The organism is Nitratireductor luteus, assembly GCF_026162365.1.
Classification (GTDB): Bacteria; Pseudomonadota; Alphaproteobacteria; order Rhizobiales; family Rhizobiaceae; genus Chelativorans; species Chelativorans luteus.
Genome location: NZ_JAOANW010000007.1, coordinates 110,992 through 167,354 on the forward strand (window position 1 = coordinate 110,992; position 56,363 = coordinate 167,354).

General features: G+C 62.7%; 54 protein-coding genes and 1 tRNA gene (2 of these 55 only partly in view). 20 read left to right on the forward strand and 35 right to left on the reverse strand.

The genetic code is table 11. The features are described from left to right. Both N1058_RS11320 and N1058_RS11325 read right to left on the reverse strand, forming a co-directional pair. Positions 1-1,848 carry the 5' portion of a TIGR02302 family protein gene (locus N1058_RS11320; protein WP_420847974.1) on the reverse strand. The gene continues 702 nt to the left of window position 1, outside the view, so only the first 1,848 of its 2,550 coding nucleotides appear in the window; the start codon lies at positions 1,846-1,848; its stop codon lies beyond the left edge, outside the window. A gap of 135 nt (positions 1,849-1,983) precedes the next feature. Further along, a complete protein-coding gene (locus N1058_RS11325; protein WP_265517646.1) occupies positions 1,984-2,460 on the reverse strand; it encodes a MarR family winged helix-turn-helix transcriptional regulator in 477 nt (158 codons plus the stop codon). 190 nt (positions 2,461-2,650) lie between these two features. Between N1058_RS11325 and ectA the strand changes: the two genes are divergently transcribed. The 5 genes from ectA (at position 2,651) to N1058_RS11350 (ending at position 7,533) form a co-directional block, all read left to right on the forward strand. Beyond that, on the forward strand, positions 2,651-3,196 hold the full coding sequence (gene ectA, locus N1058_RS11330; protein ID WP_265517647.1) for a diaminobutyrate acetyltransferase: 546 nt from the start codon (positions 2,651-2,653) through the stop codon (positions 3,194-3,196). A gap of 155 nt (positions 3,197-3,351) precedes the next feature. Continuing rightward, positions 3,352-4,641 carry a diaminobutyrate--2-oxoglutarate transaminase gene (gene ectB / locus N1058_RS11335; protein WP_265517648.1) on the forward strand — a complete coding sequence of 430 codons (1,290 nt, stop codon included), beginning with the start codon at positions 3,352-3,354 and terminating at the stop codon, positions 4,639-4,641. Between the two features lie 5 nt (positions 4,642-4,646). Next, complete coding sequence (locus N1058_RS11340; protein ID WP_265517649.1) at positions 4,647-5,042, forward strand: ectoine synthase; 396 nt, start codon at positions 4,647-4,649, stop codon at positions 5,040-5,042. Positions 5,043-5,087: 45 nt separating this feature from the next. Further along, positions 5,088-6,020: an ectoine hydroxylase gene (gene thpD / locus N1058_RS11345; RefSeq protein ID WP_265517650.1), complete on the forward strand. Its 933-nt coding sequence runs from the start codon at positions 5,088-5,090 to the stop codon at positions 6,018-6,020. Between the two features lie 22 nt (positions 6,021-6,042). Next, a complete protein-coding gene (locus N1058_RS11350; protein ID WP_265517651.1) occupies positions 6,043-7,533 on the forward strand; it encodes an aspartate kinase in 1,491 nt (496 codons plus the stop codon). Here the strand turns inward: N1058_RS11350 and N1058_RS11355 are convergent. From N1058_RS11355 to N1058_RS11365, 3 genes are all read right to left on the reverse strand, one after another. Next, positions 7,530-8,135, reverse strand: coding sequence for an alpha/beta hydrolase (locus N1058_RS11355; RefSeq protein ID WP_265517652.1), 606 nt, complete (start codon positions 8,133-8,135; stop codon positions 7,530-7,532). The two genes, N1058_RS11350 and N1058_RS11355, sit on opposite strands and share 4 nt — an antisense overlap. Then, on the reverse strand, positions 8,132-9,070 hold the full coding sequence (locus N1058_RS11360) for a VOC family protein (protein ID WP_265517654.1): 939 nt from the start codon (positions 9,068-9,070) through the stop codon (positions 8,132-8,134). The genes N1058_RS11355 and N1058_RS11360 overlap by 4 nt, the downstream gene beginning before the upstream one ends. 297 nt (positions 9,071-9,367) lie before the next feature. Beyond that, the gene (locus N1058_RS11365; protein ID WP_265517655.1) at positions 9,368-10,561 is read right to left on the reverse strand and encodes a PRC-barrel domain-containing protein; all 1,194 of its coding nucleotides are present in this window, start codon (positions 10,559-10,561) and stop codon (positions 9,368-9,370) included. A 216-nt stretch (positions 10,562-10,777) separates the two neighbouring features. Between N1058_RS11365 and N1058_RS11370 the strand changes: the two genes are divergently transcribed. Next, positions 10,778-11,677, forward strand: coding sequence for a diacylglycerol/lipid kinase family protein (locus N1058_RS11370; protein ID WP_265517656.1), 900 nt, complete (start codon positions 10,778-10,780; stop codon positions 11,675-11,677). A gap of 91 nt (positions 11,678-11,768) precedes the next feature. Here N1058_RS11370 and N1058_RS11375 read toward each other — a convergent pair whose 3' ends face one another. Further along, complete coding sequence (locus N1058_RS11375; RefSeq protein WP_265517657.1) at positions 11,769-12,524, reverse strand: Crp/Fnr family transcriptional regulator; 756 nt, start codon at positions 12,522-12,524, stop codon at positions 11,769-11,771. 132 nt (positions 12,525-12,656) lie between these two features. Between N1058_RS11375 and N1058_RS11380 the strand changes: the two genes are divergently transcribed. Continuing rightward, on the forward strand, positions 12,657-13,049 hold the full coding sequence (locus N1058_RS11380; protein WP_265517658.1) for a response regulator: 393 nt from the start codon (positions 12,657-12,659) through the stop codon (positions 13,047-13,049). Here the strand turns inward: N1058_RS11380 and N1058_RS11385 are convergent. Then, positions 13,032-13,583, reverse strand: coding sequence for a sigma-70 family RNA polymerase sigma factor (locus N1058_RS11385; RefSeq protein ID WP_265517659.1), 552 nt, complete (start codon positions 13,581-13,583; stop codon positions 13,032-13,034). The genes N1058_RS11380 and N1058_RS11385 overlap by 18 nt on opposite strands. A gap of 3 nt (positions 13,584-13,586) precedes the next feature. Continuing rightward, positions 13,587-13,931 (reverse strand): NepR family anti-sigma factor, encoded by a 345-nt coding sequence (locus tag N1058_RS24220; protein ID WP_420847975.1) that lies wholly within the window; start codon positions 13,929-13,931, stop codon positions 13,587-13,589. An 82-nt stretch (positions 13,932-14,013) separates the two neighbouring features. On the opposite strand from N1058_RS24220, the gene N1058_RS11395 reads away from it, so the two are divergent. From N1058_RS11395 to N1058_RS11405, 3 genes are all read left to right on the forward strand, one after another. Further along, positions 14,014-14,811: a response regulator gene (locus N1058_RS11395; protein ID WP_265517660.1), complete on the forward strand. Its 798-nt coding sequence runs from the start codon at positions 14,014-14,016 to the stop codon at positions 14,809-14,811. Positions 14,812-15,014: 203 nt separating this feature from the next. Continuing rightward, positions 15,015-15,182, forward strand: a complete 168-nt coding sequence (locus tag N1058_RS11400) for a DUF1328 domain-containing protein (protein ID WP_265517661.1) — start codon at positions 15,015-15,017, stop codon at positions 15,180-15,182. A 47-nt stretch (positions 15,183-15,229) separates the two neighbouring features. Next, the gene (locus N1058_RS11405) at positions 15,230-15,403 is read left to right on the forward strand and encodes a hypothetical protein (RefSeq protein ID WP_265517662.1); all 174 of its coding nucleotides are present in this window, start codon (positions 15,230-15,232) and stop codon (positions 15,401-15,403) included. Positions 15,404-15,468: 65 nt separating this feature from the next. Here N1058_RS11405 and N1058_RS11410 read toward each other — a convergent pair whose 3' ends face one another. From N1058_RS11410 to xylF, 3 genes are all read right to left on the reverse strand, one after another. After that, the gene (locus N1058_RS11410) at positions 15,469-16,260 is read right to left on the reverse strand and encodes an ATP-binding cassette domain-containing protein (RefSeq protein WP_265517663.1); all 792 of its coding nucleotides are present in this window, start codon (positions 16,258-16,260) and stop codon (positions 15,469-15,471) included. A 17-nt stretch (positions 16,261-16,277) separates the two neighbouring features. Continuing rightward, positions 16,278-17,591, reverse strand: coding sequence for a sugar ABC transporter permease (locus N1058_RS11415; RefSeq protein WP_265517664.1), 1,314 nt, complete (start codon positions 17,589-17,591; stop codon positions 16,278-16,280). 107 nt (positions 17,592-17,698) lie between these two features. Next, the gene (gene xylF / locus N1058_RS11420) at positions 17,699-18,742 is read right to left on the reverse strand and encodes a D-xylose ABC transporter substrate-binding protein (protein WP_265517665.1); all 1,044 of its coding nucleotides are present in this window, start codon (positions 18,740-18,742) and stop codon (positions 17,699-17,701) included. A gap of 180 nt (positions 18,743-18,922) precedes the next feature. Here xylF and N1058_RS11425 point away from each other — a divergent pair, with 180 nt between their 5' ends. Genes N1058_RS11425 through N1058_RS11435 form a run of 3 tightly spaced genes read left to right on the forward strand, consistent with a single transcriptional unit; the run spans position 18,923 to position 23,215 of the window. Further along, entirely contained in the window at positions 18,923-20,167 is a 1,245-nt protein-coding gene (locus N1058_RS11425; RefSeq protein ID WP_265517666.1) for an ROK family transcriptional regulator, read from the forward strand. Then, positions 20,164-21,588, forward strand: coding sequence for a cytochrome c family protein (locus N1058_RS11430; RefSeq protein WP_265517667.1), 1,425 nt, complete (start codon positions 20,164-20,166; stop codon positions 21,586-21,588). Before N1058_RS11425 ends, N1058_RS11430 begins: the two co-directional genes overlap by 4 nt. Position 21,589: 1 nt before the next feature. After that, positions 21,590-23,215: an FG-GAP repeat domain-containing protein gene (locus N1058_RS11435; protein WP_265517668.1), complete on the forward strand. Its 1,626-nt coding sequence runs from the start codon at positions 21,590-21,592 to the stop codon at positions 23,213-23,215. Between the two features lie 6 nt (positions 23,216-23,221). Here N1058_RS11435 and phoB read toward each other — a convergent pair whose 3' ends face one another. The 6 genes from phoB to N1058_RS11465 all read right to left on the reverse strand — a co-directional run bounded on the left by phoB (position 23,222) and on the right by N1058_RS11465 (position 29,303). Then, complete coding sequence (gene phoB, locus N1058_RS11440) at positions 23,222-23,911, reverse strand: phosphate regulon transcriptional regulator PhoB (RefSeq protein WP_265517669.1); 690 nt, start codon at positions 23,909-23,911, stop codon at positions 23,222-23,224. A 13-nt stretch (positions 23,912-23,924) separates the two neighbouring features. Beyond that, on the reverse strand, positions 23,925-24,632 hold the full coding sequence (gene phoU / locus N1058_RS11445) for a phosphate signaling complex protein PhoU (protein ID WP_265517670.1): 708 nt from the start codon (positions 24,630-24,632) through the stop codon (positions 23,925-23,927). A gap of 48 nt (positions 24,633-24,680) precedes the next feature. Beyond that, on the reverse strand, positions 24,681-25,496 hold the full coding sequence (gene pstB, locus N1058_RS11450) for a phosphate ABC transporter ATP-binding protein PstB (RefSeq protein WP_265517671.1): 816 nt from the start codon (positions 25,494-25,496) through the stop codon (positions 24,681-24,683). A 14-nt stretch (positions 25,497-25,510) separates the two neighbouring features. After that, a complete protein-coding gene (gene pstA / locus N1058_RS11455) occupies positions 25,511-26,803 on the reverse strand; it encodes a phosphate ABC transporter permease PstA (RefSeq protein ID WP_265517672.1) in 1,293 nt (430 codons plus the stop codon). A 4-nt stretch (positions 26,804-26,807) separates the two neighbouring features. Beyond that, complete coding sequence (gene pstC / locus N1058_RS11460) at positions 26,808-28,187, reverse strand: phosphate ABC transporter permease subunit PstC (RefSeq protein ID WP_265517673.1); 1,380 nt, start codon at positions 28,185-28,187, stop codon at positions 26,808-26,810. Positions 28,188-28,268: 81 nt separating this feature from the next. Further along, positions 28,269-29,303 (reverse strand): substrate-binding domain-containing protein, encoded by a 1,035-nt coding sequence (locus tag N1058_RS11465; RefSeq protein ID WP_265517674.1) that lies wholly within the window; start codon positions 29,301-29,303, stop codon positions 28,269-28,271. Positions 29,304-29,751: 448 nt separating this feature from the next. Here N1058_RS11465 and N1058_RS11470 point away from each other — a divergent pair, with 448 nt between their 5' ends. The 4 genes from N1058_RS11470 to N1058_RS11485 all read left to right on the forward strand — a co-directional run bounded on the left by N1058_RS11470 (position 29,752) and on the right by N1058_RS11485 (position 33,565). Next, positions 29,752-30,978: a quaternary amine ABC transporter ATP-binding protein gene (locus N1058_RS11470; RefSeq protein WP_265517675.1), complete on the forward strand. Its 1,227-nt coding sequence runs from the start codon at positions 29,752-29,754 to the stop codon at positions 30,976-30,978. A gap of 30 nt (positions 30,979-31,008) precedes the next feature. Beyond that, on the forward strand, positions 31,009-31,941 hold the full coding sequence (locus N1058_RS11475) for an ABC transporter permease (protein ID WP_265517676.1): 933 nt from the start codon (positions 31,009-31,011) through the stop codon (positions 31,939-31,941). A 98-nt stretch (positions 31,942-32,039) separates the two neighbouring features. After that, complete coding sequence (gene proX / locus N1058_RS11480) at positions 32,040-33,068, forward strand: glycine betaine/L-proline ABC transporter substrate-binding protein ProX (protein ID WP_265517677.1); 1,029 nt, start codon at positions 32,040-32,042, stop codon at positions 33,066-33,068. Positions 33,069-33,271: 203 nt separating this feature from the next. Next, the gene (locus tag N1058_RS11485) at positions 33,272-33,565 is read left to right on the forward strand and encodes a DUF4282 domain-containing protein (protein WP_265517678.1); all 294 of its coding nucleotides are present in this window, start codon (positions 33,272-33,274) and stop codon (positions 33,563-33,565) included. Between the two features lie 89 nt (positions 33,566-33,654). Here N1058_RS11485 and N1058_RS11490 read toward each other — a convergent pair. From N1058_RS11490 to N1058_RS11500, 3 genes are all read right to left on the reverse strand, one after another. After that, positions 33,655-33,729, reverse strand: a tRNA-Glu gene (locus tag N1058_RS11490). Between the two features lie 64 nt (positions 33,730-33,793). After that, complete coding sequence (locus N1058_RS11495) at positions 33,794-34,204, reverse strand: VOC family protein (protein ID WP_265517679.1); 411 nt, start codon at positions 34,202-34,204, stop codon at positions 33,794-33,796. Further along, positions 34,201-34,587, reverse strand: coding sequence for a fimbrial protein (locus N1058_RS11500; protein WP_265517680.1), 387 nt, complete (start codon positions 34,585-34,587; stop codon positions 34,201-34,203). Before N1058_RS11500 ends, N1058_RS11495 begins: the two co-directional genes overlap by 4 nt. Before the next feature lie 27 nt (positions 34,588-34,614). Here N1058_RS11500 and N1058_RS11505 point away from each other — a divergent pair, with 27 nt between their 5' ends. Together N1058_RS11505 and rpoH are read left to right on the forward strand one after the other, a co-directional pair. Then, positions 34,615-35,643 carry an RluA family pseudouridine synthase gene (locus N1058_RS11505; protein ID WP_265517681.1) on the forward strand — a complete coding sequence of 343 codons (1,029 nt, stop codon included), beginning with the start codon at positions 34,615-34,617 and terminating at the stop codon, positions 35,641-35,643. A 188-nt stretch (positions 35,644-35,831) separates the two neighbouring features. Beyond that, positions 35,832-36,743, forward strand: coding sequence for an RNA polymerase sigma factor RpoH (gene rpoH, locus N1058_RS11510; RefSeq protein WP_265517682.1), 912 nt, complete (start codon positions 35,832-35,834; stop codon positions 36,741-36,743). Positions 36,744-36,928: 185 nt separating this feature from the next. Here rpoH and N1058_RS11515 read toward each other — a convergent pair whose 3' ends face one another. Beyond that, the gene (locus N1058_RS11515) at positions 36,929-38,584 is read right to left on the reverse strand and encodes a hypothetical protein (RefSeq protein ID WP_265517683.1); all 1,656 of its coding nucleotides are present in this window, start codon (positions 38,582-38,584) and stop codon (positions 36,929-36,931) included. 102 nt (positions 38,585-38,686) lie between these two features. Further along, positions 38,687-39,985: an adenylosuccinate synthase gene (locus N1058_RS11520; RefSeq protein WP_265517684.1), complete on the reverse strand. Its 1,299-nt coding sequence runs from the start codon at positions 39,983-39,985 to the stop codon at positions 38,687-38,689. A 206-nt stretch (positions 39,986-40,191) separates the two neighbouring features. On the opposite strand from N1058_RS11520, the gene N1058_RS11525 reads away from it, so the two are divergent. Continuing rightward, positions 40,192-41,115 carry a DMT family transporter gene (locus tag N1058_RS11525; RefSeq protein ID WP_265517685.1) on the forward strand — a complete coding sequence of 308 codons (924 nt, stop codon included), beginning with the start codon at positions 40,192-40,194 and terminating at the stop codon, positions 41,113-41,115. A gap of 51 nt (positions 41,116-41,166) precedes the next feature. Here N1058_RS11525 and serA read toward each other — a convergent pair whose 3' ends face one another. The 13 genes from serA to tolQ form a co-directional block, all read right to left on the reverse strand. After that, a complete protein-coding gene (gene serA / locus N1058_RS11530; protein WP_265517686.1) occupies positions 41,167-42,765 on the reverse strand; it encodes a phosphoglycerate dehydrogenase in 1,599 nt (532 codons plus the stop codon). A 125-nt stretch (positions 42,766-42,890) separates the two neighbouring features. Then, on the reverse strand, positions 42,891-44,063 hold the full coding sequence (locus N1058_RS11535; protein WP_265517687.1) for a phosphoserine transaminase: 1,173 nt from the start codon (positions 44,061-44,063) through the stop codon (positions 42,891-42,893). A 156-nt stretch (positions 44,064-44,219) separates the two neighbouring features. Continuing rightward, complete coding sequence (locus tag N1058_RS11540) at positions 44,220-45,068, reverse strand: outer membrane protein (RefSeq protein ID WP_265517688.1); 849 nt, start codon at positions 45,066-45,068, stop codon at positions 44,220-44,222. Between the two features lie 202 nt (positions 45,069-45,270). Then, the gene (locus N1058_RS11545; RefSeq protein WP_265517881.1) at positions 45,271-46,113 is read right to left on the reverse strand and encodes an outer membrane protein; all 843 of its coding nucleotides are present in this window, start codon (positions 46,111-46,113) and stop codon (positions 45,271-45,273) included. Between the two features lie 175 nt (positions 46,114-46,288). After that, positions 46,289-47,641: a phosphoglucosamine mutase gene (glmM, locus tag N1058_RS11550; RefSeq protein ID WP_265517689.1), complete on the reverse strand. Its 1,353-nt coding sequence runs from the start codon at positions 47,639-47,641 to the stop codon at positions 46,289-46,291. A 238-nt stretch (positions 47,642-47,879) separates the two neighbouring features. Continuing rightward, on the reverse strand, positions 47,880-49,817 hold the full coding sequence (gene ftsH, locus N1058_RS11555; RefSeq protein ID WP_265517690.1) for an ATP-dependent zinc metalloprotease FtsH: 1,938 nt from the start codon (positions 49,815-49,817) through the stop codon (positions 47,880-47,882). Between the two features lie 116 nt (positions 49,818-49,933). Continuing rightward, entirely contained in the window at positions 49,934-51,295 is a 1,362-nt protein-coding gene (tilS, locus tag N1058_RS11560; RefSeq protein ID WP_265517691.1) for a tRNA lysidine(34) synthetase TilS, read from the reverse strand. After that, positions 51,289-52,146 (reverse strand): tol-pal system protein YbgF, encoded by an 858-nt coding sequence (gene ybgF, locus N1058_RS11565; RefSeq protein WP_265517692.1) that lies wholly within the window; start codon positions 52,144-52,146, stop codon positions 51,289-51,291. Before ybgF ends, tilS begins: the two co-directional genes overlap by 7 nt. 307 nt (positions 52,147-52,453) lie before the next feature. Continuing rightward, the gene (gene pal / locus N1058_RS11570; RefSeq protein WP_265517693.1) at positions 52,454-52,966 is read right to left on the reverse strand and encodes a peptidoglycan-associated lipoprotein Pal; all 513 of its coding nucleotides are present in this window, start codon (positions 52,964-52,966) and stop codon (positions 52,454-52,456) included. Between the two features lie 185 nt (positions 52,967-53,151). Beyond that, positions 53,152-54,447, reverse strand: a complete 1,296-nt coding sequence (tolB, locus tag N1058_RS11575) for a Tol-Pal system beta propeller repeat protein TolB (protein WP_265517882.1) — start codon at positions 54,445-54,447, stop codon at positions 53,152-53,154. Between the two features lie 74 nt (positions 54,448-54,521). Then, positions 54,522-55,577, reverse strand: a complete 1,056-nt coding sequence (locus N1058_RS11580) for a hypothetical protein (RefSeq protein ID WP_265517694.1) — start codon at positions 55,575-55,577, stop codon at positions 54,522-54,524. 4 nt (positions 55,578-55,581) lie between these two features. Then, positions 55,582-56,031 carry a protein TolR gene (gene tolR, locus N1058_RS11585; protein WP_265517696.1) on the reverse strand — a complete coding sequence of 150 codons (450 nt, stop codon included), beginning with the start codon at positions 56,029-56,031 and terminating at the stop codon, positions 55,582-55,584. Between the two features lie 11 nt (positions 56,032-56,042). Then, on the reverse strand, positions 56,043-56,363 hold the 3' end of the coding sequence (gene tolQ, locus N1058_RS11590) for a protein TolQ (RefSeq protein WP_265517697.1). Its footprint extends 390 nt past the window's final position; 321 of the gene's 711 nt are visible here — the last part of the coding sequence; the start codon falls outside the window, past its right edge; its stop codon occupies positions 56,043-56,045.

Here is a 56,363-nt window from a genome sequence, read left to right on the forward strand (position 1 = left end):
CCCGGCCTGGAGATTGTTCATCATGTTTTCGAGCTGGGAAAGAAGATCCTGCGCTTGTTCGTGCGCGCCTGATCTGGCGAGATCCTCGATCTGGTCGAGCATTCGCTGCAGATCGCTCTCGCGCATGATCTGCTCGTTCTCGCCCTGCGCAAAGTCCTGATTCTGCATTGCCCGCTCGGCAAATTCACGCAGGAATTCCTGCATAGCCTGGCGCAATTCATCCATAAGGCTGGCGATTTCCTCGTCGCTGGCCCCTTCCTCCAGGGCTCGCTTGAGCGCCTCCTGCGCCTGCCGCAGCCGGCGCTCGGCCGCCGTCAGGTCGCCGTCTTCGATAATCAGCGCGATCTCCCAGAGATCTCCCACAACCTGCCGCAGCGCATCGTCGGTGCTCGCCTGCCCGAGCTTGGAGCGTGCGGCGGAGAGGAGCAGGAAATGCGAGGCCTCGTCGAAAGTCTCCTCGGGCCACAGAAGGAGCGCATCCATGAGCGCCCCGACCCGGTCCTGCTGGTTGGCATCAAGCGCCAGCAGGCGCCGTTGCTCGATCAGCGCCTTGGCCAGCGGATTGGTGAAGGGACGCTCCGGCAGAACGAGGACCTTCTCCTCGCTGCGCCCGGTCTGCTCCGCCGCATCCGTTGCGGTCAGGTACAGCCTTGCCGTAGCACCCGCCCACGGATGTTCGGTCAGATCATCGGAACTCTTGGCGGCGCCGTTCTCCGCGTCCCTGCGAGGAAGCCGCAAGGCCATCTCAGGAGCGTCGAAAAGCGGACGCGCGCCCGGGCTTTCCTCCGCAAGCGAGAAATGCGCCTGCGCACCTATGGCGCCGTAATCGTCCTCGATCTCGTAATTCAGCTCCAGCGCTCCGTTCACCGCACGCTTGGGGTCTTCGGAAAAGCGGATCTGTGGCGCCTGATCGGGAAGGACGGCGAACCGCCATTGCCGCAGCATCGATGCCCCGTTGGAAAGCGTAATCACTCCGCCCTGGTTCAACAACGTCGAGAAACGCCGCATCGCACCTTCGCTTGCTTCGGCCTCAGGCGCGATCTCCTGTGGCTGATCCATACCATCGTCGAACGACAGCGTTTCCTCGCCCGAGCCGCCGCTGACGCGCACAGCGACGGCGCTGTTTTCCGGCACGGTAAAGGCCTGCTGCTCCAGATTGGCTTCTGCGGTAAGGAAAATCGGCGCACGGCCCGTGTAGGGCGGCGGCGTGACCCAGGCGTCGATGCGCGCCGGCGTTACTTCGGCCATCTGGCGCGGCTGAAACGCATCGCCGATCCGGCCTCCATAGGGGCCGAGCGAATAGGCGAAGGCAGTGACGAACAGCAAGGCGGCCAGGGCCCGCAATCCCCAAGGGTCACGTTGGGGAACCGATGTCCGCGGCAGGTCGCCATGAACCCTTGATAGCCGGCTCGCCATGCGCTTCTGGTGTTCGCGCCAAAGCGCCGCGGCGAACGGATCGTCGTCGCCGGCGGCCAGGCGATCGGTCTGCGCGGCGACCGGCGCATGTTCGAGCCGATTGACCTTTTCGATACGGCGATCCACTTCCGGCGCACCGGGAAAGCGCAGGCCGCGCAGCCCGATCAGCGACGTCAGCACACCGAGGCCGAGCGCGCCCAGAACAGCCCAGCGCATCCAGCCCGGCATGATCTGGAACAGGCCGAACCACGACAGGCTGAAAAACAAGCCGGCGATCACGACGAGTGGAAGCACGACCGGCCACACTCGCTCCACGACCATTGCCGTTCTGACGCCGGCGCGCGTCCGCGCCAATCTCCCCAGCGAGCTGGCCGCCATGCCGCGCGCGTCCTGCGCGGCCCGTCCCTGCTTCGTGGTCTGCGGTTGGCTCATCGTCCTTCCAGACTGCGGCTCACGATACGCCGCGCTCTGCCCAAGGATAACATTAAACACGGCAAAGGCGAGGCGGCGAGCCGAAATCCACCGCACATCTCGCCGATCAAACTCACGTGATTGCCTCTACCGCACCTATTTGCGGTCCACTGCCCCGACATCGAGAAGCGGCGAGGCATCGATGGCCCGCGCGTTGAGCATGAAACCGACCTTCTCCAGCGCGGCCACGATCATCGCTTGCTCCCAATCCGGCAGTCTTTCGAACTGGTTGGAGAAGGTTCGTTGCAGGGGATCGGGCGCCGCCTTCAGCAGTTCCCGCCCAGTCTCCGTCGCCGAGACCCACACAATGCGCCGGTCCCGTTCGCCGCGAGTGCGCTGGACCAGACCGCGCGCCACCAACTTGTCGACCAGCGCGGTTGCCGTCGCCTGCCCCACACCGGCCTTGCCGGAGATGTCCTTCGGCGTCGCCCTCCCGGCCGCCGCCACGATCTCGAGCACGATGAGTTGCGGCGTGGTCAGTCCCGTCTCGCGGGCGAGCGTACGCGCATTCAATTCCGTCGCGCGGAGGATTCTGCGCAGCGCGATAAGGCTGGTCTGGGTGCGGTTTTCCATGGGCGGGCCTTGGCGAAGGAGATCTTCACCCTTGTTAGCAGAAAAATATTATTTTGATTAGCGAATGAAATCATTCGGCAATCTCGGCTGGCCGTGGGCTGTTTTAGCGCGTTTCGGAACGAAATTCATATGCTGCGGTTGAAATATCGTTCGTCAAACGTAATATCCGGCCCGATGAAAGGGGAGACCCATGCCCAACAGCGACCTGAAGCTCGTTCGAAAACGATCCGACGAAATCATCTTTCGCACACCTGAAAAGGAAGACGGTTCATCAGTCTGGCGCCTGATACGCTCGTGCGAACCGCTCGATGAAAATTCCCTCTATTGCAATCTGTTGCAATGCGACCACTTCGGCGACACCTGTGTGGTTGCCGAGCGGAGCTCCGATGGTGAGATCGTCGGATGGATTTCCGCTTATCTCCTGCCCGACGACAGCAACACCCTGTTCGTCTGGCAAGTGGCGGTAGATGAATCCGCCCAGGGCCAGGGCGTCGCAAAACGCATGCTCACGGCCTTGCTCGAACGTGAGGTCTGCAACGACGTCGCGACGGTCAAGACCACGATCACTTCCGACAACGACGCAAGCTGGGCATTGTTCCGCTCCTTTAGCCGGAGCCAGGGGGCGCGTTTGAAAGACGAAGCCTATTTCCGCAAGGACGCCCATTTCGACGGCGCGCACGCCACCGAGCATATGGTGACGATATCGCTGCCCGAAGCCGCCCGCAGCGCTGCCTGACCGGCAGCCGGGCCGACGCGCGTTCAGCGAACTACGGCATCCGCCCCAAAATCGGAATCGGTTTTTCGGCAAGCACGATGCGTAGATCCAAAAAGACAGAGCGTCCTTTGTGCATCCGTATGGACGCACGGCGCTTCAAACCCGAAGGATGAGACATGACGACCGTAAAAACGGACGACAAGACTATTTTCGAGCGCCGCGAATCCGCGGCGCGAAGCTATTGCCGCAGCTTTCCCGTTGTGTTCGAAAGCGCCAGCGGCGCAATGATGAAGGCCGCGAACGGCCACGAGTATATCGATTTCCTGGCCGGCTGCTCCTCGCTGAACTACGGCCACAACGACCCGGACATGAAGAAGGCGCTGGTCGATTACATCACCAATGACGGCGTCACCCACGGCCTCGACATGCACACCAGCGCAAAGGCCGCCTTTCTGGACGCCTTCGAACGCATTGTCCTTGAGCCGCGCGAGATGGACTATCGCATGATGTTCATGGGGCCGACAGGCGCCAATGCCGTCGAGGCTGCCCTGAAGCTCGCGCGCAAGGTGACGGGCCGCACCAATGTGATCTCCTTTACCAACGGCTTTCACGGCGTCACGCTGGGCGCGCTTGCCGCGACCGGCAACGGTTATCACCGCGGCGGCGCCGGCGTGCCGCTGACCGGCGTCACCCGCATGCCCTTCGAGGGCTCGATGGGCAAGGACATCGACACGGCCGATTTCCTCAATCGCATGCTCGCCGAACCGTCCAGCGGCATCGAGCCGCCGGCCGCGATCATCCTTGAAACGGTGCAGGGCGAAGGCGGTCTGAACGCGGCGTCGCGCGAATGGCTACGGCGCATCGAGCAGATCGCACGCGCCCATGGCGCACTGCTCATCGTCGACGACATTCAGGCCGGCTGCGGCCGCACGGGCTCGTTCTTCTCCTTCGAGGAGATGGGCATCACGCCGGATATCATCACCATGGCCAAGTCCCTTTCCGGCTTTGGGCTGCCGCTCGCCACGCTTCTGGTGCGTCCCGAATATGACGTGTTCGGCCCGGCCGAGCACAACGGCACGTTCCGCGGCAACAACCACGCCTTCGTGACCGCGCGCGTGGCGCTGGAGAAATACTGGGCCGACGACAGCTTCCAGGAGGGCGTGCACGAGCGGGCCGGCTTCCTGGGCACCCGGCTGAGGGAAATCGCCGCCCATCTGCCCAACGCTCGTCTGAAGGGGCGCGGCATGATGCAGGGCATCGACGTGGGCTCCGGCGCGCTGGCGAGTGACATCTGCTCGCGCTGTTTCGAGGCCGGGTTGATCATCGAGACCTCCGGCGCGCATGATGAGGTGGTGAAGGTTCTTTGCCCCATCAACATCGACAAGGGAACCTTTGCCCGGGGTTTGGACATTCTTGAAGAGGCCGTCGGCGAAATTGCCCGCTCGGCCAGCATTGCAGCGGAGTAATTGCCATGATCGTACGCGACCTGAACGAAGCGAAGGACACCGACCGCCACATCTTCTCGCAGGGTTGGGACAGTGTCCGCCTTCTGTTGAAGGGCGACAAGATGGGATTTTCGTTTCACATCACGACGATCCACGCCAATGCCGAACTGCCGATGCACTACAAGAACCATCTCGAAAGCGTCTATTGCGTCGACGGGACGGGCTCGATCGAGGATTGCGCGACCGGCGAAGTACACCAGATACGCCCCGGCGTGATGTACGCCCTCGACAAGAACGACAAGCACATCCTGCGCGCAAACGACAAGCCGATGGTCATGGCGTGTGTTTTCAACCCGCCCGTCAGTGGCAAGGAAGTTCATCAGGAGGACGGCTCCTACGCACTTGAGGCCGAAGAGGCGTGACGGAAATCACGCCCTCAGAAACCAAAGGAAGAAGGAGACAAAACCATGTCTGCGATAACCAATAGAGCGGACCGAACCAGCGACCCCTATCCGAGCCGGCTGCCGGAAGAGAAATGGCTGCCGCGCGAGGATAAGGTGGTCTGGTCCCAATGGCGCCCCGATGCGCCCCTGACCGCCCAGCAGGCGGATCAGTTCGACCGGGACGGGTTCCTGGTCCTGAAGAACCTCTTCACGGAGGACGAAATAAAGGCACTGATGGCCGAATCCGCCGCCTTGCGCGGTGGCGAGCGCGACCTCATGGACGGCAGCGTCATCACCGAGCCCGGCTCGGACGAGGTTCGCACGATTTTCAAGTTGCCCGAGCAAAGCGCGCTTTTCGACCGGCTTTCGCGGGATCGCCGCATTGCCGGTATCGTCAGCTTCCTTCTGGGTGACGAGATCTATGTTCATCAGTCCCGGCTGAACTACAAGCCCGGCTTCACCGGCAAGGAGTTCTACTGGCATTCCGATTTCGAGACATGGCACGCGGAGGACGGCATGCCCCGCATGCGGGCCATTTCGGCCTCGCTGCTCCTCACCGACAACGACGAGTTGAACGGTCCGCTGATGCTGATGCCGGGTTCGCACAAGCAGTTCATCGCCTGTGCCGGCGAAACGCCCGACGACAATCACAAGTCCTCGCTCAAGAAGCAGGAAGTGGGCGTTCCCTCGCACGAGGCGCTGACGAAGCTGGCTTCGGCACACGGCATCGTACCGGCAACCGGTAAGGCCGGGACGCTGGTCCTGTTCGACTGCAACACGATGCATGGTTCGAACGGCAACATCACCCCGTTTGCCCGCTCGAATGCGTTCTTCGTATTCAACGCAATGTCGAACCAGCTCACCGAGCCGTTCGGCGCCCAAAAGCCGCGTCCAGACTTTCTTGGCTACCGCGGCAAGCCCAGGCCCATCGACGTGGCAACAGGAAAACTGGTTTAACCAGGAAGGCAACGATCAGAATATGACACGACGACCGGAAGACAAGCGCGCCGCGACAGAACGCGGCGCGCCCGAAAACGCTCATAACCACCATACGGTGGAGAAAATCGGCGGAACGTCGATGAGCCGCGCGCGCGAACTCATCGATACGATTCTCGTGGGTGAGCGCAGTGGCGGCGATCTCTACAGCCGCGTCTTTGTGGTCTCCGCCTTCGGCGGTATCACCGACAAGCTGCTCGAGCACAAGAAATCCGACGAACCCGGCGTCTACGCCCTGTTCGCGCAGGCCGACAACGAGCATGGCTGGATGGACGCGTTGTCCGATGTCAGCCGCGCCATGCGCGAAATCAACGCCGACATGTTCGAGGAAGCAGCCGACCGCCACGCCGCCGACGATTTCGTGCGCGAACGCGTCGAAGGCGCGCGCGGCTGCCTGATCGATCTGCAGCGCCTGTGCTCCTATGGTCATTTCCAGCTTGGCGAGCATATGCAGACCATCCGCGAGATGCTCTCCGCGCTGGGCGAAGCGCATTCGGCCAACAACCTTGCGCTCCTCCTGCGCCGTGAAAGCGTCAATGCCCGCTTCGTGGACTTGACCGGCTGGCGCGACGAGACCCAGCCGAACCTCAATGAGCGCATCCACCGCGCCTTCGACGAAGTCGATCTGGACCGCGAACTGCCCATCGTCACCGGCTATTCGCAATGTCGTGAGGGCCTGATGCGCGAGTTCGACCGCGGCTATTCGGAAGTGACCTTCGCCACCATAGCCGCGCTCACCGGCGCGCGCGAAGCGATCATCCACAAGGAGTTCCATCTTTCGAGCGCAGACCCGCGCCTTGTGGGGCCAGAGAATGTGCGCAAGATCGGCCGCACCAACTACGATGTCGCCGATCAGCTCTCCAATATGGGCATGGAGGCGATCCACCCCAAAGCGGCCAAGAAGCTGCGACAGGCGGGAGTGCCGCTGCGTGTCGCCAATGCGTTCGAGCCGCACGATCCCGGCACGCTGATCGACGCCGAGCCCGCAAGCGAGCCCGGCGTGGAAATGGTGACCGGCCTGCCCGTGACGAGCCTGGAATTGTTCGAGCAGGACATGGTCGGCGTGAAGGGCTACGACGCCTCGATCCTGGAAGTGCTGACGCGCCATCGCGTGCGCATCGTCTCGAAATCCTCCAACGCCAATTCGATCGTTCACCACGTCGAAGCGCCGCTGAAGGCGATCCGCCGGGTCGAGCGCGACCTTGGCGAGCGCTACCCCTCCGCCCGCATCAACGCGCGGCGTGCCGGGATCGTCTCGATCATCGGACGCGACCTGAAGGGGCTGGGTGTCATGCTCGAGGGCCTGAAGGCGCTCGACGCAGCAGGGATAGAGCCCATCTCCGCACAGGAGACGGGCCGTGGCGTCGACGTCCAGTTCGTCGTGCGCAGCGAAGACCGCGAAGAGGCCGTCAAGACCCTGCATCGCAGCTTCATCGAAAAGGCAGAGGCGACAAGGCTCAAAGAGGCCGCCTAGAGCGGTTCAAGGAACCGCTTCGCCGTTTCGAGTTCGCTGGGCCGCACCTCATGGCCGCCTTCGTGCCATTCCACCTCCAGCGCGGCCCCGGCGCTTTCGAGATAGCTCACCAGCCGATGCGTCAGCACAGCGGGGCAGATGGGGTCGGTCCTGCCCGCCGTCAGCAGGAGCCGTGTTCCAATCGGACCGGCGATCTGCGGTTCGAACGGGATGAGAGGGTGCATGATCACCGCTGCGTCGAACAGCGCCGTCTCCTGAAATATGACCGAGGCCAGGATGTTCGCCCCGTTGGAATAGCCCAGCCCGTAGACGCCGTCCGGCCGCTGTTGCTCCACGTGCGCTTTCACGAACCCGGCCATCTTGGCCGTGGCGCGGGCGAGGTCGTTCATGTCGTAGACGCCCTCGCCTGTGCGCTTGAAGAAGCGCGCGGCACCATGCTCGCTTATATCCCCACGCGGGGACACGATGCCCGCGCCCGGCATGACATCCTCGGCAAGGTCGAGAAGCTGCCGCTGGTCACCACCGGTGCCATGAAACAGGAACAGCAGCGGCTTGCCCGGCCCTGCCGGCTCCAGAATGTGCTCGTAGGCCTGAATGCTCATACGCTGCTCCCGATCTGTGGCAAATGGCTTTCAAGATAGGACCGCAAGTGCTGGTGCTGCTTCGGCAGCTGGAGCGCCTCGCCCAGATGCTCAAGCTCCTCGTCATTGGCGAAACCCGGCTCGTTCGTGGCGACCTCGAACAGCACGCCCCCGGGTGCGCGGAAATAGATCGACAGAAAATAGTCGCGGTCGATGACCGGCGTAAGGCCGAAGCCCTGCTGCACCAGCGCCTCGCGCACGGCAAGCTGCGCCGTCTGGTTGGCCACGGCAAAGGCGATGTGGTGCACGGACCCGCCGCCCTGACGCGCCGGCGGCGCAGTGGGATCGGTGACGAGATCTATGAAGTTTGCGCCGTTACCGCCCTTGCGCACCATGCGCTCAATCCCGTCTTCCACGCCCAGGGTCGAATAATCCATCAGTTCCAGCAGCGCGCGCGTGCCGCTGCTGTCGTGCAGGACAAGGCTTGCCGAGTGAAAGCCGCGGATTGCCGCGGATTCGGGAATTCGGTCGGTCGTCCACGGCTCCCGCTTGTCGTCCACCGTCTCTACGAGCGCGAAGCCGTCGCCGTCCTCACCCTCGAAGGAAAGCCGGTTTTCGCCAAAACGCTCAAGGCGTTCGACGCCGGCCAGCTTGTTGTGCGCAAAATGCTCTTCCCAGAAGCCGAGGCTGCCTGCCGGCACCGAGAAGACGGTGGTGCCAACCTCGCCTGCGCCGCGCTTGCCGCGAATGATGTTGGGAAAGGGGAAATAGGTCATCACCGTGCCCGGCTGGCCGATTTCGTTCGCATAGTAGAGATGATAAATGTCGGGCGCGTCGAAGTTGACGGTCTTCTTGACCCGCCGCAGACCCAGCGTATTGGTGAAGAACGCATCCGTCCTGCGTGCATCCTGCGCCATCGAGGTGATGTGGTGAATGCCTTCGATCTTGTCGAGCATGGTCATACTCCCCATAACATTCCGGCCAGGTTAAATCACCTGGCGTCCGCATGACTGCGGAGAACAAAAGATGGAGCGTCGTCTATGCATCCCGATGGACGCCCGGCGCTCCAGGTGCGTACCGGGGCATCGTGCCCGGTTTCCACCTTTAGATGGCGCAGCGCCGCCGCAGGAGGAAGACGTGTGTTCGGGACGCACTGTATCGCCTGCATAGACAGTGGCACAGCCGCATGACCGGACGCAAAGAAAACCCGCGGCCTTGCAGCCGCGGGGCTCATCGATCCAGACGCCGGTCTGTTACTCGGTTCTCAGCAGCATCTCGTCGCGCTGCTCAGCGTAGGTTGTCTCGTCATAGGCAGGCTGCGAGTCAAGCTGCTCCTTAGTGAACTCGGTGTAGAGGAAGAGATCGCCCCCTTCACCTGTCATAAAGACCAGCTTCTCCATGCTGATGGCGACTTCCTTCTCGCCAATTCCGAGAAAACCGCCGACATCGACGATGACAGCTTCGACTTCGCCCTCCGGCGTCAGCACCACGTCGCCGATCTCGCCGACACGCTCGTCATTGGCGCCGTAGACGGCGGTACCCATGAGGTTATCGGCGCGGAGCTGATCCGGAGTGGCTTCCTGCTGGCCCTGGCGGTCGATCGCAGCGGTCTGCGTGTCGTCCGCTGGCTGTTCGGTTGCGGCCATGTCGCCGGCCTGCTCCTGATCTTCAGCCGGTGCCGCAGCGGTCTGATCGGCAGGACGATCCTCGGCGCCATCCGCCGGCTGCTCGGTTGCGGCCATGTCGCCGGTCTGCTCTTGATCTTCAGCCGGTGCCGCAGCGGTCTGATCGGCAGGACGATCCTCGGCGCCATCCGCCGGCTGCTCGGTTGCGGCCATGTCGCCGGTCTGCTCTTGATCTTCAGCCGGTGCCGCAGCGGTCTGATCGGCAGGACGATCCTCGGCGCCATCCGCTGGCTGCTCGGTTGCGGCCATGTCGCCGTCGGCCTGACCTTCAGCGTCAGCCTGGGGCGCCTTGGCCAGATCGTCCGCTGTCGCCGGCGTGGTCTCGGAGACATCGGCATCGGCGGGCATCGGCCTATAGGCCGACCGGTCGAATTCCTGCTGAGCCTTCAAAGCGTCGGCGGTCGTCTCGACGACCAGCCAGCGGTCGCCGTCCATTTCCGCCCATTCGACCAGATCGTATTCGAGTGCAACTTCCTTCTCACCGATGCCGAGGAAGCCACCGACACCGACCACGATGGCCCGAACGTTGCCGTCCTTGTCGAGTACGATGTCGTTGACCTTGCCAATATTCTCGGCGGAATCGCCGGTCCCGTTGTAGACGGACTTGCCTATGATATTGGAGGCAAGATGGCCCTCGGCGCGAATGGTCATCTGGGTGGGCTCTTGCACGGTAGGGTCGACCGACGGTGTCGTAGTCTGCGCCACCGCACCTGTCGCTATTAGCGTCGCGATGGCAGTGGTCGCCAAAAGATTGCGGATCATGATATGCTCTCCATGTGCAGTGTTTCTGTACGGGCCGCGCATCCGGCCGAACCTGCCAGGGAAGATCGGATGTGCGGCCATCACTCCGCTACAACGCCGAGCGCAGCGAACGGTTCCTCGGGCAGGATATGCCGCGCCGGGCAAGGTTTTTCGCCGTGATGGAACCTGATCGGCATGACGGGAATTCACCGTTGCCCGAAATCCGGAAAAGACCGTATGAAGATCTTGGCTGTGCTCAACCGGAGCGGCGGAACCTTGGCTACGATGGATATCGATGCCTTTTCCGCTTCGCTTGCCGAACGATTCAAGAAGGCAGGCCATGAAATCGACGTCCGCGTCGTTCCCGGTAAGGAAATAGCCGATGCGATTGGCGATGCGGCGGGCGACGCTGATATCGAGGCGGTTCTGGTCGGCGGCGGCGACGGGACGGTTTCGCTGGCGGCGGGCATGTTGGCCGAGAGCGAGAAGGCGCTCGCAATCCTGCCGGCCGGTACCATGAACCTCTTTGCCCGCAGTCTCGGAATCCCTCTCGACCTCAATAAAGCAGTCGAAGCGCTGGCACACGGCAGGATACGCCGCGTCGACGTGGCGCGCGTCAACGGCGCACCCTTCGTCCACCAGTTGTCGATCGGAATGCACCCGCAGCTTATCAGGCTACGCTCCCGGTTGAGCTTCCGCGGTCGTCTGGGCAAGATCGCCGCATCGGCGCGGGCAGCACTGACAACCTTCTTGCGGCCGCACAATCTGCGCGTCCGCATCGAGATGGCGGAAGGAGAGCTGCACCTGACGACGTCGGGCATCGCGGTTACAAACAATCTCTACGGGGAAGGCCACTTGCCCTATACGGACACGCCGGATGGCGGCTTGCTCGGCCTCTATGTGATGCGCGCCCAGCGGCGCTGGGATCTTCTCGTCTTTTTCGCCAACATGGCCATCGGCCGATGGCGGCGAAACGAGCAGGTGGATATCCATCAGACGCGGGAAGCGCGCATCTTCATCCTCGATCCGCACCCGCGCCACAAGCTTTCCATGGATGGGGAGTTGTATCCCCTCCCCGACCAGCTTCACCTGCGCCAGCATCCGAAGGCGCTGTCGGTTCTAGTCCCGACGGCGTGAACCGCCTCGCGACGGCAGCAGCCTGCCGTGATTGGTATCCTTGCCGCCGCCGCATCGCTCCCGGTTTCCGCCCGAGGGACGGCGCAATCCCTTACAGGAACGGCCGTTCGGCAGGTACCTCGTCATCCCATTGCGCCAGGCGGGCAAGCCCCTTCAAATCGAGGATCCTGCAGCCACCGTCGCTCCATGTCAGCAATTTCCGCTCCGCCAGCTTGCGGATCATCTTGTTCGTGTGGACGAGGGAAAGTCCGAGAGTGTCGGCCACGTGCTGCTGGGTCAATGTGATGTCGACCGCATTGCGGACCGTGAGACCGCAGGCGGCGGAGCGACTCCACAGGAAGACGACGAGATAGGCGATCTTCTCCTGAGCAGTGCGCCGCCCGACGGTCAGAAGGTTATCATCGAGCATGCACTCCTCGCGCGAGGCGATCCAGGTCACGTCGTAGGCCAGTTCCGGACTCTTCGTGAAAAGCCCAAAAAGCTCGGCGCGTTCGAAAACGCACAGGACCATCTGCGACAGGGCTTCCACCGAGTGTTGCATCTCGCCCATCAGGCTGCCCTGCAGCCCGACTATGTCTCCGGGCATCGCATAATTGACGATCTGACGGCGACCGTCCCGCATCATCTTGTAGCGGAATGCCCACCCGGAAAGCACCGTATAAAGATGCGGGGTGTGCGCTCCCTCCTGAAGGATGGCAGCTCCCTTGTCGATGATGAGCTCGCCGCGCTTGAAACTCCTCATGAACGCCAGCTCGTCCTCGCTGAAGTCCCGGAACTCCTGCCGTTTCCGCAGCGGGCAGGCATCGCAGGTGATCTGCTGGCGAGGCCGGTGGTTAATCGCGTCCAAGGGCGGTCCCCCATGTCGTCCCGGACACTCGCGAGCGGGTGTGCGCTATGTCATTTTTAAATGACAGTACTCCGGATTGGTGAGACATGTACACGCGCAACGGTGATAGCATCTTCATTTCGGGGTTCTCGGTTGAAGCAGAAATTGTTGGACGGCCTGCGGATCATGCTGGTCGAAGAGGAAGCCCTTATCGCCATGGATATGGAGCAGCTTTGCTACGACCATGGTGCTGCCCGGGTCACGTCATTCGGCACGCTCTCCGATGCCGCCGCACATGCGGCCTCGGCGCCGGTCGACGCCGCCATTCTCGACATCAGACTGCAGGGGCAATGGGCAACCGAGCTCGGTCATACGCTCGCGGCCCGTCGGGTTCCCTTCATTTTCGCGACGAGCTATACGGACGCCGAACCGATCTTCAGTGAATTCCCGGGGACGGCTATCGTCCCCAAGCCATATTCGGACACAGAACTCCTGCAGGCCCTTGTGCAAGCGGCGAGCTCGCTCCGGTCACGCGAGAGCAGCTGAATTTGTGACCTGGGTGCTTATGGCATCCGGCCCGAAATCGCCCTCGCCTTCGATGGCCAGGATTTCCTGAAGGCGCGCCCGGGCCCGGCTGACACGGCTCTTGATGGTGCCCACGGCGCAGCCGCAGATCTCTGCGGCTTCCTCGTAGGAAAAGCCCGAGGCGCCGATCAGGATGATCGCCTCGCGCTGATCTTCCGGCAGAAGCGCGAGTGCCTTGCGAAAGTCGGCCAGATCCGACGAACCGTCCTGACTTGGATGGACGGACAGACGTGCGGTCATGCTTCCGTCGACATCCTCGACCTCACGTTTGCGCTTGCGCATTTGCGAGTAGAACTCGTTGCGAAGTATCGTGAAAAGCCAAGCCTTCAGATTGGTACCCGGCTGAAAGCTTGCCTGCTTGTCCCACGCCTTCACAAGCGTTTCCTGGACGAGATCGTCGGCCCGGTCGGCATTCTTCGACAGTGAAACGGCGAATGCCCGCAATGTGGGGACCGCTTCCAGCAAACCCTCTCGAAACCCGTTAGCCGCCGCCATGCACTAATCCTTTTCAGTCGTTGAGGACGGACCTTCACGTTCCTCGAGCTGACTGAGCAGACTGGTGAAGCGGTCGGGGATCTTTTCGGAGACGATGTCGTCGTAATATTGCTTCAGCTTGCGCGCTATTTCGCTATTTGCGCCAAGCGGATCCGTTCCGTTTTGCCGCTTCCGCGCATCCCGGATGGTTTCGAACTTTCTGTGTTCCATCTTTTTGTCTTTGCCCGCTTCAGACCCCAATTGTCTCACCAATCTTTTACCCGATGCCCGCGGTTCGCAGGCATCAATTCGGTATTCAACTGCCGCAATATAAAAAAGGTTCCATCGTGCCGGAACCTTTTTTGGCAAAAGGCGTTATCCGTGGTCCTTGGGATGACCCGGCTATTGTTTATAAGAATGCAACTTCGATTGATCGAGGGAGACTATAGAAGTGAGTTTGTCAGCGAGAATTGCCCCCCAGCTTCCATATCTGCGCCGGTTCTCGCGTGCAGTTTCCGGCTCCCAGGCCAGTGGTGATGCACTGGTGGCGGCAACGTTGGAGGCGTTGATCGCCGATACGTCGATTTTTCCCAGAGCGTCGGACGATCGTATCGCGCTTTTCAAGCTGTTCGCAAAGATGTTCGGCGCGCTTGACGTTCGCGTGCCGGAGTCCGTGCCCACCGCGGCGTGGGAACAACGTGCGATAACAAATCTGTCCACACTGGCGCCGCTTCCTCGCCAGGCATTCCTCCTTGTCGCCGTAGAGGGGTTCGACCAGACACAAGCTGCCGAAATCCTGGACATCGACAGCGACCGGCTGAACGGCCTCCTGCAAGAGGCGAGCGACGAGATTTCGCGCCAGGTGGCGACCGATATCATGATCATTGAGGACGAGCCGCTGATCGCCATGGACATCGAGGAGATGGTCGAAAGCCTGGGTCACCGGGTGGTCGGCACCGCGCGCACCCATGGGGAAGCGACCAGGCTCTTCAACAAGACTAACCCGCACATGATCCTGGCCGACATACAGCTTGCCGATGGGAGCTCCGGCATCGACGCCGTCAACGAGATCCTCAAGTCGCACCCTGTACCCGTGATCTTCATCACCGCGTTTCCCGAACGCCTGTTGACGGGCGAACGCCCGGAGCCGGCATTCCTCGTGACCAAGCCGTTCAACCCGGACATGGTCAAGGCGCTCATCAGCCAGGCGCTCTTCTTCGACAGCCAGGCACGCAGTTCGGCGGCCTGACGACGCCTCTTCGCCTCCGTCACCCCAAAGCCGCCCGCCAGGGCGGCTTCTTGCCGGGAACCATATGGTGACCGTGGGAGTTTCCCCAAAGTTCAACCAGGGTTATTCCAGTAAGGTGGGAACATCCTGGCAGGATTACATGAAACAAATGAGTAGATCATCTGCGTTTCTGTGAAATGTGGAGTGATCCAGGGAGACGCATCATGCTTTATTGGGCACTTGTATTTTTGGTGGTCGCACTGATCGCCGGCGCGCTGGGCTTTGGCGGTATTGCTGGCGCATCGGCAGGCATCGCGCAGATCCTGTTTTACATATTCCTGGTTCTGCTCGTCGTCTCGCTGGTCCTTGGCCTCTTCAGGCGTGCGCGATAGGATCGACGCGCCAAACCGCACGGAACTACGATCCGTAAGGAGCAGAGATGAATGAGATGTTGCGGAATGCCGAAGACGCAGCGCGTCGGGCGATGGTCAACGTAGACGAGGGTGACCCTTTGCCGCCCGGTCCCAACTACGGCCCGTTCGGCTACTTCCGACTGGCACTTCTGATCCTGGCCGCCGTGGTGGCAGTGCTCCTGATCGTAAGTATCGTTTAGGAGAGTATCGAAAAAGGAAACCTGGCAAAGGGCCGGCACTGTGGAGCCGGCCCTTAGCCTTCCGCTCAAGCCGCCGCGGCTGACTGAAGAGCGCCAGGTCCGGGCACCGCTCCGGGCGGGCATTTCCCGAGGATGATCATTCCCAGCACCTCGTCTTCGGTCACATCCTTGGTGCTGGCGGTACCCACCACCTGGCCGTTCTTCATGACGACAACCCTGTCGGCGAGATCGAACACGTCATGGATGTCGTGGCTTATTAGAAAAATGCCTATGCCGTCTTTCTTGAGCTGGCGCACCAGGTCGGAGACCTGGGCCGTTTCCTGCGGTCCGAGCGCGGCGGTCGGCTCGTCCATGATCAGTATGCGCGCGTCGAAATAGATGGCGCGGGCGATGGCGACAGACTGGCGCTGGCCACCCGAGAGCCGGCTGACCGGCTCCTTGAAGCGCTGGAAGCGCGGATTGAGCCGACCCATGACCTTCCGGGTTTCCGATTCCATGGCAACGTCGTCGAGCGTGCCCCAGGGCGTCATCAGTTCACGGCCAAGGAAGAGATTTGCCGCCGCATCCACATTGTCCGCCAGCGCGAGGGTCTGGTAGATCGTCTCGATGCCGTACCTTTTAGCATCGCGAGGATTGGTGATCTGCGCTTCCTCGCCCTCGATGACGATCTTGCCCGCATCGCGCTTGTAGGCGCCCGACAGGATTTTGATCAGCGTCGACTTGCCCGCGCCATTGTGCCCGACGAGGGCCACAACCTCGCCCTCATGCAGGTCCACCGAAGCATCTTCGACGGCGTGAATACCGCCAAAGGCGATCGAGATGTTCTTCATCTCGACGAGCGGTGTTTTCTTTTCCATTGCTCTTTCCTCCCCGCTCACTGCACACGCTTGCGGTAAATCGAGTCGAGCCAAACGGCGACGACGAGAACCAGCCCCACGACGATGTTCTGCAGCGGCGTGTCGACGCCCAGCAGGATCATGCCGGTGGCCAGCGACTGCATCAGGACGGCGCCGATCATCGCGCCGGCGATCGTGCCGACGCCGCCGCCCAGCGACGTTCCGCCGATGACGGCGGCCGCAATCACCAGAAGCTCGTCGAGGGTACCCATGGCATTCGTCGCCGCGTTGAGCCGCGCCGTCGAGATCGCCGAGGCGATGGCCACCAGGACACCCATGAGAATGAATATCTTCATCACCACCCAGCGGGTATTGATGCCGGCCAGTTCCGCCGCCTCGGGGTTCCCACCGATGGCGAAGACGTAGCGGCCGAAGCGCGTGCGCAGGGTGATGAAGGACATCACGACGCCGACGCCGAGGGCGATCAGCACCGGAATGGCGATGCCGTGGGCGATGAACAGCCCGCCATCGGGAACGGCGATGTTGTTCTCTTCCGCATAACGGCGCACGATGCCGCTAGGCCAGGGATAGGAATTGACCACCCAGACGAAGCCCAGGATAAGCGCGCAGCCGACGGTGCCGAGAAAGCCCTCGGCCCACAGCGGACGCAGCGGGAAGTGGAACTTGCGCCGCTGATTGCGGCTGACGACGAGCGAGACGACCAAGGCAGCGCATGCTATCAGACCGACGATCCAGCTCCAGGTCGAGCCGATCGCGCCCTGCGGTCCACCGCCAATGAGGCGGAATGTCGTATCCATCGGCGCCACGGTCCGCCCGCTCGTCACCCACCAGGCGGCACCCCGCCACACAAGCAGCCCGCCCAGCGTGACGATGAAGGCCGGGACGCCCAGGAAGGCGATGATATAGCCCTGCACGGCGCCGATCACTGCGCCGACGAGAATGCCCATCCCGAGCGCCAGGACCCAGGTGGCCGGATGCCCGAAGCCGAGGAGATCAGGCAGGAACTCGGTCTGCGTAACGCCCATCACCATGCCAATGAAGCCCAGCAGAGAGCCCACCGAAAGATCGATGTTGCGCGTCACGATGACCAGCACCATGCCTGTCGACATGATGGCGATCGACGCCGACTGAACGGATAGGTTCCAAAGGTTGCGTGGCGTCAGGAAGAGGCCATCCGACAGGAAATGGAATCCGAGCCAGATGACGGTCAGCGCTCCCAGCATGCCCAGCATGCGTGTGTCGAGTTCGGTGGCCTTCAGGAAGCGCCGCGCCGCGCTGCTGGACGATGCGGACGCACCCTGCCCCTGTACCTCAGACGTAGCTTCCGCCATCTCGGTCCTTCCCCTTCCGCCGCTAGATCTACCACGCGGCCGTTCTTTCTCTTAAAGAAACGCCGCGGTCCATCCGGCCGCGGCGTCTCAACCTGTTATTCGGCAGATCAGCCGCAGACGTCTACCTTACCAGCTTCGACACCCTGACACACCACATCCTTCGAAACCCAGCCTGCGTCGATCACGACATCGAGGTTGTCCTGGGTGATCGGAACCGGCTTCAGGAAGATGGCATTCATCTCGACGCCATTTGGACCGTCGGCCCAGGTAACGGCACCATCGACGTCGGCCATGGCCGTGCCCTCGGCGAGTTGGTTGGCGATCTGTGCGGCCGCCTTGCCGAGTTCGCGTGCATCCTTCCACACCGACACGGTCTGCGTGCCGAGCGCGATGCGGTTGAGCGCGGCGTGGTCGCCGTCCTGGCCGGAAACCGGAACCGAACCCGCAAGGCCCTGCGCCTCGAGGGCGGCCACGACACCGCCGGCCGTGCCGTCGTTGGAAGCAACGACCGCGTCGACCTCGTTATTGTTGGCCGTCAGGATCTGCTCCATGTTCTTCTGCGCGTTAGCCGGCAGCCAGCCATCCGTGTAGGCCTCGCCGACATTCTTGATCTTGCCGGAATCGATCGCCTCCTGGAGCACTTCCATCTGGCCGGAGAACAGGAAATCGGCGTTCGGATCGGACGAAGAGCCCTTGATGAAAGCATAGTTGCCCTCGGGCTGGACTTCGTAGACGGCACGCGCCTGCATGCGTCCGACTTCCTTGTTGTCAAAGGTGAGGTAGAAGGCGTTGGGGTTTTCGATCAGGCGGTCATAGCCGACCACCGGGATGCCCTCGTTGACGGCCTTTTCAACCGCCGGGCCGATGGCCGAGGAGTCCTGCGCCAGGATGATGAGCGCGTCGGCGCCCTGGGCAATCAGCGCCTCGACATCGGTGAGTTGCTTGGAAGCCGAAGACTGGGCGTCGGCCGATACATACGAATTGCCATCGGCCTCAATCTGCGCCTTAATGGCAGCTTCGTCGGTCTTCCAGCGCTCTTCCTGGAAATTGGACCAGGAAACGCCGATGGTCTTGCCCTCTGCAAGGGCCGCCGTCGAAAGCGAAAGTGACAGCGTAAGACCCGCCAGCACGGCGGCGACAGACTTCTTCATGATTTTCCTCCCAGCGCCCAACGGCGCGACAATAATGGCTTTCACCAGGAAGCTCATTTTTTCGAGCCTCGAAAAAAAGAATGACTCACGTTTCTTGCCGTGTCAATATGGCTTTGGTGGTGGGATCGGACATTGCTTGCCGCGTAAGTAGTGTCGTACCCGCTGGGAGGAGAAGACTTGATGACGGTCGGAATCCGTCACGACGAGATGCGCAAGCGCAATCGGGCGATGGTCATTGCCGCAGTCCGACAGGCGGACCGTCCCTCGCGCACGCATATCGCGCGTGTGACAGGCCTCAGCCATTCCACCATCTCGGCCATCGCTGCCGATCTCATCGAAGAAGGCATTATGCGTGAAGCGCCGCCCGGCGAAGCTGCCGCCCCCAGGCGCGGACGGCCGCAAATCGCGATTGCGCCCGATCCCAATGCCGCCCGCGTCGTCTGTCTTCTGCTTTCCTTCAACAGCCTGTCGGCGGTGCTGGTGGACTATTGCGGCGCGCCCATCGCAAGGCACAGTCACCGCCTGCCGACGCTGGCGCTAAGCCGCGAGGAATTGATGGGCGCGACCGTGGAGGCGGTACGCAAGGTCACGGCCGGCCACGGCCCGATCCTGCGCATCGGGGTCGCCGTCCAGGGCATTGCCGATTCCGCAGGGAAGGAAATGCTGTGGTCGCCGATCACGCCCCATGCAAATGTTTCCCTCGGCCCCGTGCTGGAGGAAACCTTCGCTGTTCCCGTGACGGTCCACAACGACAGCAATCTGATCGCAGTCGCGCTGCGCTGGCGTCGCCCCGAGCGCTATCGGGATAATTTCGTGGCTATCCTCCTGTCCCATGGTATCGGCATGGGGCTGGTGCTGGACGGCCACATGTTCAAGGGCGAGCATTCGTCCGGCGGCGAGTTCGGCCATATGAACCACCGGCCGGATGGGCCGCTTTGCCGCTGCGGCAAGCGCGGCTGCATCGAAGCCTACGCGGGCAATTACGCGATCTGGCGGCGCGCCCATGGCAAGAGCCCGATGGAAAAGCCCGTCGCCGACATCGACGCGTCGGAGATGGAGGCTCTCGCGAATGCCGCCAGGGACGGCGATGCGCGAGCCAGGGAAGCCTTTCGCGAAGCGGCCGAAGCGCTGGGCTACGGGTTGGGCAATCTCTTCGCGCTGATCGACCCGGCGCCCATCGCCGTCGTCGGCCAGGGTACAACCGCATTCGACCTCCTGGAACCGGAGATACGCCGGTATCTCGCGCAGACAGCCGGCGGCCAACATGCCGACGCCATCAGCTTTGAGGCGGAGAGCAACGAGGTTCCCCTGATAGAGCACGGATGCGCGATGACGGCATTGACCAGCCTGGACAGAGAGTATTTTGCGCCGGCCCTCCACTTGGCATTGCCGGTCGGCGCCCCCCGAAGGGAGGACGTGGCATGAGCCTCGACATGTGGAGAAAGGTCGCACTTCTGGGCGCTGCGCTTTGCACGACGCTCGCGCCCATGGCCACCGCGGAGCCGTGGAGTGAGGCGGTAATGCCGGGGGCGGTCGAACAGGACACGCTCGCGGGCAAGCTCGGCCGCGCCGCGCTCGACACGCTGCGCGAGCGCGGCGAGCATCTTTTCATCGGACATTTCACTCCGACGGACGGCGTGGGCCGGCCTTTCGCCACCCAGGCGATCGTGCCGACCAAGCGCAAGCGCCCTCCCCAGAACGGCTTTTTCCGGTCCGCAGGGATGGACGCAAATTCCTGCGCCGGCTGCCACAACATGCCCATCGTCGGCGGGGCCGGGGACTTCGTCACCAATGTCTTCGTGTCCGAAGGTTTCGAAAGCGCCGATTTCGACAGCCTTAACCCCCAGTTTTCCAATGAACGCGGCTCCAACCATCTCTTCGGAGCCGGGCTGATCGAAATGCTCGCCCGTGAGATGACTGCCGACCTGCGCGAGACGCGGCGGCGGACCCTGGCGGCGGCGCGTGAGACCGGCGAGCCGGCCACAGCTGCCCTCGCCAGCAAGGGCGTCTCCTTCGGAACGATCACCGCCGAGCCTGACGGTATGCTGGATCTTTCAGGCGTCGAGGGTGTCGACGACGATCTGGTCGTGCGCCCGTTCAGCCAGAAGGGTGTGATGACGTCGATCCGGCAATTCACGGTCAACGCGCTCAACCACCACCATGGCATGCAGGCCACCGAACGCTTCGGCCAGCGCTGGACCGGCGAGCGCGACCATGACGGAGACGGGGTCGAGGACGAAATCCGCGACGGCGACATTTCCGCGCTGGTGGCCTGGCAGGCTGGGCTGAAGGCGCCCGTCATCCTTGAGCCCGAACAGGCTGAATGGAAGGCGGCAGCCGCGCGCGGCAGCGCCCTGTTCGATGCCATGGGCTGCGTCGCATGCCACAAGCGGGCCTTGCCGCTGAACTCCCTCGAGTTCGCAGACCCCGGCCCGCTGGACATGGCGGGAACGCTGCGCGACGGCGAACTGATCGAGCCCGTGACCTACGATCTGGGGCTGCTCGAATGGGCGAGTACCCTTCCCCGCGACGCCGAAGGCAATGTGCTGGTGCCGCTGTTCGGCGATCTCAAGCGCCACGTTATCGCCGATCAGGAAGTGGCCGCGCTCGGCAACGAACTCCTTGCCCAGCGCTTCGTCGAACGCAATGTCTTCATGACCGCCGAACTCTGGGGCGCAGGCTCGACGGGGCCCTATGGCCACCGCAACGACCTGCCGACACTGGACGAGGTGATCCGCGCCCATGGCGGCGAAGGGCGGGCCGCGCGCGACCGCTACGTCGCCGCCTCCGGCGAAGACCGCACGACGCTCGTTGCCTTTCTGAAGGCTCTGGTGATCGAGGAATAACATGCGGACGACGATTGCGATAACAGCCCTACTGGCCAGCGCCCCGACGAGCCTCGCCGACCCCGTCAGCGACATTCCCGTGATGCAGGAAGAGGCCCTCGAAGCCGGCATCGACCACGCCTATCGGGGCCCCTGGGAATATTTCGTAGGCGGCGGCGCGGCCTCCTTCGACTGCAATGACGACCGAATGCCGGATCTCCTCATCGCGGGCGGAAAACTGCCCTCCAAGCTCTACATCAATCGGAGCAGGGCCGGCGGCCACCTCCGTTTCGAGACGGCAGAGACCGGACTGAAGCCCCGCGATCTGGAAAAAATTCTCGGCGCCTATCCACTCGATATCGACAATGACGGCCACCAGGACATCGTACTTCTGCGCCTCGGCGAGAACATCCTCTTGAAAGGCGGGCCGGAATGCCGCTTCGAGCGCGCCAACGAGGCGTTCGCCTTCGAGGGTGGGCGCGAATGGACCACCGCCTTTTCCGCCACATGGGAGGAAGGCAGCGCCTATCCGACATTGGCCATCGGCAATTATGTGGACCGCACCGCCCCCGGCGCGCCCTGGGGCACCTGCCACGACAACGCCCTGTACCGCCCCGCGCAAGGCGAAAGCGGACCCCTCTATGACGGCCGCGCGCTGACGCCCGGCTATTGCGCCCTGTCCATGCTGTTCACCGATTGGAACCGCTCGGGCACGCCGGACCTGCGGATCACCAACGACCGGCATTATTATCGCGGCGGCGAGGAACAGCTCTGGCATGTGGAGGCGGGCCGCGCGCCCCGGCTGTTCAGCCGCTCGGAGGGCTGGCGGCACCTCACGATCTGGGGGATGGGCATCGCCGAGGGCGACATCGACGGCAACGGCTACCCCGAATATGCGCTCACCTCGATGGGCGACACCAAGTTGCAGCGCCTCGACGAGGAGGCGGCGGAAGACCGTCCGATCTACACCGACATCGCCTTCGAGCGCGGTGCGACAGCACACCGGCCCTATAAGGGCGAGGATCTGAAACCCTCCACCGGCTGGCATGCGGAGTTCGCCGACTTCAACAATGACAGCCTGCTCGACCTCTTCATCGCCAAGGGCAATGTCGAGCAGATGCCCGATTTCGCCACCGTCGATCCCGACAATCTGCTGCTCGGCCAATGGAACGGCTCCTTCGCCGAGGCGGGCGGCACGGCAGGCATCGGCCTGCCCACCAAGGGCCGCGGCGCGGTGGTCGAGGACTTCAATGCCGACGGCCTGCTGGACCTTCTGGTGATCAACCGCGAACAACCCGTATCCCTGTTCCGCAATCTCGGTGCGAAAAGCAAGGCAGGTCCGAGGCCGGGCGGCAACTTCGTCGCCATAGAGCTGGCGCAGAAAGGCCCCAACCGGAACGCGGTTGGCGCGCTCGTCTCCGTGAAGATCGGCACCCGCACGGTCAACCGTACCGTCCAGATCGGCGGTGGGCATGCCTCCGGTCACTCGGGGTTCATCCATGCCGGCGTCGGCACCTCTGAACGCGCCGAAATCCGTGTCAAATGGCCCGACGGCGAATGGAGCCCGCCCTACCGTGTGTTCGCCAACAATTTCGTGCGGATAGAGCGCGGCGCGGTGGAAGCGGGATACTGGTACCCGCCGGAGTAGCCGCTCCTACGCTTCCCGGATCGCATATCCTGCACCGCGGATAGTGCGTATGACATCCGGCATGCGACCCTGATTCACCGCCTTGCGCAGCCGGCCGACATGTACATCCACGGTGCGCTCGTCGATATAGATCGTCTCGCCCCAGACATTGTCCAGAAGCTGGCCGCGCGAGAAGACGCGGCCAGGATGTTGCATCATGAATTCCAGCAGGCGGAATTCCGTCGGGCCGAGCCTGATTTCGCTCTTGCGGCGATAGACCCGATGCGATTCCCGGTCGAGCACGATGTCGCCCACCTTGAGCACCGTCGACAGCACTTCCGGCTTTGCGCGGCGCAGAAGCGCGCGCACCCGGGCGATGAACTCCGGCGTCGAGAACGGCTTGACGAGATAGTCGTCGGCACCGGTGGCAAGGCCGCGCACGCGGTCGCTTTCCTCGCCCCGCGCCGTCAGCATGATGATGGGCAGACGTTCGGTTTCCGCGCGCATACGCAGCCGGCGGCACAGTTCGATCCCCGAGATCGCCGGCACCATCCAGTCGAGGACCAGAAGATCTGGAACGTTTTCCTGAAGGCGGACCTCGGCTTCGTCGCCGCGCGAGATCATCTCGACCTGGTAACCCTCGGCCTCCAGATTATAGCGCAGCAGGACGCATAGCGGTTCGTCGTCCTCGACCACCATGACTTTCGGTGCGATCATCCGCTATTCTCCGCTATCCCGCGCTCGTCATCATTTGCGTCTCGTCCAGTTTCGGCCGCTGGACGGGAAGCTGTTCGCCCGTGAGCACATAATAGGCGTTCTCGGCGATATTGGTGACATGATCGCCGATGCGCTCCAGGTTCTTGGCGCAAAAAAGCAGATGGGTGCATGCGGTGATGTTGCGCGGATCCTCCATCATATAGGTGAGCAGCTCGCGGAAAACGGACGTATAATGAACGTCGATCTTCTCATCCTCGTCGCGCAACTTCGTCAGCGCGTCCGCCTCGCGCTCGACATAGCGCTCGACTACCGATTTGACCTGGACGAGGACCATTTGCGCCATCGCATCGATGGAGTGGGTGAGGCTGCGCGGCGTGGCGCTTTCGCCGACCGCGCCGACCCGTTTGGCGATGTTCTTGGCCAGGTCGCCGATCCGCTCGAGATCGGACGCCATGCGGATGCCGCCAACGACGGCGCGCAGATCCTGCGCCATGGGCTGGCGCTTGCCGATCAGAGTGATGGCCTTCTCGTCCAGATCCCGCTGCTTGGCATCCATGATCGTATCGTCGGAGATGACCCGCTGCGCCAGGGCATTGTCGGACTTCAGAAGAGCCCGCGTGGCATCCTGGGTCATCACGCCGGCAAGATCGCCCATATCGCGGATCAGCCGGTCGATCTGTGCCAGGTCCTCGTCGAACGACGTAACTGTATGCTCGCCCATGAAAACGGTTCCTTGTAAAAACGCGTGCGGCGTCCGGGCTGCGGCCTGTCAGCCGAAGCGGCCTGTAATATAGTCTTGGGTGCGCTTGTCTTCGGGATTGGTGAACATCTTGTCGGTCGGCCCCACCTCCACGAGATTGCCCAGGTGGAACATCGCCGTGCGCTGCGACACGCGCGCCGCCTGCTGCATGGAATGGGTGACGATGACGATGGTGTAGTTCTCGCGCAACTCGTCGATCAGTTCCTCCACCTTGGCGGTGGCGATGGGATCGAGCGCCGAGCAGGGCTCGTCCATCAGGATGACCTCAGGCGACACGGCGATGGCACGGGCGATGCACAGGCGCTGCTGCTGGCCGCCCGAAAGGCCGGTCCCCGGCTCGTGCAACCGATCCTTCACCTCGTTGAATAGGCCTGCCTTCTGCAGGCTCGTCTCCACGATCGCGTCCATGTCGTTCTTGGCGCTGGCCAGACCGTGGATGCGCGGCCCGTAGGCGACGTTCTCGTAGATCGACTTGGGGAACGGATTGGGCTTCTGGAACACCATGCCCACACGCGCGCGCAGCTCCACCACGTCGATGCGCGGATTGTAGATGTCCTCGCCGTCGAGCGTGATATCGCCGGTTACACGGCAGATATCGATCGTATCGTTCATCCGGTTGAGACAACGCAGGAAGGTCGACTTCCCACAGCCCGAAGGGCCGATCAGCGCCGTCACCTGATTTTCCCCGATGTCGAGATTGACATCGAACAGGGCCTGTTTCTCGCCGTAGAAGACCCGGACATCCGACCCGCGCATCTTCACTGCTTCGCGCGCAGGCGTCTTGTCCAGGGCGTTCTCTATGGCGGCATCTGTCAACATGTTCATATCCCTCAACTCCGTCACCAGCGACGTTCGAAGCGTTGCCGCAGGAAGATCGCGAACGCATTCATGAAAATCAGGAAACCCAGTAGCACGAGGATCGCGGCTGACGTACGCGAGACGAAACCGCGCTCGGGGCTGTCCGCCCAAATGAAGATCTGCGTCGGCAAGGCTGTCGCCGGATCCATGATACCACCGGGAGGCGAGGTCAAAAAGGCGTTCATGCCGATCAGCAGCAGCGGGGCCGTTTCGCCAAGCGCCTGCGCCAGGCCGATGATCGTTCCCGTAAGGATGCCTGGAATGGCCAGGGGCAACACGTGATGCAGAATGACCTCGTGCTTGGAAGCGCCGATGCCCAGCGCAGCCTCGCGGATGGAGGGTGGGATCGACTTGAGCGCGGCCCGCGTGACGATAATCATGGTCGGCAGCGTCATCAGAGACAAAACCAGTCCGCCCACCAGCGGCGCCGAGCGCGGCAGACCAAAGATCTGAATGAAGACAGCCAGGCCAAGAAGTCCGAACACGATCGACGGCACCGCCGCCAGATTGTTGATGTTGACCTCGACAAGATCCGTCCAGCGGTTCCTGGGGGCGAACTCTTCAAGATAGATCGCGGCGGCGATGCCGAGGGGGAACGAAATGACGAAGCAGACGAGCAGAGCGTAGAACGAGCCCGCGATGGCGCCAGCCAGGCCCGCAAGCTCGGGGAAGCGGCTGTCGGAGTTCACGAACAGGCCCCAATTGAAGGGCGTCGTTACAAGGCCGCGCGCCTCCAACGTCTCGAACAGCGCGATCTCCGTGTCCGAAACGCGGCGGCGGTCTTCCGGCAGGTCGCGGTCGATCACGCCCTTGTTGAGCTGGTCATACGGATCGGACGCAGGAACCTTGAGCGTGAAGGTCTGCCCGACGAGCCCCGGATTCGCTGTCACATAGTCGCGCACGATGTTGGGAGTGCCGTTCGACAGGATACCCGATGCCACCCGCAATTCGGCCGGACTGTCGGCCTCCGGGAACAGCTTCTGCACGGCTGTGGCGACGACAGCTCGGAAATTGCCGCTGGCCGGGTCGTCCGCCGGCACGTTCTCCGGATCGGCGGTGAACTCGACGGCAACGTGGGTCTGCACGAAGGCCGTGTGCCCGGTGATGATCAACGATGTGATCAGGATGCCGAGCAGGCCGATTGCCGTGACGATAGAGGCCAGGCCGTAGAGGCGCAGGCGCCGGTCGGCGGCATATCGGCGCTTGCGCATCGCCGCGGCCTCAGGCGAGGACCAGTCGAACGGTTTGGGCGTGGTCAATGTGTTTTCGGACATGGGTCTACTCGTATTTCTCGCGGTAGCGGCGCACGATGCGCAGGGCGAGGACGTTCAGGCACAGCGTCGAGACGAACAACACGAGCCCGAGAGCGAAAGCCGACAGCGTCTTCGGATTGTCGAAAGAGGTGTCGCCGATCAGCAGCGTGACGATCTGCACGGTGACGGTGGTCACGCCGTCCAGCGGATTGGCCGTCAGCGTGGCGGTAAGCCCGGCGGCCATGACGACGATCATAGTCTCGCCGATGGCGCGGCTGGCGGCCAGAAGAACGCCGCCGACGATGCCCGGAAGCGCAGCCGGCAGAAGCACGCGGGTGATTGTTTCCGCCCGCGTCGCGCCCATGGCGAAGGAGCCGTCGCGCATCGATTGCGGCACGGCGCGCAACGCATCGTCGGACAGCGAGGAAATAAAGGGAAGGATCATGATGCCCATGACCCCGCCCGCCGCCAGGGCGCTGTTCGGCGAGATGGAAAGGCCGACGAGACTGCCGGCCTCGCGGATCGCGGGAGCAACGGTAAGAACGGCGAAGAAGCCGTAGACGACCGTCGGCACACCGGCGAGAATTTCGAGGATGGGCTTGACGATGCCGCGAAAACGCTCGCTCGCGAATTCGACCAGGTAAAGGGCTGACAGGAGCCCGATCGGCACGGCGACGACGAGAGCGATGGCCGCGATGAGCAACGTTCCCGTGAACACCGGCACGGCGCCGAAAGCGCCTGTTCCGGCCACCTGGTCCTCGCGGATTGCGATCTGCGGTTCCCAATTGAGCCCGAAGAAGAACTCCTGCGGCGGCACCAGCCGGAAGAACTGGAGTGCCTCGTAGGTGAGCGAAACGATAATGCCGATCGTCACCAGGATCGCCACGACGGCCGACGTGATCATGGCGATGTCGAGCGCACGTTCGAAACTCTGCCGCGCGCGAAACTTGGGCGCCATCCGTATGCGCGCCAGATAGAGCGCGATTGCGGAAACGGCCAGCGCCACGACGACCATCGCCCAACCGGCGATCGCCTGCCATCTCTGATACCGCTCGGCGGCGGCAAGAATTTCCGGCGACGGCTCGCTGAAGATGCGCCCGGAGGCGACGTTCTTGATTTCGCTGAGATAGAGCGAAAGGCGCGAGGCCGAGACCCCCTCGGTCACGCTTGCCGGCAGCGATGCCAGAATGAGACGATCGATGAGGCCGTCCTGGGAAAGCAGCCACAAGACGACGAGTATCAGGGCGGGCACCCCCACCCAGACCGCAGCGAAGGCGCCATGATAGAGCGGCCGGGAATGGACCTCCGCTCCATGGGACGCGACAAATCTGCTGGCCGTCGACCGCCCGACATAGAAGGCGACGAGCGACAGCGCGAGGATGGCTAGAAACAAATATCCGGTCACGGCCGTCTGCAATCCCTGGCTGCGTTCAAGTTGGGGCGTGCCGCGCGGAGTGCTCCCCGCGGCACGCTATCGGTATGGCGATTACTGCGTGTAACGCGTAAAGCCCTTGCCATCGATGGCGGCTTCGCGGACCTCGGCGCGGCGCTCATCGGAAAGCGGGATCAGGCCGCGCTCCGACAGATAGCCGCCGGGGCCCATAGCCTCCTCCGACACATACTCTTCCACGAACTCCTGGAGACCCGGGATGACGCCGCGATGCGCGTTCTTCACGTAGAAGAACAGCGGACGCGATACCGTGTAGCTCTCGTCGGCAATGGTCTCCGGTGTCGGCTTGGCGCCGTCCACGGCCACGGCCTTCAGCGTGTCCTGGTTCTCGTAAAGGAAGGAGTAGCCGAAGATGCCGAGCGCGGTGTGGTCGGCCTGCAGGCGCTGAACGATCAGATTGTCGTTCTCGCCGGCTTCGACGAAGGGCCCGTCCGTGCGCATGCGCTGGCAGACTTCATCCTTGCGGTCGCCTTCCAACGCCTCGATGGCCGGGAACTCCTCGCAACCCTCTTCCATGACCAGCTCGACGAAAGCGTCGCGCGTGCCGGAGGTGGGCGGAGGACCGAAAACGGTGATTTCGGCGTCGGGAAGCGACGGATCGATCTCATTCCAGCGTTTGTAGGGGTTGGCGACGACTTCGCCGTCGACTTCCACCTCGGCGGCGAGCGCCTGGAAGATCTGCGCCTTGGAAAGGTCGAGATCGGGACCATCGGCGGCATGAGCAATTGAAAGGCCGTCGGAACCGATCTGCACCTCGGTGATGCTGTCAACGCCGTTTTCGAGGCAGAGCTTGTATTCGCCCTCCTTCATGGCGCGCGAAGCACCGGTGATGTCGGGGTGGTCAACGCCGACGCCGCCGCAGAAGATCTGCATGCCGCCGCCGGTACCGGTGGATTCAGTCACTGGCGCGGCGAAACCGCCGGTGTTGCCGAATTCCTCGGCCACGGCCTGCGTGTATGGAAAGACGGTCGACGAGCCGACGATGCGGATTTGGTCGCGCGCGCTGGCTGCGCCGGCGGACATCGCCGCGGCAACGGCCGCAACGGACGCCGTGAGAAGGATTTTCTGCATTAGGGCTACTCCCTGTTCGGAATTCGATATGACGCCGATATGGGGCGACGAGGAGTCGCTTAAAGGCCCTGTGTAACAGTTCGATGACACTTATGTGTCGCAGTGATTAAGATATTAACGACGGCAGGGTTCGTGCCTATCGAATGCTCTCCTGCCCATCGGTCGGAGACTGGCCCTCGCCGCGTGCCGTGGTCACGCTGCTCCGCGCATACGGTGCGACACTCCCGCCGGGCGCAACTTGCGTGCCACCGCTTCGGAAAAGCATTTTACGGTTGAACCGCGGGGGCAGGCATTCTATGATCATTTAGACAAAAACTTGTCTCTTTTCGGCAATGCCTTGAGCTTATAGAAGCTCTTTCCATTGTTTTTCAGAAGAATTTAAAGGACGGTATTGGAGTTTTTCCAGAGTTTAGGTTTTTATTGCTATAGAATAACAAAAAGAGGCAAAATGAAAGTTAAATTAAGAGCTAGAGACGTCTATAAGGTCTTCGGCGAGACGCCGCAGGACGCTTTGGAACGTCTCAAGCGCGGCGAAAGCAAGGAACAGATTCTCGAGGAGACCGGCCAGGTGGTCGGTGTCCAGGAAGCCAGTTTTGATGTCGAGGAGGCGCATATCTTCGTCGTCATGGGCCTGTCGGGTTCGGGCAAGTCGACGCTGGTGCGCATGCTCAACGGCCTGATCAAACCTACGGCCGGTGAGATACTGGTCGACGAGGACGATATTGCCACCTGTTCGCCGGAGCAGTTGCGCAACATCCGGCGTGAGAAGATCGCCATGGTCTTCCAGCATTTCGCGCTGTTTCCCCACAAGACCATCGCCGAAAACGTCGCCTACGGGCTCAAGATCAAGGGCATGGGGGCTGCCGAGCGGCGCAAGAAGGCGCTTGTCGCGCTCGATCAGGTGGGGCTGGCCGCCTGGGCGGACAACTATCCCGGCGAGCTTTCGGGCGGTATGCAGCAGCGTGTCGGATTGGCGCGCGGGCTGGCGACCGACCCGCAAATCCTCCTGATGGACGAGCCCTTCAGCGCGCTCGACCCCCTGATCAGACGGGAGATGCAGGAGGAGCTTCTGGGGCTGCAGAAGAAGCTGCACAAAACCATCGTCTTCATCACCCACGACCTCAACGAGGCCCTGATCCTGGGCGACAGGATAGCCATCATGAAGGATGGACGTTTCGTGCAGGTGGGTACGGCTCAGGAGATCGTGGCCAATCCGGCGGACGACTATGTCAGCGCCTTCGTGGCCGATATCGACCGCGGCCGCGTCTTCACCGCCGGCCATGTCGCCAACGAGCCGGAAACGGTACAGCTTTCCGCCGGAGCCGATGAGGCGCTTCGCATCATGGAGGAGATGAACCGCAACGCGCTCTACGTGCTCGACGGCGAGAAGATCGCCGGTGTGGTGACCTATCAGGACCTGTCGACGGCAGCGCGCGACAACGGCGATAGCGGCACCGCGCTGGCAGACGTGCTGATCGCCGACTATCCTACGGCCGCCAGACAGGTGCAGCTGTACGAGCTCTACGGCCTGGCAAGCTCCGGCCTGCCGATCGCGGTGATCGACGACAAGCGGCTTGTCGGCGTCGTCGAACCCGAGGCGGTATTCGCCCAGCTTTCCGGCGAGGAACAGCTGATCGAGACGGCCGGCGGAACCGAGACGCGAGCGGCATCATGACAGCCCTGCATCCGGACTTGGGAGGCACGCATGCTTAGCCCATCTGACCTTCTTCTCATCCCCTTCGACGACTGGGTGAACACCCTGGTGCGCGACTTTCTCGTGCCCAATTTCCGACCTTTCTTCCGCGCCCTGCAGGTGCCCGTGACAGCCGTTCTCAATGGCTTCGACACGTTCTTCCAGTTCGTGCCGATGCTTGTCACCACCGCCGCCTTCACACTGATTGCCTGGTATACGGTGAGCCGGGGGCTTGCGCTCTTCACGGTGCTCGCACTCGTCTTCATCGACATGATCGGGCTGTGGCCGCAGACCATGACAACCCTTTCGATGATCGTCACCTCGGTGCTCTTCTGCACCATCCTTGGCATACCGATCGGGATTCTGGCAGCCGGCAGCAACAGGCTGTGGGCGGTTACGCGGCCGATCCTCGACATCATGCAGACGATCCCCTCCTTCGTCTATCTGGTCCCGATCGTCATGCTGTTCGGCGTCGGCATGGTGCCGGGCATCATCGCCACCATCATCTTCGCCCTGCCGCCGATCATCAGGCTCACCAATCTGGGCATCCGCAATGTACGCGGCGATTTGATCGAGGCAGCCGAAGCCTTCGGCTCGACGCGCTGGCAGATGCTGTGGGAGGTACAGTTCCCACTGGCGATCAGGACCATCATGGCAGGCCTCAACCAGACGCTGATGCTGTCGCTTTCGATGGTGGTCATCGCCGCGCTCATCGGGGCCGGCGGGCTTGGGCTCACCGTCTATACGGGGCTGGGGCGGCTCGATGTCGGCGGCGCCACAGCGGGCGGTGTGGGCATCGTGCTTCTGGCGATCATCCTCGACCGCATCACCCAGGCCCTGGGCGAGCAGAACGGTGTTCGCCCTGTATCGCTGCGCCAGACACTGGCTTCGTTGTTCCGTTTGCGCCGTCCCATTGCGGACGAAGCCAAGAAGACGGGTCCATAGGCCCGCTGGGCGGGGGCGCCGTGCCACCGCTTTCGACATGCCGGACGCCCGTGCGTCCGCGTTAGTGAAACAGAAGACGCGAAAGAAGGAGAGGCATCATGCTCAGTCTCAAGAACGCCGTGCCAACCCTCGCTGCCGCCGCTCTCATGAGCGCCGGCGCCCTGGTGCCTGCATTGGCGCAGGACATGCCCGGCGAAGGCAAGACCGTCCAGATGGCGCGCGCCACCTGGGACACCGGCTGGTTCCACGCTGAAATCTACAAGCAGATGCTGGAAGAACTCGGTTACACGGTCGAAGGCCCGACCACGCTCGACAATCCGCCTTTCTATCAGGCCGTCTCTCAGGGAGACGTGGATCTGTGGGTCAATGGCTGGTTCCCGCTGCACAACACCTATCGCAGCACCTTCGAGAGCGGCGCCGAGATCGTCGGAGCAGTGATCGAGGGCGGCGCTCTGGAAGGATATCTGGTCGACAAGGCCTCGGTCGAGAAATTCGACATCAAGACGCTCGACGACTTCAAGCGTGATGAGGTGAAGGCAGCCTTCGACCGCAACGACGACGGCAAGGCCGATCTGGTGGCTTGCCCTCCGGGCTGGGGCTGCGAGATCAATATCGAGCATCACATGGACGCCTATGAACTGCGCGACCACGTAAACCCGATCAAGGCAGGTTACTCCGCTTCAATGGCCGATGCGGTGGCCGCCTATGAAAGCGGCGAGCCTATCCTCTTCTACACCTGGACGCCGAACTGGACCGTCAACGAGCTGGTTCCAGGCGAGGAAGTGATGTGGATCGAGGTGCCGGAGGTCAACCTGCCCGAGAATATGATGGACCTGGCCGACGCCGCCACACTGGCAGGCGTGGAAGGCTGCGTGGCTGACCCCTGCACGCTCGGCTTCCCGGCCAATGACATCGTACCTGTGGTCAACTCCGCCTTCCTCGAAGAGAACCCGGCGGTCGGCGCCCTGCTCAACGCCGCCTCTGTCCCGCTCGCCGACATCGCGGCGCAGAACGCGGCGATGCAGGACGGCGACGACAACATCGAACAGCAGGCATCGGCCTGGATCGAGGAAAACCGCGGGACAGTCGATGGCTGGCTTGAGGCAGCGCGGCAGGCGGTGAACTAGCGCTTGGTTCCGAAAACTGGAAACGATCCAGGCAAATGACCTGGGATTGTTCTCAACAGGAGCCGGCCTGCAGGCCGGCTCCTGTGCCAAGATACAATTACTGCTTGTGGATAATCGGCTGCGGCATGGAAGAGCGATAGGCTGACATGTAGGATTTCCGAAGAATCTTGTGCGGCCAAACGCGATATTTGACGGAGCGAGCCATGATCCGGGCATTTCTTTCATTCGATAAGTTCATTTTTCCGCGCATCGCGCGGGTCGTATATTTTGTTGGTTTGTTTCTGATCGGAATCAGCTTGGTCGTAGGCATCGCATCTGGCGCCATCGTCGGTGCAGCGGGAAGCGGAGCAGCAGCCAGCCTGTTCTTGATCGCCGGAGGGATCATCAGCGCAATCCTTTCGGCCATCGTGTGGCGGCTGCTCGTCGAACTCTGGATGGTGGCGTTCGCGATCAACGACAATTTGCGAGCCATCCGCGAACAAGGCCCTCAAAAGTGAGAGTCTGTCCAAAAATTCGGACGGGTCGAAAGGCCTGTGCGACCGCTATTTGTTGCTTTGGGAGGGGTCGGCGCTAGCGCCTTGAAGTATGGTACTCCCAAGGGGAATCGAACCCCTGTTTCCGCCGTGAGAGGGCGGCGTCCTGACCGCTAGACGATGGGAGCGTCTTTGAAGGTGGCGATATAATCGTGATTGGCGGCAAATGCAACAGGCATTCTGGAACCGGGCTCAGCCTGTGGATGCAGCCGGTCCGATCAGGTCCCAGCGGTTCCCGTAAATATCGCGAAAAACGGCGACCTTTCCATAAGCCTCCAGCCTGGGAGGCTCCTCGAAATGCACCCCTTTGGCGGAAAATGCGGCGTGGTCGCGGTCGAAATCATCCGTGTTGAGAAACAGGAAAACGCGCCCGCCGCACTGATTGCCAACGGCCGGAAGCTGCTCAGCTCCAGAGGCGCGCGCCAGAAGCAGACAGGCCGCCGCCTCGCCGCGACCGGTGGAAAGAACCACCCAGCGCTTGCCGCCGCCAAGAAGTGTATCCTCCTTGAGAACGAAGTCGAGCTTGTCGCGATACCAGGCGATCGCCTCGTCATAATCGCGCACGAGGAGACTGACGAGGCCGATATGCCGCTTGGGGCTCATAGCTCTTCTTCGGATATGGCGATCCGGGCTGCCGGCTCGCCCGAAGCGAAATCGTAGACGAGTATTAGACTGTCGCCGCCATCAAGCCGCAACAGCAGCGACAAGCGGCTGCCGGACAATGCGTGGGAAACGATGCGGGCGCCGGCAGGGATAGCAACCTCCCCGGACAGAACCTCGCCCGGCACGGAAGACGAAGCCATTTGCGGTTCCGCCGGCTCGGGCGTGACTGAACGGTAGACAACCGTGAGCACCACCGCCATAACCGCTGCGAACAGAATGGCCAGATTGATGCCCATGAAGCGCACGAGCTTCCGCCGAACGCGCTCCGCCGCCGGATCCAGCGGCGCCTCGTCTTCGATTTCATTGAGCGTCGGCTTGGCCATGCGTGCCCTGTCTCTGAAAGAGGAAAAATGAGCGATCCTGATAGCGAAGCGGACGCTGAATTGAAAGAGCTCGTCGCCGCCGGCGAGGACGAGGGCAAGCGGCTCGACCAATGGTTGGCCGCCAACCTTGCGCCCGTCCTGTCGCGCAGCCGCGTGCAGGCCCTCATCCGCGCTGGCGCCATCACCGCCGACGGCGCCATCCTGACGGAACCGAAAGCCAAGGTGGTTTCGGGCAGGCGCTACCTGCTCACGCTGCCCGAGGCCGCCCCTCCCGAACCCGAAGGCGAAGCCATCGCGCTCGACATTCTCCACGAGGATAGCGAGGTGATCGTCATCAACAAGCCGGCCGGTCTTGTCGTCCACCCCGGCGCGGGCAATTGGACCGGGACGCTGGTGAACGCGCTCATACACCACTGCGGCGACACATTGTCGGGCATCGGCGGCGTGAAGCGCCCTGGCATCGTCCACCGGCTCGACCGGGAGACGAGCGGTGTGATGGTGGTCGCGAAGTCCGACCGCGCCCATCGCGCCCTGGCCGAGGCATTCGCCGATCACGGGCGCAACGGCGATCTGGAACGCGCCTATGTTGCACTGGTCTGGGGCGCACCGAAAAGACTTTCGAGTACTATCGACGCGCCACTTGGGCGCGATACCAGGGATCGGACCCAGCGCGCAGTGGTGCCGGCCGGCCGGCCGGATGCAAAGCAGGCCGTCACGCACTACACGGTGTTGTCGCGCTATGGCGCACGTAAAGACGATCCTATAGCCTCCCTCGTGGAGTGCCGGCTTGAAACCGGGCGGACCCACCAGATCAGGGTGCATATGGCCCATATAGGCCATCCGCTGATCGGCGACCCCGCCTATGGCCGCGCCTACCGGACCAAGGCCAACCGCCTGCCCCAGCCCCTCGGCGGCCTCGTGTCTGCGTTTCCGCGCCAGGCTCTGCATGCCAGGTTGCTCGCTTTCCGCCACTCCGCCACCGGCGAGATCATGCGATTCGAAGCGCCCTTGCCGCCGGATATGGCGGAACTCGTGGCGCAGTTCGACGTTTTATGATAGAGAAAGTCGTCGATATCGTGCAGCATTGTTCAACACACAGTAACGTCAATGTTGACGACATGACGAAACTTTAACTTTCGGAATTTGTTCCTACATAGGATAGTGCGTGGTGCGCGCCTGTTCGCGGCCGCGCGTTCCGCCTGCCTTCTCGATAGGGGGCGATGATTGGACAAGGAGGGTGCTGAATGGCCCAGGCATTACCGAGTGTTGTTTCGGGGGAAGGTGGCCTTACCCGTTATCTGGAGGAAGTCCGCCGGTTTCCAATGTTGCAGCCGGAAGAGGAGTACATGCTCGCAAAACGCTACCGTGAGCATGACGACACCGATGCTGCGCACCGGCTTGTCACCAGCCACCTGAGGTTGGTCGCCAAGATCGCGATGGGTTATCGCGGTTATGGTCTGCCGATCGGCGAAGTGATTTCGGAAGGAAATGTCGGCCTCATGCAGGCCGTGAAGAAATTCGAACCCGAGCGCGGTTTCCGGCTGGCCACCTATGCGATGTGGTGGATCAAGGCCTCGATCCAGGAATATATATTGCGTTCGTGGAGCCTCGTGAAAATGGGCACCACGGCCAATCAGAAGCGCCTGTTCTTCAACCTGCGCAAGGTGAAGGGCAAGATCCAGGCGTTGGACGAAGGAGACCTGAAGCCCGAGCAGATCACCGAGATCGCCACCCGGCTGAATGTGAGCGAGGAAGAGGTGGTCTCGATGAACCGCCGCCTGTCTGGCGATGCCTCTCTCAACGCGCCGATCCGCGCGACCGAGGGAGAATCGGGCGAATGGCAGGATTGGCTGGTGGATGAGCATGAGAGCCAGGAGGACATGCTTGTCGAACAGGACGAGTTGGAGTCCCGGCGCTCCATGCTGGATGACGCCATGGGCGTGCTCAACGAACGCGAGCGCCGCATCTTCGAGGCCCGCCGGCTTTCCGAGGATCCGCTGACGCTGGAGGAGCTTTCCGGCGAATTCGATATCAGCCGCGAGCGCGTTCGCCAGATCGAGGTGCGTGCCTTCGAGAAGGTCCAGGAGGCTGTCCAGGCTTCAGCGCGCGAACGCGCCGCAGCGACACGTTCCGCCCAGTTGGAGCACGCCGGCTGAGGCTCGGCACCGGAAGAAGGCCCCCTACTTAGGCTGTCATGACGAACGATCCGAAACGCCCGCGCTCCGCGGGCGTTTTCATGTGCGCGCTATGGCATTTTGCAGTCAGGCGGAATCACATGACGTCCGCACGGATGCGGAAAAACGAGATAGAGCGTCTGTGCGCCCGAAGGGGCGTGGGCGCTCTATCCGCCGGAAGCGCTCGAAGCCTCAGCCCAAGCATCCAGCGCTTCGTTGAAGATGCGCTCGCCCGGAACGCCCTTTTCCATCGTGATAAGTGCGCGCCGGCCCGATGTGTATGTGATCGGGATATCGATCCAGCTCTGCCGGCGCATCAGAAGCGCGTTGGTTTCCCTGTCTGCCCTGCCGTCGCTGAGTGCCACCAGAAAGAACCCGTCGGCAATCTTGGCGGCGCTGCCGATCAGCGCACTGCCGGTATCCTGCTCGGTGCGCTTCATCGAGAAGCGCAGCACATCCTTGACGCCGCCGCCGGCAAAATTCTCTGGCGTGAGGAAGATCAGCTCGACGATATGGCTGGCGGGAAGCGACTGGTCCGCATTCCGCCGGATGGTCATCTTGAGTTGGATGTTCTTATCGGGGATCGTCGCTTCGGCGTGTATGGCCGGCTCCGGCGGCAGATTGTCGCCGGGCGATTCCTCGACCAGCGACCAGACGACGGACCCGGTATCCGCTGTTCCCTGCTCGGCACTGGTGCGCTCTTCGTAGAAGATCGCCCGTTGGCCCACGGGAAGAGCCTGTTCGCCCTCGCCGCTTGCGGGAGGCTCTTCCTGCCCTTCGCCAGTTGCGCCTTCTTCGCCTCCGCCCGAAATCGAAGCGCCGCCGGGCTGTGTCGCCTCGGCGACCGACGTGCCCTCGCCCAGACCGGGGTTGCCACCGGCCGGTCCCTCGTCGATTTCCTGGCCGTCAGGTGTCAGGCGTTGGGTAAATTTGGCAGGCTGCTGGGCGTTCGATGCGGGCTCCCCGGAGGAATCCGCTTCTTCCGGCTCCACGGGGGATGCCTCTCCATCGGGATCGGCCGTTTCGGGTCCCGTGCCGGCTTCACCGCTGTCCCCCGCCATCATCGCATCGAAATTGGCATAGCCGGCCAGTTGCGCCGCATCGTCCCGATACTGCCACGCCGCAAATGCTGTACCGGCCAACACCGCGAGAAGAATAGCCAGGACGACAAATCCCCGGCGGTTGCCCCTGCGCGCCGCCGGCGCTGCCGCGACATGCTCCTCTTCCCGTCCCGGCACCGCCGGATCACCATCATGATGGAGGAAGTCGTCGTCAGGCGAGGGCCCTTCGATACGATCTGCATATTGTTCGTCCGGATCGGATAGCGGCTCGGGCGCCGGCACCGACTGCTCGCCCGCTTCCGGTTCGTCGAACTGCGGCATTTCCGGCGGCGCCTCGCCATATTCGGAAACGGCCGGGGCCTGCTCGGCAGCGGGCCCGGCCACCGGCTCGGGCTCAACCTGCGGTTCATCGGCCGCTCCAGGCTCGGCCTGCGACGCGCCGGCCATCGTGTCGGCAGTTGAAACGGGCTCGACCTTGGCCGTCCCCTTCTTCAACTCAGCGAAAATGCTTTCCAGATCGTCAGACGGGCTTTCCTCGGCCGGCGCGGCCGGGGCGGCATATTCGGCCTCGACAGCCGCAATCGCATTCTCCAGCGATTGCTTTTGCCGCTGCACGACGGCATCGGAGGGCGGCGGAGACACGGCGGCCAGCTTGGCATCGATGGTTGCGCGTGCCTTGTCATAGACGCGCGCGCGCATCTCGGGCGTGTTTTCCTTCAGCGCGTCGATCGTCTTGCGCAATACCGCAGCAAAATCCGCCATGCTCTAACTATCCACTCCTGCCCAATTCCCTGCCCAAGTCTGGCAACCCTGCCTGGGCGGCAAGCTAACGCTTTTCCCTACATACACAAAATTGTGGTGACACTAGTCTTGAAAGGGGTCGGTCACAAGTATTGCGTCTTCCCGCTCCGGGCTGGTCGAAAGGATCGCTACCGGCGCTCCGATGAGCTCCTCGATATGCCGCACATACTTGACCGCCTGGGCCGGCAGGTCGTTCCAGCTCCGGGCACCGCGCGTGGTTTCCTTCCACCCTTCGAGCGTCTCGTAGATCGGTTCGATGCGTGTCTGCGCGCCCTGGCTCGCCGGCAGATAATCGATCTCTTTTCCATCGAGCCTGTAGCCGGTACACACCTTGATCTCGTCAAGGCCATCCAGGACGTCGAGCTTGGTCAGCGCGATGCCGTTCATTCCGTTGGCCACGACCGCCTGGCGCACCAGCACCGCGTCGAACCAGCCGCAGCGACGCTTGCGGCCCGTCACCGTGCCGAACTCGTGCCCCTGGGTGCCGAGAAATTCGCCGATCTCGTTGTCCTGCTCGGTCGGAAACGGCCCCTCGCCCACGCGGGTCGTATAGGCCTTGGTGATGCCCAGCACATAGCCGACCGCCGCCGGGCCGAGGCCTGTGCCGGTCGCCGCCTGGCCAGCAACGGTGTTGGAGGAGGTCACGAAGGGGTAGGTGCCGTGATCGATGTCGAGCAGTGTTCCCTGCGCTCCCTCGAACAGGATGCGCTGGCCCGCGCGCCGCGCATCGTCGAGGATTTTCCAGACGCGGTCGACATAGGGCAGCACCTTGTCGGCCACCGAACTCAACTCCTCCATGATCGTCTCTTGAGCGACTTCCGGATGCCCCAGCCCGCGCCTCAGCGCATTATGGTGGGTCAGGAGCCGATCGACCTTGGCGGGCAGGCTTTCCAGATTGGCCAGATCGAGAGCGCGGATCGAGCGGCGGCCGACCTTGTCTTCGTAAGCCGGGCCGATGCCGCGCCGTGTCGTCCCGATCTTCGTGCCCGAACTGGACGCGGCATCCTCGCGAAAGCCGTCCAACTCGCGATGCAGCGACAGGATCAGCGAGGTGTTCTCCGCGATCTTCAGATTCGCCGGGGAGATGGAAACGCCCTGCGCTCCGAGCCGCTCGATCTCGGCGACGAAAGCATGCGGATCGAAGACGACACCATTGCCGATGACCGACAGCTTGCCCTTGCGCACCACGCCCGACGGCAGGAGCGAGAGCTTATAGCTGACGCCGTCAATAACCAGCGTATGGCCGGCATTGTGCCCGCCCTGGAAACGCGCCACGACATCGGCGCGCTCCGAGAGCCAATCGACGATCTTGCCCTTTCCCTCGTCACCCCATTGCGAGCCGACGACCACTACATTCGCCATAGATGGTTCCTTTTCGTTGCCGGAGCTTGCCGGCAGGTCCTTGAAAACAACGTGCTCTATATCGTCAAGCTCGGTCGCACGCGACCCTTGTTTGCGTTCTGGCGGCGAGAATGGGCGATTTTGGCCCTATTTGCGTTGCCGGCCACGGCTCAATAAGAGGGGATGGTTTCACCATCGCGCTTTTCTGATTCTTCCCGGCAGGGTCCATGAACAACAAAGCCTATCTCCTGCTCCTCATGACGACGCTTTTCTGGGGCGGAAATGCAGTGGCGGGCAAACTGGCCGTGGGCCATGTGTCGCCTTTCATGCTCACAACGACACGCTGGACATTGGCTCTGGTGATCCTGGTGCCTTTCGCCTGGCGGCATCTCCGTCGCGACTGGTCGATCATCAAGGCCAATCTGCCGCTTCTCATGGCCCTCGGTTGCGTCGGCTTCACCCTGTTCAACGCGACATTCTACAGCGCCCTGCAATATACGGCCGCGGTTAACGTCTCCATCGAGCAGGCGGCCATACCCATGGTGATCATCGTCCTGAACTTTCTCCTGTTCGGGATGCGTGCGAAATGGCTGCAGCTTGCCGGCTTCGGTCTGTCGCTTGTGGGCATCGCGCTGACGGCCAGCCATGGCGACCTCAGCCGGCTGGCGGAGCTCGACATAAATTTTGGCGACCTTCTCATGCTGCTGGCGGTGCTGTTTTACGGCATCTACACGGTGTTTCTCCGCTTTAAGCCGGCGATGCACTGGCTGAGCATGATCACCGTGCTCGCCTCCGCCGCCTTCCTCGCCACCCTGCCCTTCCTCGCCTGGGAATATACCAAGGGCAACCTTGTTCCGCCGGATGGCCGGGGTTGGGCGATTGCCGCCTACACCGCACTGTTCCCGTCCATCCTCGCGCAGGTTTTCTATATACGCGGCAACGAGCTGATCGGCGGCAACCGGGCCGGTCTCTTCGTCAACCTCGTACCCATTTTCGGAACGCTGCTCTCGGTCCTGCTGCTGGGCGAGGACTTCCGCCTCTACCACGCGACCGCCATCGCACTGGTCTTCTGCGGCATCGCGCTGGCCGAACACGGCGGCCGCAAGGCGGCCGGGGCAAAGCCAAGCGTACGCGCGCCGATCAGAGATTAAGGCAATTCCAGGAAAAGCCGGCGCTCTCGTTGAGAACGCCGGCCTGTGGCATCACGCCCCGACGTCGAACCTCAAGGGCTTCGCCGAAATGATCTGCTCGGTTGCAAGCAACTCCTTGAGCACGTGTTCGGGGAACGGTGCATCCAGGTAGAGCAGCGCGATGGCGTCGCCACCCGGCCGGTTGCGGCCGAGCTGGAAGTTGGCGATGTTGACGTTGTGCTTGCCGCAGATCGAGCCGAGCAGACCGATAATGCCCGGCGTGTCGTAATTGGTGGTGTAGAGCATGTGCTCGCCCACCTCGGCATCGAGATTGATGCCCTTGATCTGGATGAAGCGCGGCTTGCCGTCGGAAAACACCGTGCCGGCGATCGAGCGGGTCTTGGCGGACGTCTTCACCGTCAGCTTGATGTAGCCGTCGAACACGCCAGACTTGTCGCGCTTGATCTCCGACAGCATGACGCCACGCTCCTTGGCCATGACCGGCGCGGAGACCATGTTGACATCGGAGACCTGCGGCCGGATCAGCCCGGCGAGCGTGGCCGAGATGAGAGCGCGCGTGTTCATTTCGGCAGTCGCGCCGTCGAACAGCACCTCAACCTCCTTGATGGCCTCTTCGGTAACCTGCCCCACGAAAGCACCCAGCACCTCGGCAAGCTTGATGAAGGGCTTCAGCCGCGGCGCCTCTTCCGCCGAGATGGATGGCATGTTGATGGCGTTCGTGACCGCCCCCTTGACGAGGTAGTCCGACATCTGCTCGGCGACCTGGATCGCCACATTCTCCTGCGCTTCCGAGGTGGATGCGCCCAGATGCGGCGTGCAGACGACATTCGGCATGTTGAAAAGATCGTTCTCGGTCGCAGGCTCGGTCTCGAACACATCAATGCCCGCTCCCGCAACCTTGCCCGACTTCAGCGCTTCCACCAGATCTGCCTCGACGATCAGGCCGCCGCGCGCGCAGTTCACGATACGCACGCCGTCCTTCATCGTCGCGATGGCTTCGGCGTTGATGATGCCGCGCGTCTTGTCGGTCAGCGGTGTGTGCAGGGTGATGAAGTCGGCGCGCCTGAAAAGCTCGTCCAGCTCCACCTTCTCCACGCCCAGTTCCGAGGCCCGCTCGACCGACAGGAACGGATCGAAGGCCACCACATGCATCTTCAGCCCGATGGCGCGCATGGCAACGACAGATCCGATATTGCCGCAACCGATGACGCCGAGCGTCTTGCCGGTGATCTCCACGCCCATGAAGCGGTTCTTCTCCCACTTGCCTGCATGGGTGGAGGCGTTCGCCTCCGGTATCTGGCGGGCAACAGCGAACAGCATTGCGATGGCGTGCTCGGCGGTGGTGATGGAATTGCCGAAGGGCGTGTTCATGACGATGATGCCGCGGCGCGAGGCAGCCGGGATATCGACATTGTCGACGCCGATGCCGGCGCGGCCGATAACCTTGAGGTTGGTCGCCGCGGCAATCAGCTTTTCGGTCGCCTTGGTCGCCGAGCGGATAGCCAGGCCATCATACTGGTCGATGACGGAAAGGAGCTTCTCCTTGTCCTTGCCCAGGTCGGGCTGATAATCGACGTCGATGCCCCATTGCTTGAAGATGTCGACGGCGGTGGGCGAAAGCTTGTCGGAAACGAGTACGCGAGGTGCCATGTCGGCCTCCGTTTGCATCTGAATTTTTGAAAGAATGGGCAGCCCCGGCTGCTTGTTTTGTCGCAAGTCTTTCAGAAAACCGGTTCCACTTTTCTGGACTTGCTCCGGACGCTGCCGGGGAAAGCTCAAGCGCTCTGCAGCGCGGCCTTCTGCGTCTGGAAGGCCCACTCCAGCCAAGGCATCAGCGCCTCGATGTCGGAGGTCTCGACAGTCGCGCCGGCCCAGATGCGAAGTCCCGGAGGCGCATCGCGATAATGGCCGATATCGTAGGCCACGCCTTGCTTGTCGAGCAGGCTGACCATGCCTTTGGCGAAAGCCGCCTGGGCATCCGCGTCGAGCGCGGTGACCGCTTCGTCGACGATGGACAGGCACACGGAGGTGTTGGAGCGGGTGGCTGGATCCTGCGCCAGATGCGCGAGCCAGCCGCTTTTCCGCACGAAACCGTCAATGGCCGCGAAATTGGCGTCGGCGCGGGCGATCAGCCCGTCGAGCCCGCCCACCGATTGCGCCCAGGAGAGAGCATCGAGGTAATCTTCGACGCACAGCATGGACGGCGTGTTGATGGTCTCGCCCTTGAATACGCCTTCGATCAGCTTCCCGCCCTTGGTGAGGCGGAAGATTTTCGGCAGCGGCCACGCCGGCGAATAGCTTTCCAGCCGTTCGACCGCGCGGGGGCTGAGGATCAGCATCCCATGCGCAGCTTCACCGCCCAGCACTTTCTGCCAGGAGAAGGTGACGATATCGAGCTTGTCGAAATCGAGCCGCTGGGCAAAGGCCGCCGAAGTGGCGTCGCAGATCGACAGGCCCTTGCGGTCGGCCGGGATGAAATCGCCGTTCGGCACGCGCACGCCGGAGGTGGTGCCGTTCCATGTGAACACGACGTCGCGGTCAAAATCGATGGAGGAAAGATCGGGCAAGGCGCCATAGCCTGCCTCGATGCGGCGCACATCGCCCAGCTTGAGCTGCTTGACCACGTCTGTGACCCAGCCCGAGCCGAAGGACTCCCATGCCACCATGTCCACGCCGCGTTCGCCGAGCAGCGACCAGAGCGCCATCTCGACGGCGCCGGTGTCGGACGCGGGCACGATGCCGATGCGATAGTCGGCCGGCACCTGCAGCACCTCGCGCGTCATTTCGATGGCGCGGGCGAGCTTCTCCTTGCCGATCTTGGCGCGATGAGAGCGGCCAAGCGCGGCATCGGAAAGCGCTTCGAGCGACCAACCGGGACGCTTCGCGCAAGGACCAGATGAAAAATGGGGATTTGCCGGACGCTTGTCCGGCGTGGGGATTGTGCTCATGATATTCTATCCTCTCAGATAGCACGCCTCTCGGTGGGGAGAGGTGGCCCACGAGCGGGGTTAAGGCCTCGCCTTGGTCCCGTCAAGCGGAATGTGATGAGCAAAAGGAAAAGGCGGTCCGAAGACCGCCTCGATAACCTCGCCGTGAATGGCGTGCTACCAGAGCTCGAGGCGCAGGCCGACGCGAACCTCGTGCGAGCTCAGCCCCTGGTCCCTGCCCTGCACGCCCGTCGCCCCCGAAGCGGCCGTGGCGGCGTCCCAGCCGAACATGTCACCACCGGCAACCTTGCGATAGCGGTAGCCAAGGTCGACTTTCATGTTGTTCGACAGATCGTAGGCCATGCCGGCCATGAAAGCATATGTAAAGCGCCAATCCGATTCACCCGGATGCGTTGAAGTACCGGCAAGCGCCGGGCTCCCGCAGCTGGCCCCTCCATCTACGCAATAGGTGGTATTCTGCAAGTCGTCCCAGCGAACATAGGTGTAGCCCGCACCCGCGCCGACATAGGGCGTGAACCCGACAAAGGTCCCAAGGTCGACATAACCGTTGACGAGTGCGGAATAGGCCGTCAGTTCCGAGGCGTCCTCGGAGCGACAGCTCGTCGCCGCGGGAAAGGCAACGCTGCATGGGCCGGCGCCGGTCGTGGCTCCCGAAAAACTTGCCGTGAACCGATCTAGCGTCACATCGGCCCGGATCATGTCGGTGAAGGAATAGCCCACGCCGAGACCGAAGTTGAAATCGTTCGACAGCCGCGTGTCAGCGAACGAATTGTCGGAGTAGCTCACGCCGTCGAAGGTACGATATTCGACATTCCCGCGCGGCTCGGTCTCCACGCTGTATCCGATGTCACCCCGCAGATACCATCCGCTGCCGATCTCCACCGGCACATGCTGCGGTGCGTCGTCGATAATGATGGGCGGGTCATAGTCGGCGGCCAATGCCGGCGCGGCGACGGCCAGCCCAATCGTGCCTGTAAGGAAAGCGAGACGTGAATAATGGCCCATAGGTCCTACTCCGCAATACGCGGCGAAGCCTGAAGCCGCCCCCACCGCCTGTCATGGAGCATTGTTAACCATGGTGGTTAAGCCGGAGTTAAGGCTAACGAACTCTTACTCGTTCCACGCGATTTCTGGGTCTGTTAACCCCCGGAGGTCAAAACAAAACCGCCCGGCTGTTAACCGGGCGGTCCGCAAATGTCGGGTCGGCCTATTTATAGACGGGCGGTTCGTAAACCGGTGGCGGCTCATAGGCCACGACCTGTGGTGTAGCGCAGTTCGCGCTGCCATTTTCGCCGAAGGAGTAGCGCAGACCGGCCCGCGCTTCGTGAACATTGAATCCCTCGTCAAAGCCCGGGCCCGCGCCCAGCGCTATGCCGAACATCCTGCCCTCCGAGATTCGGGAGAAGCGATAGCCGGCATCGAGCTCGAGATTGTTCGTCAGGCAGTACGACGCGCCCGCCATCAACGCCCAGGCGAAACGCCATTCCGCATTTCCCTCATGGACCGTCGTGGTCCCGCCGATCGTATTTTCCAGATCGTCCCATTTGATGCGCGCGCCACCGATACCGGCGCCGACATAGGGCGTGACACCGTGATAGGTGCCCAGATCGACATAGGCGTTGGCCATCAGGAGCAGCGCGCTAAAGGCGGTGCTGTCGGTCGACGTGCAAGGCACAGCGCCACAGGTACCCGAGGTCGAACCGTTGAAATCGGCCTTGAACCAATAATCGGCGGTCAGATCGGCGCGCAAGTACTTGGTGAACTTGTAGCCGGCACCGGCGCCCAGCGACATCGCGCCTTTCAATTCAGCGGTATCGAAGGTTTGCAGTTCAATGGGCGGCGACGTGTAGTAGTTCGCACCGCGCAGATCGGACCAGTGATAGTCCACGTCGCCGCGGATGTACCATCCACCATACGAGACCTCCCTCTCGATGATCTGTGGCGGCGGTGGGGCTTCGATCACCGGCGGCTCGTAAAAATCGGCGGCAAAGGCGGTGCCGCTGGAAAGAACGGTGGCCGCCGCCAGCAACGGCTTCAAGGTCTTCAGCATCATTTCCATCCCAATACTTGCCGCACCTAAGGTCCCGGCCTGGTTGAAATTCATGCGTAAGATTGAACCAAAAAAGTTAAATCGCACTTAACCCTAATACGCAGCCTATGGTTAACATGCGAAGGCCTCCGATCCGCGACCGGAGCCTTGCGTGAACGGCACGGAAGAGCCTTGATCAGGCCGCGCTGCGCTTGTCCGAGATGGCATCGATGATGTCGTCGACCACCTGCTCGACGAGATCCGGATTGTCGCCCTCCGCCATGACACGGATGAGCGGTTCCGTACCTGAAGGCCGGATCACCAGCCGTCCGCTGTCGCCGAGCTTCGACTGGCCGGCGGAGATGGCTGCCTTCACCGGTTCGCTCTCCAGCGGCTTGCCGCCGGTGGTGCGGACATTCTTGAGAACCTGCGGCACGGGCTCGAACTTGCGGCACACTTCGCTGGCCGGCCTGTTCTGCCGCTTGATGCAGGCCAGCACCTGAAGCGCCGTCACCAGCCCGTCGCCCGAGGTCGAGAAGTCCGACATGATGACATGGCCCGACTGCTCGCCTCCGATATTGAGGCCGTGGGCGCGCATGTGCTCTACCACGTAGCGGTCGCCGACCTGGGTGCGATGTAACGCCAGGCCCCGATCCCCGAGAAAACGTTCCAGGCCGAGATTGGACATCACGGTGGCCACAATGCCGCCGCCGGAAAGCCGGTTGCTCTCGTGCCACGACTGGGCGATGAGCGCCATGATCTGGTCGCCGTCGACGACAGTCCCGTTCTCGTCCACGATGACCACGCGGTCGGCGTCGCCGTCGAGCGCGATGCCGATGTCGGCGCGCACCTCGTGCACCTTCTTGGCCAGGCTCAGCGGGTGGGTCGAACCGCAATCCTCGTTGATGTTGAGGCCGTTGGGCTCGTCATGGATCGCCACCACTTCCGCGCCGAGTTCCCACAGCGCGGCCGGGGCCACCTTGTAGGCTGCGCCATTGGCGCAATCGACCACGATGCGCAGCCCGGACAACGACATGGAGCGCGGCAGGGTGCGCTTGGCGAATTCTATATAGCGGTCGTGCACGCCGTCGACCCGTTTGGCCCGGCCCAGCATGTTGGCGTCGGCCAGCGCCAGTTCGACTTCCTTGTCGAGCATGGCCTCGATGCGGCCTTCGATCTTGTCGGAAAGCTTATATCCATCGGGCCCGAACAGCTTGATGCCATTGTCCTGGAACGGGTTGTGCGAAGCGGAGATCATAACGCCGATATCGGCGCGTAGCGAGCGCACCAGCATGGCCACGGCTGGCGTCGGGATGGGGCCGAGCAGGAACACGTCCATGCCCGCCGCGCAGAAGCCCGCCACCAGCGCGTTCTCGATCATGTAGCCGGAAAGGCGTGTATCCTTGCCCAGCACCACCCGATGACGATGATTGCCGTTCTGAAAAGAGAGACCCGCCGCCATGCCCACCTTCATGGCGATCTCGGCGGTCATGGGAAATCTGTTGGCCCGACCGCGAATGCCGTCGGTTCCGAAATACTTCTTCAACATGCTTTTTTGTGCCCGCACCGATTTCGATTTCTGTCGCAAAGCAACCGTCCCCTATCGTTCAATGCCACAAGTCTGGGTGCATCCGCGCATCACTTTATGTGAGAACAGGTAAACTATTCAAATAAACAGGCGATTGTCGCCCATGCTTAATGACAGGTTAAACCCGGCAACCAGGTGGTCTAATACATTTCGGCGCGCCAATGGCGCGCCGAAACCGCAGATCTGCGCTTTGCCGCCCTCAACTTTGCGGCTGGGGCTCCATACCTGCATCGGGCTCTTCGCCGCCCTTCTTGCCTTCCTTGCGGACACCGGCCTTCGGTACGGTGGAACCGCGCGAGGGCGGCGTGTCATCGCCCATGTCGCGCGAAGGTTTCTCGCCGCGCATGATGGCCTTGATCTCCTCACCGGACAGCGTCTCGTATTCCAGAAGCCCCTCGGCGATGGCGATCCATTCCTTGTTCTTGGTGGTCAGGATATCGCGCGCGGTCGCATAGGCCTCGTCGATCAGCCGGCGAACCTCGCTGTCGATCTTCTTCTGCGTCTCCTGCGACATGTTCTGCTGGCGCGCCACCGAATGCCCAAGGAACACCTCTTCCTGGTTCTCGCCGTAAGCGACCTGGCCAAGCTCGTCGGAAAAGCCCCATTGGGTGACCATGGCGCGGGCAAGCTTGGTCGCCTGCTCGATGTCCGATGCAGCGCCGGAGGTGATGTTCTCCTTGCCGAACTTCAGTTCCTCAGCCACGCGCCCGCCCATCATGATGGCAAGCCGCGAGATCATCCATTTATAGCTCATGGAATAGCGGTCGCCTTCCGGCAACTGCATGACCATGCCCAGCGCGCGGCCGCGCGGGATGATCGTCGCCTTGTGCAGGGGATCGGCCTTCGGCACTTCGAGCGCAACGATGGCGTGTCCGGCCTCGTGGAAGGCGGTGAGTTCTTTCTCTTCCTGGGTCATGGCGTGCGAGCGCCGCTCGGCGCCCATCATCACCTTGTCCTTGGCGTCCTCGAACTCGGCCATGGTGACGAGGCGCTTGTTGCGCCGCGCCGCCATAAGCGCCGCCTCGTTGACGAGGTTGGCGAGATCCGCGCCGGAGAAACCCGGCGTGCCGCGTGCCACGATCTTGAGATCGACATTGGGCGCCAGCGGCACATTGCGCACATGCACCTTGAGGATCTTCTCGCGTCCGGCGACGTCCGGGTTCGGCACCACCACCTGGCGGTCGAAGCGGCCCGGGCGCAACAGCGCCGGGTCGAGAACGTCGGGGCGGTTGGTCGCGGCGATCAGGATGATGCCTTCGTTGGCTTCAAAGCCGTCCATCTCGACGAGCAGTTGGTTCAGCGTCTGCTCGCGCTCGTCATTGCCACCGCCGAGGCCTGCACCACGATGGCGGCCGACGGCGTCGATTTCGTCTATGAAGATGATGCAGGGCGCATTCTTCTTCGCCTGCTCGAACATGTCGCGCACGCGGGAAGCGCCGACACCGACGAACATCTCGACGAAGTCGGAGCCCGAAATGGTGAAGAAAGGCACGTTGGCCTCACCCGCGACGGAACGCGCGAGCAGCGTCTTACCGGTACCGGGTGGACCGACCAGCAGCACGCCGCGCGGGATCTTGCCGCCCAGCCGCTGGAACTTCTGCGGATCGCGCAGAAACTCGACGATTTCTTCCAGGTCTTCCTTGGCCTCGTCAACGCCCGCCACGTCCTGGAAGGTGACGCGGCCATGCGCCTCGGTCAGAAGCTTGGCCTTGGACTTGCCGAAGCCCATCGCCCGGCCGGAGCCCGACTGCATCTGCCGCATGAAGAATATCCATACGGCCAGGATCAGGATCATCGGCAGCCAGGAGATGAAGTAGCCGAGGATGGAATTGGAGCCGTCCGTCTCCGGCTTGGCGTTGATCGTCACGCCGCGCTGCTCCAGCCGGTCGACCAGCGAGGGATCGCCAGGAGAATAGGTCTGGAACGGGGTCCGGTTGTCGACATAGGTGCCGGTGATGCGCTCTCCGGTGATGGTGACGCTCTCGACGCGCCCCTCCGACAGCTCTTGCAGGAACTGCGAATAGGCAATGTCGCGCGTCGCCCCGCGCTGCTGCGGCGCCTGGAACAGGTTGAACAGCGCGATGAGGAGAACCGCGATAATCGCCCACAGCGCGAAATTTCTATAATTCGGATTCATAAGTGTCCCGTGAGTGCGCCGAGGCCGGCAATTTTACTGGTTATTCCTAACATAGGGAGGCGGTGCAACCTTGCCAAGCGCAACCGCCTTATTCGGTTAAGGCATGCGCCACTTTGTCATTGTGTAAAATCTCGCGCGGCTTTGTGACGAGCCCATGGCGGATGCGGGATTTCTGCTCCGCCAAGCAGATGAAGCACCGCACGCGCCGGCGCGAGGTCGAAACATGGGATGAGATGCGCCCAAGGCCCGGCAACAGGCTCCATCTCCACACCCCATTCGTCGGCCGGCCCCAGATATCGCTCTTTCCGCCAGACCGCCGGCTGCGCCGCCCGCGCCGCTCGCGCCAGCCCGCGCGGCACACCGCTCTCTCCCTCGATCTCCGATAGGGGCGCAGCCCCCCCATCCGGTCCGATACGAAGTCCCTCCACGGGCTCCCACCGGCGGATGCGATACCGTCCGTCCCACAATTTGCCTTGCATGGCGGTCAGGTCTGGCGCGCCAATGCTCGGCAAACCGCGTCTCTCGCGATGAAAATAAAGGCTCCCGCCAACCCGTGCCGCGACAGAGCGCGACAGGCTTGAGCGGGTTCCATCCTCCCACAGCGACGCCAGCAATGCAGTAGCACGATCGGCAGCCGGCAGATGGACGGCTCCTCCGGCGGCGGCCAGCAGGATGCGCAGCGTATAGCTGGCCACATCCGCGTCCGCCGAATGAAGCGTATCCGCATCGAGTTCGATCAGGCCAGGCGCCGCCAGCCTGCCACCGTCGGCTATCAGCCTGGCGGCCCGTTCGCCCAGCACTTCTCGCTCGCGGGCCACAACCGAAGCTTTTTCCGTCAACCGGACGATTTCCTCGTCCGTCAGGGATTGGCGGACCCGCGCCCGCTCGGACCGGGGATCGACATTGCTCGGATCGTCGAACCAGCTTTCCCCCTGCCCACGCAGGAAGTCGCGCAGCGCTTGCCGCCGGATACCCAGCAGCGGCCGCAAGAACCACGTCGCCCCTTCATGGAGAGTGGCCGGCGCAATACCCGCCTCGCCGAGGCCCCCGCCGCGGGCCAGCCGCATGGCCAGCGTTTCAGCCTGGTCGTCGGCCGTATGACCGGTCAGCACGATGTCGGTCCCGATGGCGGAAGCAGCCTCGGCCAGCAGCGCCTGACGCGCCTCACGGGCTGCCGCGGCCAGGCCGGTCGAAGGCTTGGCGCCTTGCCAGCGCATGGTTCGATGCGACACAGCCAGTCGCCGGCAGACCGCCGCAACGGCTTGCGCTTCGGCCCCGGCCTCCGGTCTCAGACCATGATCCACCGTGACGACTGTCAGGCTGCAAAGTCCGCCCTGGCTATCCAGAAATCGCTTGAGAAGAAAAAGAAGGGCAAGGGAATCGCCGCCGCCGGAAACCGCCGCGAGGATGCGGTCGCGCCCGGAAAACTCGATATGGGAGAAAACGGAGGCCAGCCCCGTCATGTTCGTGGTCAGCAACCGGCCAGGGTCCGTTCCTGCTGAACGCGCTGCCTCAGCGCATCGGAAACCTGCGGATAGCGCTGGCCAATCTCGTCATAGGTTGCGCAGGCAACGTCCTGTTGATCCAGGGCGGCAAGGGAGATCCCCAGTTTCAGGAGCATCTCCGGCGCCTTAGCCGATGACGGAAATTCGCGGTTGGCCTGGAGAAAAACCTCTGCCGCTTCCCGGTATCGTTCCTGGCCGAGCAGGGACTCGCCAAGCCAGAAATTCGCGTCCGCTGCATTCTCACCCCCGGGAAAGCGCTCGATATACCGGCGAAAACCGCTTTCTGCAGTGACGTAGTCACCAGACAGAACGAATTCGTAGGCGTTCCGGTAAAGCTCGTTGGGATCGTCCGAATCGGGCAACGCCGCCGTCTGCCCGCCGCTCTCGCCGGCTGCCGTTTCCCCTTCTGGCAAAAGGTCCATCGGCTCTTCGGTTCCGCTGGTTACAATGTTGCCGCTCTCGTCGAATGTAATGGTGCCAAGCGTTCGTGGCGGTTCGCCGGGTTGCGCGATCGACCCGTTCTGCTCGGCCGTTTCGGCTGGCTGGCTCTGTCCGGTGTCACCGGACGGTGCGCCGTTTTGGGCGCTCTCGGTCGCAGGCGCGCCGCTGGCCTCCGACCGCTTGCCTTCCAGTTCCTGAAAGCGGAACTCATTGTCCTCCTGCATGCGCCGCAGCTTGTCTTCCATTTGCAGGATAAGGAAATTGAGTTCCTCCACACGACCATTGAGGCGACGCACTTCCTCTTCCAGCCCATTGATCCGGGGGTCGGCCTGGGCAAGGACGATCCCCTCCCCAACGCTGGCAGCGACTGGTACGCGCGGCATGGACGCAGCTTCCGCCGCCCCTGGCGGCAGAACAAGAATGAATGGGAGAACGGCGAGGCCGTTCAAAAATATTCTAAGAAACATTCCAGTCTCGCTTATGACATGTGATGCCCACGGAAGTGCGGACGCACCCCGTGCGTTCCATATCAGGCCGTGCGACTTCGGCCAAATTTTGATTAAGGTATTTTACAGCCAGGGTCGATCACCTGGCGTCCGCATGAATGCGGTAAAAACAGACATATGGCGCTTCCTACGAAAACAGGCGGCTCGAAGGCCGCCTGTTTGGATGTGCGAGGATTTGGCGGCGTCAGCTTCCCGCGCCGTTGAGCAGCGTGACCGCCCGGCGGTTCTGCGACCAGCAGGAGATGTCGTCACAGGTGGCGACCGGCCGTTCCTTGCCATAGGAGATGGTGTTGATGCGGTTGGCCGCTACGCCCCGTGTGGTCAGGTAGTCACGAGCCGCCGCCGCGCGCCGTGCGCCCAGCGCGAGGTTGTATTCGCGGGTGCCGCGTTCGTCCGCGTGCCCTTCAACGGTGATGGAATAGCTCGGATACTTGTTAAGCCACTGCGCCTGACGGGTCAGCGTCGCCTGCGCATCGGCGCGGATGACGGACGAGTCGGTGTCGAAGAAAATGCGGTCGCCGATGCTGACCGTGAATTCCTGCTTGGATCCCGGTGTCGCCGCACTGGCTCCGGCGCCAAGGCCAAGATCGGCCGCATTGTTCGGAACCTGCTGCTGCGACCGGCAGCCTGCTACGGCCAAGGCGGCCAGAAGCGCGATTGCGACCGGGTTTCTCGTCAGGGCTGCGATACGGCGCATAGCCGCCTCTCCTTCAATGTGAATGAATTTCTTCAGCGATCAGTAACCAACACGAAGTTAAGGCCAGCTCAAGAAACAGGGTTAACAGTCGGTTTCCGCCGTTCCGGCGTCTCTCGGCCGCCATCGTCGGGATCCCCTCGAATCTCGGCGAGACTAGCATCAAATGCGGCTGAAAGGCGGCACTTTCACTGCAAAAGTGGCGACCAGGCGGGATCGGAAGCAAAATTCGGCGTTGGCACCTGCTGCTCGTTCCGGCCCGTGAGATCGATCGTGTAGAGCCTGGGACCGCCGGACCCGGCATCTTCGCGGAAATACATGATCACGCGGCCGTTGGGCGACCATGTCGGTCCCTCGCGGTGATAGCCGGAAGTCAGGATGCGCTCGCCGCTGCCATCGGTCCGCATGACGCCGATCTGGAACTCGCCGCCGCTCTGCTTGGTAAAGGCGATGAGATCGCCCCGCGGCGACCACACCGGCGTCGAGTAGCTGCCGTCGCCGAACGAGATGCGATGCTGGTTGGAGCCGTCGGCATTCATGACATAGATCTGTGCGCGGCCGCCACGGTCCGAGGTAAAGACGATCTGGCTTCCGTCTGGCGAATAGGAGGGCGAGGTGTCGATTGCATTCGTCTCCGTCAGCCGCGCCGTGCTGCGCGTGCGCAGGTCCATCGTGAAGATATTGGAGTTCCCGTCGTCGCGCAGGAGGCTCATGACTATCTTGTCGCCGTTCGGCGTGAAGCGCGGCGCGAATGTCATGCCCGGGAAATCGCCCACCAACTCGCGCTGGCCGGTCTCGAGCTGCAGCAGATAGACCTGCGGCTGGCCGCTCTCATAGGACATGTAGGTGATCTCGCGCGATTGTGGCGACGGCGAGAAGCGTGGCGTCATGACCAGCGTGTTGGGCGAGTTCGCCCGCGACAGATATTCGAGGTTGGCGCCATCCTGATCCATGATGGCGAGCTTCTTGATGCGGTTCTGCTTCGTGCCGGATTCGTCCACGAATACGATGCGGCTGTCGAAATAGCCCATCTCGCCGGTGATCTGCTTGTAGATCGCATCGGAGATGATATGGGCGACGCGCCGCCAGTTCTGCTTGTTCGCAAAGAACTGCTCGCCGATGAGCTGCTCGCCGGCGAAAGTGTCCCACAGGCGGAACTCGGCGCGCAGCCGGCCGTCGGGCTCCTCGGTGACGCGGCCGGTGACGATGGCCTGCGCATTGATCACCTTCCAGTCCTCGAAGCGCGGCGCCACGTCCGGATTGGAGATCTTCTCGATGAACGCGGCCTTGTCGATGGGGGCAAACAGACCCGAGCGGCGCAGATCGGCAGCAACCACTCCGGAGATGTCGGCCCCCATATTGTCGCCGGAGAGAAAATCGGTGATCGCAATGGGGAGCGGTTCGACGACGCCCTTGTTGACATCGATCTCCACCAGGGCGCGGGCCGGCGTGACGGCCATGCCCGCGAGCGTGGCCAGGAACATCAGGGCCAGGGTCGCGTTGAGATACTTCTGCATCAGCTCTTGCCTCTTGAATTCGCTCGGATCGGCGTCATTGGTCAGAACATGTCCGTCGGGTCGAAATTGACGATCACATCGGCCCAGGCGCTGTATTTGTCTGAAGGAAGGTTATAGGGAGCGCATTGCAGGATGGCGCGCCGCGCGGATTCGGCGGCCGCCCGTTCGACGCTCGAGCCATTGCCTCCAGCGATGATTTCGGGACGGCCTTCGATACTGCCGCTGGGATCCAGCTTGAACTTGACGGACACGCGGAGATTCTCCGCATCCAGAGCGCCGGCCGGAACGTTCCAGCAGCGCTGGATCTGCCCGCGCAACGCATCCATTTCGCTCTGGGTGAGGGTTTCGCCCGTCGTCGTCCGCTCACCGCCGAGCGATGCTTCCTCCCGCGAGCGCTTGGCGCCGCCGCCGGAAGACTTTTCCTTGTTGAGAAGCGCCGCGACCTCGTCGAACAGTTCTTCTTCCTTCTTTTCGCTCCGCTGCGCCTGTTTTGGCGCGGATTGCTCGGCTTCCTTGCGGTCCGGCGCCTTGGCGATCTTCGGCTGCGGCGGGTTCGGACGCGACTGCGGAACCGGCGCCGATTGCGGCAGCGTCACATTCTCCTCGACCGGATTCTCGGCCACCAGCGGCTCCGGCGTAGGCTCGGGGGTCACTTCCTGCCTCGGCTGCGCCTCCGGTTCGCGCTCCGGCTGCGGCGCGGGCTCTGGCTTTGCCTCCGCCTGCTTGATCTCCTCGGCCGGCTTTTCAACCGGCTTGGGCTGCGGCTTGGGCGCGGGCGCCGGCTCGGCGCTCTTTTCCACCGGTTTCGGCTTGGCTTCCGGCGTCGGCGGCGTATCGAGGTCAATATCCGCCTCGCCGACCTGCTGCGCATCCTGCACCGGATCGGGCCGTTCGGTCGGCTTGGGTGTCGGGCGTGGCGCGGGCGGCGCCTTTTTCTCGCCGGCCTGGATCTGGGTCAGTGTGTCGACGGGGACGATATCGACCGGCAACGCCTCGACATCGGCGACCTCATAGGCGCGCGGCGCCGACAGCGATACCAGCCCGACGCCGAGCAATAGCGCATGCAAGGTGACCGATGTGACGAGACCGGCCTTCATCGGATCAGCTGTCCTGTTCCTGCAGCGTCACGAGGCCGAGATTGCGGAACCCGGCCGCCGAAATGCGCGCCATGACCCGCATCACCGTGCCGTAGTCGGCCGCCTTGTCGCCACGCACATAGATGCGCTCTTCATAGCCTGCCTGCGCGATCGCCTGCAGCTTGGCCACCACCTCGTCCAGAGGAATTTCGGTTTCCTGGAGATAGATCTGACCGTCGCCATTGACCGAAACCGTTATCGGCTGGGTTTCCGAATTCAGCGCCCGTGCCTGCGTTTCCGGCAGGTCGATGGGCACGCCCACCGTCAGAAGCGGCGCGGCGACCATGAAGATGATGAGCAGCACCAGCATCACGTCCACGAAGGGCGTGACGTTGATCTCCGACATAAGAGCATGGCGGCGGCCGCGCCGCCTGCCCCCGTTACCGCCCCTTTGCGAGCCGACAGACATACCCATGCTGTGCGTTCCTAATTCCTGGGCGCGACTTTTTCATCGATTTGCCGCGAGAGTATGGCGGAGAACTCGTCCGCGAACCCCTCCATGCGCGCGGCCAGCTTGCCCGCATCCGATGACAGCTTGTTGTAGGCAATGACGGCGGGAATAGCCGCCAAAAGGCCCATCGCCGTGGCCAGCAGAGCCTCCGCGATACCCGGCGCCACGACCGCCAGGTTGGTCGACTTGGATCCGGCAATGGCCTGGAACGACGTCATGATGCCCACCACCGTGCCGAACAGGCCGATAAAGGGAGCCGACGAGCCGATCGAGGCCAGAAAGCCCAGCTTGCCCTC

Coding starts and splice junctions, on each gene's coding strand:
- N1058_RS11535 (WP_265517687.1), bottom strand. CDS start 44,063: ATGAGCACAATCCCCACGCCGGACAAGCGTCCGGCAAATCCCCATTTT.
- N1058_RS11325 (WP_265517646.1), bottom strand. CDS start 2,460: ATGGAAAACCGCACCCAGACCAGCCTTATCGCGCTGCGCAGAATCCTC.
- tolR (WP_265517696.1), bottom strand. CDS start 56,031: ATGGGTATGTCTGTCGGCTCGCAAAGGGGCGGTAACGGGGGCAGGCGG.
- N1058_RS11405 (WP_265517662.1), top strand. CDS start 15,230: ATGAATGAGATGTTGCGGAATGCCGAAGACGCAGCGCGTCGGGCGATG.
- N1058_RS11520 (WP_265517684.1), bottom strand. CDS start 39,985: ATGGCGAATGTAGTGGTCGTCGGCTCGCAATGGGGTGACGAGGGAAAG.
- N1058_RS11430 (WP_265517667.1), top strand. CDS start 20,164: ATGAGCCTCGACATGTGGAGAAAGGTCGCACTTCTGGGCGCTGCGCTT.
- N1058_RS11410 (WP_265517663.1), bottom strand. CDS start 16,260: ATGGAAAAGAAAACACCGCTCGTCGAGATGAAGAACATCTCGATCGCC.
- pstA (WP_265517672.1), bottom strand. CDS start 26,803: ATGTCCGAAAACACATTGACCACGCCCAAACCGTTCGACTGGTCCTCG.
- xylF (WP_265517665.1), bottom strand. CDS start 18,742: ATGAAGAAGTCTGTCGCCGCCGTGCTGGCGGGTCTTACGCTGTCACTT.
- N1058_RS11475 (WP_265517676.1), top strand. CDS start 31,009: ATGCTTAGCCCATCTGACCTTCTTCTCATCCCCTTCGACGACTGGGTG.
- N1058_RS11415 (WP_265517664.1), bottom strand. CDS start 17,591: ATGGCGGAAGCTACGTCTGAGGTACAGGGGCAGGGTGCGTCCGCATCG.
- N1058_RS11525 (WP_265517685.1), top strand. CDS start 40,192: ATGAACAACAAAGCCTATCTCCTGCTCCTCATGACGACGCTTTTCTGG.
- ftsH (WP_265517690.1), bottom strand. CDS start 49,817: ATGAATCCGAATTATAGAAATTTCGCGCTGTGGGCGATTATCGCGGTT.
- N1058_RS11365 (WP_265517655.1), bottom strand. CDS start 10,561: ATGATCCGCAATCTTTTGGCGACCACTGCCATCGCGACGCTAATAGCG.
- phoB (WP_265517669.1), bottom strand. CDS start 23,911: ATGATCGCACCGAAAGTCATGGTGGTCGAGGACGACGAACCGCTATGC.
- thpD (WP_265517650.1), top strand. CDS start 5,088: ATGTCTGCGATAACCAATAGAGCGGACCGAACCAGCGACCCCTATCCG.
- N1058_RS11355 (WP_265517652.1), bottom strand. CDS start 8,135: ATGAGCATTCAGGCCTACGAGCACATTCTGGAGCCGGCAGGGCCGGGC.
- phoU (WP_265517670.1), bottom strand. CDS start 24,632: ATGGGCGAGCATACAGTTACGTCGTTCGACGAGGACCTGGCACAGATC.
- proX (WP_265517677.1), top strand. CDS start 32,040: ATGCTCAGTCTCAAGAACGCCGTGCCAACCCTCGCTGCCGCCGCTCTC.
- N1058_RS11360 (WP_265517654.1), bottom strand. CDS start 9,070: ATGCTCGACAAGATCGAAGGCATTCACCACATCACCTCGATGGCGCAG.
- N1058_RS11465 (WP_265517674.1), bottom strand. CDS start 29,303: ATGCAGAAAATCCTTCTCACGGCGTCCGTTGCGGCCGTTGCCGCGGCG.
- pal (WP_265517693.1), bottom strand. CDS start 52,966: ATGCGCCGTATCGCAGCCCTGACGAGAAACCCGGTCGCAATCGCGCTT.
- N1058_RS11400 (WP_265517661.1), top strand. CDS start 15,015: ATGCTTTATTGGGCACTTGTATTTTTGGTGGTCGCACTGATCGCCGGC.
- rpoH (WP_265517682.1), top strand. CDS start 35,832: ATGGCCCAGGCATTACCGAGTGTTGTTTCGGGGGAAGGTGGCCTTACC.
- N1058_RS11505 (WP_265517681.1), top strand. CDS start 34,615: ATGAGCGATCCTGATAGCGAAGCGGACGCTGAATTGAAAGAGCTCGTC.
- N1058_RS11500 (WP_265517680.1), bottom strand. CDS start 34,587: ATGGCCAAGCCGACGCTCAATGAAATCGAAGACGAGGCGCCGCTGGAT.
- tolB (WP_265517882.1), bottom strand. CDS start 54,447: ATGTTCCTGGCCACGCTCGCGGGCATGGCCGTCACGCCGGCCCGCGCC.
- N1058_RS11515 (WP_265517683.1), bottom strand. CDS start 38,584: ATGGCGGATTTTGCTGCGGTATTGCGCAAGACGATCGACGCGCTGAAG.
- serA (WP_265517686.1), bottom strand. CDS start 42,765: ATGGCACCTCGCGTACTCGTTTCCGACAAGCTTTCGCCCACCGCCGTC.
- N1058_RS11385 (WP_265517659.1), bottom strand. CDS start 13,583: ATGGCGGCGGCTAACGGGTTTCGAGAGGGTTTGCTGGAAGCGGTCCCC.
- ectB (WP_265517648.1), top strand. CDS start 3,352: ATGACGACCGTAAAAACGGACGACAAGACTATTTTCGAGCGCCGCGAA.
- ectA (WP_265517647.1), top strand. CDS start 2,651: ATGCCCAACAGCGACCTGAAGCTCGTTCGAAAACGATCCGACGAAATC.
- N1058_RS11370 (WP_265517656.1), top strand. CDS start 10,778: ATGAAGATCTTGGCTGTGCTCAACCGGAGCGGCGGAACCTTGGCTACG.
- N1058_RS11435 (WP_265517668.1), top strand. CDS start 21,590: ATGCGGACGACGATTGCGATAACAGCCCTACTGGCCAGCGCCCCGACG.
- N1058_RS11470 (WP_265517675.1), top strand. CDS start 29,752: ATGAAAGTTAAATTAAGAGCTAGAGACGTCTATAAGGTCTTCGGCGAG.
- glmM (WP_265517689.1), bottom strand. CDS start 47,641: ATGTTGAAGAAGTATTTCGGAACCGACGGCATTCGCGGTCGGGCCAAC.
- ybgF (WP_265517692.1), bottom strand. CDS start 52,146: ATGCCGCGCGTACCAGTCGCTGCCAGCGTTGGGGAGGGGATCGTCCTT.
- N1058_RS11485 (WP_265517678.1), top strand. CDS start 33,272: ATGATCCGGGCATTTCTTTCATTCGATAAGTTCATTTTTCCGCGCATC.
- N1058_RS11545 (WP_265517881.1), bottom strand. CDS start 46,113: ATGCTGAAGACCTTGAAGCCGTTGCTGGCGGCGGCCACCGTTCTTTCC.
- N1058_RS11350 (WP_265517651.1), top strand. CDS start 6,043: ATGACACGACGACCGGAAGACAAGCGCGCCGCGACAGAACGCGGCGCG.
- N1058_RS11495 (WP_265517679.1), bottom strand. CDS start 34,204: ATGAGCCCCAAGCGGCATATCGGCCTCGTCAGTCTCCTCGTGCGCGAT.
- N1058_RS11340 (WP_265517649.1), top strand. CDS start 4,647: ATGATCGTACGCGACCTGAACGAAGCGAAGGACACCGACCGCCACATC.
- N1058_RS11580 (WP_265517694.1), bottom strand. CDS start 55,577: ATGAAGGCCGGTCTCGTCACATCGGTCACCTTGCATGCGCTATTGCTC.
- pstB (WP_265517671.1), bottom strand. CDS start 25,496: ATGAACATGTTGACAGATGCCGCCATAGAGAACGCCCTGGACAAGACG.
- N1058_RS11425 (WP_265517666.1), top strand. CDS start 18,923: ATGACGGTCGGAATCCGTCACGACGAGATGCGCAAGCGCAATCGGGCG.
- N1058_RS11540 (WP_265517688.1), bottom strand. CDS start 45,068: ATGGGCCATTATTCACGTCTCGCTTTCCTTACAGGCACGATTGGGCTG.